The sequence below is a fragment of the Citromicrobium bathyomarinum genome, from assembly GCF_021021475.1.
GTDB classification, from domain to species: Bacteria; Pseudomonadota; Alphaproteobacteria; order Sphingomonadales; family Sphingomonadaceae; genus Alteriqipengyuania; species Alteriqipengyuania bathyomarina.
Genome location: NZ_JAINWL010000001.1, coordinates 1,341,183 through 1,395,578 on the forward strand (window position 1 = coordinate 1,341,183; position 54,396 = coordinate 1,395,578).

Consider the following 54,396-nt stretch of genomic DNA (forward strand, 5'->3'; position numbering starts at 1 on the left):
GCGACGGTGGCCGGAAAGACCAGCTCGACCGCCGATCCCTGACCGACGGTTTCGACCTCTATCTGGGACGCTTCGATTTGTTCGGCGCCAAGCAGGACAAGCCCTTCGGGAAGCTCGGCCTCCTCGCTCGTTTCCTCAATGTGCTGGTCGGCACTGCCACTTGGCCACAGCATAAACACTGCAGCGGCGATTGAAACGATCACGCCGATAAAAACGGCCAGACGTCTACGGTTCATTTGGAAATACCTCATTGTGCGCCGAGCCAGATCAGCGTCGCCGCCAGGCGGCCACGATCTTCCTGGGCTTGAATCAATGCTTCACGGATGGTGTCGCGCGCTTCGGCCGCAGCCAGAACTTCGATCAGCGGAAATCTGCCGTTGCGGTAGCCAATCCGAACGAGGCGCAAGGCTTCCTCGGCTTGGGGCAAGGAGGTCTCCGCGAGGGTCTCGACCCGCGCTTCGGCTGCCAGAAATTGTCCGCGAGCCTGCGTGACTTCGAGTTCGAAATCGGTGCGGGCAATCGCCTCCCGTGCCGTCGCGGCGCGAAGCCGCGCCTCGGCAGCAGCGATGTTTCCTTGGTTGCGATTACTGAACGGAAACGGGATCGAAACGCCTACGAGGAACGCCTGGTCTCTGCTTTCCTCGAACCGTCGGACACCGGCGGATATCGCCGGATCCGGAATGCCTAAAGAGCGTTCCCGGGCGATCGCGGCATCTGCAGCCTCGCGTTCGGCACGGGCGATCTGGAGACGTAAGGCCGAAGGCGAGGCGAGCAGCGTTGCCGGAGGTTCGATCTCGGGGAACACCGAAGGCACGTCCGCAGCAGGTGCTGCCTCGCCCCAAAGCGCGGCCAGCGCATTCCTCGCCGCACTGTCGGCAGCCAGGGCCGCTTCAAGCTCCGCGAGCGCCTCCGCAAGTGCCGCTTCGGCACGAAGCGAACGCAAGGGAGGCTCCCGCCCGACATCGACCAGTACCCCTGCGATCCTGGCAAGCTCGCGGTTGCGCTCGACTATGTCCCGCGCGAGTTCCAATCGGGCTGCCGCAGCGACGGCTTCCACATAGCGCTCGCGCACCGATCGCCCGAGCTGAGCAACCGAGAGCGCTCCTGAAAGGGTCGCGACGCGCGCCTCCGCCTGGGCGGCGCGGACGCGCGCTCCTCGTTTGCCGCCCAATTCGAGCCGCTGGCTCAGGGACAAAGTGTACTCGGTGGCCTGCAATCCCGAAAATGCGCCGCTTCCGGCAATGTTTTCGGCTTCGAAAGCAATTTCGGGGTTGGGCCGCAGCCGCGCCTGGTCGACCAGGGCCCGCGCCGCGTCGGCTTCGGCCCGCGGTCCGATCAGGCGCGGATTTTCTGGGGGCTCATCTGCGCTGTCGACGATGCCCGCACGAGCGAGCGCAGCTTCGAGCGTCAGAAGCTCACGCTCCTGCGCCGCCACGGTCGTGGCTTGAGCGGCGAGGAACAGCCCTCCAAGGAGGACCCCTCGCCAATGAATGGCTGACATTTTTCGAAAATTCCTCTGCTGACGATCCGAACTGCGCTGCGGCATGCAGCGCGGTGACGGTCGTCAGGCGCGAGGGGGGCGCTTCAGTCGGTCGGCAATTTCGGAAGCGAGCGCTTCGGCGGGAGGCGCATCGGGAACCACGACCAAGTGAGGGACCGAATTCTTCTGCACGGTGCCGGCAAAGCTCGCCCCGTGATGGCAATGGCCGTGTCCACACACGCCGTGTTGCTCGGCCGGCGCATCCGGATCGCCCGGCACTTCATCGGCGGCTGCGGATGACGCAGACGCGCTATCGAGCGAAGCCAGAACGGGCGTGCTTCCGGGCGCCACTTCGGCACCGCAAGCAGCAGCATCCGCCGCCGTCACGAACACCATCGCGACCAGCATGAGCAGGACGACGAAAGGGTGCAGGACAAGGCGACGATAGCTTGTAGTCATGGATTCCAACGGCTCCTAGCAAACCGCATCAAGATTGCAAGTTCCGTAACACGATGAAGTATAAGTCTTTTGTTACAGTATAACAGTCCTCGAATACTGTTTCGGTCTTTTAGAACGGCGCGATCAGGCCGCGCGAAGCTCGGGATGCGGATGTTCGCAGCGATGAACTTCGATCGTGACGTGCACATATTCTGCATGCTCTGAAAGTCGGCTGGCATAATTGTCGGGCGCGAGCGGATCATCGGCGATGAGCGAGGCGATGACTGCATACTTGCCGGGACCGATCCGCCAGATGTGCAGATCGCCGATCGCGGCGTCCCGGTCCTCGAGCGCCTCGCGCACCTCTGTGTACCGTTCAGAGGCCGCTTCGGCGTCGACAAGCACGGCAGCGGTATCGCGCAGCAGTGACCATGACCAGCGCCCGATCACGAATGCACCCACCAGCCCCATTGCCGCGTCCATCCATGCCCAGCCGAGGTACATGCCGGCGAGAAGGGCCACGATAGCCAGGACGGAGGTCAGGGCATCGGCAAGCACGTGGAAATAGGCGGAGCGCAGATTGTTATCGGCATGCGCATGGTCGTGGTGATGATGATGGTCGTGATCATGCCCATGGTGATGATCGGCACCAAGCAGCCAGGCACTCGCGAGGTTCACCACGAGGCCGAGCACGGCGATCCAGATAGCCTCGGTATAGGCAATCGTGAGCGGACTGACGAACCTTTGAGCCGATTCAACCGCGATCCCGATTGCGAAGATGGCGAGGACAAGCGCGCTCGCGAAGCCGGCCAGGTCGCCTACCTTGCCGGTACCGAATGTGAAACGCGGGTTGTTCGCATGGCGCTTGGCAAACCAGTAGGCGAAGGCCGCGACGCCCAAGGCACCTGCATGGGTCGCCATGTGGATACCATCGGCGAGAAGCGCCATCGATCCGGTCCACAGGCCAGCGACGATTTCGACCACCATCATCGCGGCGGTCAAGGCAACGACATAACGCGTGCGCCGCTCATGGGCGTCGTGCGAGGCGCTCAGGAAGTTGTGATCATGGGCGAGCGGATTGGAGTCGGCGTGATGCATGCGAGGCTGATACCCCGAGATGCCCTTTCCAAGAAATCCCCTCTCCAACCGAAAAGGCAATCGACGACGATTGTCTGTGATGATCGCCGCAGCCAACCGATCATAGAAATGCTGCGGCGACCAACAGACTATTATCCCTTAATCTTGGATCGGAACGTGACGGTCCTGCGATCGACCACGGTGATCCGGCGCGTCTTGGCATCGATCACCAGCCGTTCGGTTACGCCATTGCCCGGAAAGGCGACGACGTAACGCGGATTGAGCGAGAGCATCTGCTCGTTGCGCTTGAACCCGGCGCGGGCACCGAGACGACGATCGAGCGAATAAGTCAGCTGCTGGACTTCGCGGCGCTCGGCCCAACTCGCTGCCAGACGATCGGCACCCTTGCCGTCGCCGCCATGGACCAGGAAGAGATCGGGAACCGCATCGCGAACCTTGTCCAGCGTCGCCCAGATGTTCTCGGCGTAGGCGCGCGCGTCCTCGGCGCTTTCAAAGCTCTGGCGACCACCCGCAAAGACGACTGGAGTTCCTTCAGGGATCAAGGCGTGACGACGGTTCTCAGCGCGTGCGCGTAGAAAATCGCGGGCATCGATCACGGCCGATGTGAAGTGGCGCGAATGGCTCGTGCGCGAGCCCGAAACGGGCTTCCAAGAGGAGCCGGTCTCGTCGCGGTAAAGTGCTGCCGCCGCCTCGCGCATCTGCTCAAAGGCAAACATGCTGGCTTCGGCGGCCTGCGCGCGCTCAACCTGCTCTTCAAGATTGCTCGAATGCACTTCGGAGCCATCGGCTGATGCGAGGAGGACCCGGATCTCGTCGCTGGCCCGATCAAGTTGAGCCGACTTGCGGCTGGCTGCGCGGTGGAACAGATTGACCATGCCCCAGGCAATATCCTCGGCATCGGCTTCCAGGGCTGTGTCGGAAAACATCGCGAAGAGGTCGGACCATACGGCGCCAAGCGTCTGCTCGATCGCGTCCTCGCAGGGAAAGTCGGTCTCGTTGAAGGGGGCCGGCCTGATGCTCAGGCCTGAGAGATCGAGGCCGCTCAACTGGTCGATGAAGCTGTCGTACATGGGGTGTCTCCTGATCGCGGGGACAAGGAGAGGAGGCACCATTGCCTCGGCCCTGTCCGCCGGAGCCCGATCAGGGCCGGGAAAAGGGGGCGTGACGCACCGCGCAGCGGGAAACCTGCGGCCCTAGGCTGGCGCGGGTAACACGGGCCGACGGGCCGCAGGTTGCGGCGCGCCCCGACCGGCCCAAGGGCCTCTCCCGGCGGAGAGGGATGAGGCAGGATCAGGACCCGGTGTCGCAGGTGGATCGGGAGCGCTCGAAGATCGCTTCGCCATTCGAGAACCGCCCGACCAGGCGCAACTCACCGAACAGGTCGATGAACCTTCCCGACACTTGGGCGAGCCAATGCCGTGCTCTCGCCGTTCGTGGGACGTAGAAGTCCGCCTCCCAGTAATGGGAATCATCGCGTACGGCGAGCCAGATCGCGGCGAGCCCACAATAGGTCGATATGCCGCAATCGGCGAAGGCGTTTCGCAGGAGGATACGGTCCTCGCGGCCGCGCCATCCATCGAAGCGCTTAAAGGAAGGAAAGGCCGCCTTCGCGGTATCGATGATCTCGTCGACTAGGCACTCATAGGCCCAGTCGACATCTTGGTCTTCGCCTTCATCAAGCAGGCGAAAGGCAACCACGGAGCCGGTCGGATAGCTGACGGAACGTCCCATCTCACCGCTCCTCAGGCTGCATCAGCGAGATCGACATCGGTCTCGCTTTCGCAGGATTGGTGACCCCCAAGGTCAAGCAACAGGCTGGCCGCTTCCTCGGCCTTGGCCGCGGCGGTGAGGATCGCGCGCTCGTCCGATTTGAGGATCTTGAGCCAGGACGCGATGTAGCTGGCGTGATGGTCGAGGTGGGTGACCGGAAGACCCAGTTCGGCCCCGAGGATGGCCGAGGACAGCTCGGCGATCAGTTCTTCGGCAGCATAGGCGTCGCTACCGAAGCGGTTCTTGAGATCGCGGTCGAGCCGCGATGAATGCCCCGTCCAGTGCGACAGCTCGTGTGCAAGCGTCGCGTAATAGTGGTCATAGGCTTCGAAGAGTTCGGCTGGCGGCATGGTGACCCGGTCGCGCAGCGGCTCGTAATAGGCCTGCGCGCCATGGTGGCGCAGGTCTGCGCCAATATGGGCAAAGAAGGCATCGAGCCGGTCTTCGCGTCCTTCGGGCTCAAGTGCGGCAACCAGCGGCTTGGGATGGTAAAATGCAGGGAGGCCATCGCACTGGTCAGCGTTGAACACGGCATAGGCCTTGAGCACGCGCCGGTTCTCGGTGTCGGCTTCGCCTTCGGCGGTCTCAATCTCCTTCGTGTAGCTCTGGTAGAAGATCGCGCTGGTCGATTTCTCGCCCTTGCGGACCTGTCCACCAAGCTTCTGGCACTGGCGGTAGGTCATCCAGTATGGCGAGGTGTAGCCACAGCCATCGGCCACCATCCACAGCCAGAAGGTATTCATTCCGCGATAGGGCGTTCCGCAAGAACGCAAAGGACGGGAGACTGGCACGCCGCGCCACGGCTTGACCCACGGCTTTGTGCCCTGTTCGAGCTTTTCGATGATGGCGGCGGTGATGCGCTGGGCAGGCGAAGTCGAAGCAGTGCGGCGGGACTTGGTCATGGGAGTTCTCCTGATCGCCGAGACGGACATGTCCCGGTTCAGGAAAAGCAAAAGCTCCCTCCCCTCTCGTCTAATGATGACGGCTTTGCGCCCCAATAGCGGCCATAAAGTCAGGCGAGGACAAGCCTGAAAGCTGCCGTTCCAAAGTTTCGTCTGATTGAGGAAAATAAGCCTTCAATCGCAATAGGTCGAAAAATTTTCTTCGCGATGCGTTTTGGTCGCTGAAGTGAGGCGCATCAAATCCTCATTAGTTTCGCCCTCGCCCTAACGTGACCGTGCACGAATTAAGTTGCTCCTTCATTATGACTTTCGGATGAGCACCACCCCAGCAATCACAAGCGCGCCGCCAGCCAGAAGCCAGGATTGATCGACAAGCAACGCGCTAGCTATGATCAATGCGGCAGCTAGAGGGCCTTTCAAGGACTGACGCTCATTGCGAAGTCCAGCGAGCTGCTCGATACTGAGCGGATCGAGCTGAACCGGCACATATCCTGACTTTGCGATCGAGTTCGCAGTGGCAAGTATGTCGGGCAAGGACGCCGACAACCCCAGCAGCTGACCGCGAAGTCTCTTCAAACCCGACCGAGCGCTGCCGAGCGAGAACCGCTCGGCGAGAAGCTCCGTCATGATCGGCCGGGTCTCTTCGGCGATGTTGTAGTCCGGTGCCAGCGATCGGACGAAGCCCTCTGCAGTCAACAAGGTACGCAGAAGAATGGCCAGATCAGGTGGCAGAACCAGTCGATAATCCCGCAACAGATCGAAAACGCGGGAAAAAATCTGCGAGAACTCGATGCCAGATAGCACGGTCCCCCTGAACTCTCCAATCAACTGATCCAGATCCACCGCGAGCGCATCGCGATCCACCTTCGGCTCCCCCGCCCATGCGAGCAGGACATCCGCGACATCGCTGGTTTCCTCACCAGCAATCGCAAGCACGAGGCGGACGATCTCGTCGCGCCTGGCCTTGGTGAGCGTCCCGACCGATCCGAAGTCGATGAAGCCGACATCCTGCTCGCCCATCAGGAAAACATTGCCGGGATGAGGGTCGCCGTGGAATTCGCCGTTCAGAATGATCATGCGCAGGACTGCGTTGGCATAGCACTTGGCGAACGCCGCCACCTCCGGATCGCCCGATGAGGCGCCCAGCGAAGACGCGGGCCTGCCGTACAGGCGTTCCTGAACGTTCACCCGCAGCCCGGTCAGTTCCCAATGGATGGCCGGGGTCCTGACGCCGATGGTTTCGAGATATGCGCCGATTCGCTCGCAGGCTCGGGATTCCGCAGCGAGGTCCATCTCCCAGGCAAGATTGCGGCCGAAGGTCCGCAGAAACTCGACTGGCCGGTAACGCGCGATGTCAGGCGAGCGTGCTTCCGCGATCTCGGCAAGACGCACAAGCAGGCGCACATCGGCTTCCATGCGCGCGGCGGTGCCCGGGCGGCGAACTTTCACGATGACCTCGCTACCGTCCCGTAGCTTGGCGGAATAGGTCTGTGCAATCGAGGCGGACGCCAGAGGCTGTTCGTCGAACTGCGCAAAGTCGTTCCGCCAGTCCTCACCCCAGCTTGAAGCAAGTACGGGCTCGATATCTGCGAAGCGCACCGGCGACACCTGATCGTGCAGGGTTGAGAATGCAGTGATCCAGTGTTCGGTAAACAGATCGCTTCGGGTGGCGAGGAGCTGCCCCAGCTTTATGCCGACTGGCCCGATGTCACGGAGGAACGCGACAACTGCGGCCGGACGAAATTCGCGAGGATCGATGACATTGCTCGAAGAGGGAATAAATCCGAGGGCTCCGGCGAGAGTCTTCGCACCGTGCCTCATTAAGATTCGGCCAATCTCCGCGGCGCGAGCGATGCTGCTGATAGGCTTTTCCGGGGGCGATGCCATGATATTACTCAGCCTCGGCCCGGAGTTGGTCCAAATTTTCCGATACCCTTGCAAGAATCTGCTGCAACGTTTGCTTCTCGTCGGCGGCAATGTCGCGCCAAAGCAGATCATGAAGCCTATCCGCGGAGCCTCTCAGTTCGGGCAGCATATCATCTAGCTGCTCCGTGAGGATGAGCTGCCACGCTCGCCGATCCGTCTCAGCTCGAAGCCTTTTCATCAGCCCGCGTGCGCAAAGACCTGCAACCGCCTGGCCGATGGTCGCCGATTCCAGTTCCAGTTTCTTGGCGATTTCAGCCTGCGTAAGGGCAGGATCGCGAAGAAGTTGTCCGATGATCCTCCACTGTGTCTGATTGAGACCGATCCTGGCGACCCTCGCATCGTACACTCTGCGCGCGCCGCGACTGATCTCGTCCATAAGATAGAGAATGCGGTCATCATCGCTGATGACCTTCTGCCGACGCTGAGACCGTGACATGGTATCTGGTTTTTCATCCATAGCGCTGTGTAGTCGGATAGCCTCGGATGCCCAAATGCAAACTGCTAAATGCCTTTACTATCTGACTCACGGCTCATAGGGCGCGAGACGCGTTCACCTTTTACTGAGGCTGCCGAAAGAGTCAGATGACCGATAACTCCAACCAACCGGAGCAGGAGGGCACAACCCCAACGAAACCGCAATCGCGGCGTGGCTTGCGCATCGTGCTAATCATCGTTGGTCTTGCCGTGCTGCTTGGCGGGATCTGGTGGTACTACCGGCACGTAACCTACGGACAGTACATGCAGACGACCGATAACGCCTATGTCGCTGCCGACAGCGTCGTTATCTCTTCCAAGGTAGCGGGATACGTCGAAGAGGTCTTCGTGGGGGAGAACGAGCAGGTTGCTCGCGGCGGAGCCCTCGTACAACTGGATCTGCGGGATTATCAGGCGCAAGCGCAACAGGCGCGCGCACAGATCGCTGCGACCCTGGCCGGTGCCGACACAATCCGTTCTCAGGTAGCCGAACAGGATGCAGCCATTCGCCGGGCGCGGGGCCAACTCGCCGCCGCGCGCGCAGCACTGGACCTCGCGAACGACCAGGTGGCGCGATATCGGCCCCTTGCCGCGACAGGAGCCGAACCGCGGGAAAAGCTCGACCAGTATGAGGCGCAGGCGCGGCAAGCGCGGGCCGAACTCGTCGCCGCGCAGGCGGCGGTGGCTGCCGCGACCGCGCGCCGAGGGACCCTGTTCGAGCAGATCAACCAGACCCAGGCGCAGGCGGACGCTGCTCGCGCTCAGCTGGAAACAGCCGACCTTACGGTTGAATCGACCTTGCTGCGCGCCAGCAAGGCCGGCCGCGTCGGCGATCTCTCGGTGAGGGTGGGCCAGTTCGTGCAACCGGGTCAACGTTTGATGACGGTGGTTCCGGTGAGGGCGATCTACGTGACGGCAAACTTCAAGGAAACGCAGGTCGGCCTGATCCGGGCCGGCCAAAGCGTCAGGCTCGAAGTTGACGCCCTACCCGACCTTGAGATCGCGGGACGAGTGGTCAGCATATCGCCGGGAACGGGCGCGGAATTTTCCATCCTCCCCCCCGAAAATGCCACCGGCAACTTTACCAAGATCGTTCAACGGATACCCGTCCGCATCGGTATCGATGCTCCCCCTGAAGTGCGGCGTCTGCTCGTTCCCGGCATGTCGGTAGTGGCTACGGTCGACACCCGGAATGCTGCCGGCGAATTGGAAGAGATCTCGAGTCGGACTCAATGACCGAGATACTGGCAGCGCAGGACACTTCGATCGGGCCGGCCGGGGGCCGAAAGAACGCAGACGTGACTGCCTGGGTCGCTGTGGCCGCGGGCGCGCTTGGCGCCATGCTCGCGACGCTGGACATATCAATCGTCAATTCCGCACTCCCCGTCATTCAGGGCGAGATCGGTGCCACAGGCGCCGAAGGCACCTGGATTGCTACGTCATTTCTCGTTGCTGAAATCGTCGTCATTCCGCTGAGCGCTTGGCTCGAACGGCTGTTCGGTCTGCGAACCCTCCTCATCATCGCGGTCAGCGCGTTCACCGCCTTTTCGGTGCTGTGCGGGATTGCAACCGACCTTACGACAATGATCATCGGCCGCACGGGTCAGGGCTTCACGGGCGGCGTGCTCATTCCGACGGCAATGACCATCGTGGCCAAAAGGCTGCCGCCACATCAGCAGCCCATCGGAATGGCCCTGTTCGGCATGACAGTGATCCTCGGCCCCGTGATGGGGCCTTTGATCGGGGGTTGGCTGACCGAGAATCTGAGCTGGCACTATGCCTTCTTTGTCAATGTGCCGGTCTGCGGCCTGCTGCTGCTCCTGCTGTTCGTTGGCTTGCCCCACGAAAAGCCAAAGTGGGATTATCTCACTGACGCGGATTGGGCGGGCATTGTCGGGCTCATCTTGGGGCTGGGCGGACTTACGGTCGTCCTTGAGGAGGGCCACCGCGAGGAATGGTTTGAATCCTCTCTCATTCGCTGGCTCACAATCATCACAGTCGTCGGATTTGCCTCGCTGATCTACGGACAGGTGAAGGCACGCAAGCCAGTCTTGAAGTTGCAGCTCTTGTTCAATCGACAGTTCGCCAGCGTCGCGATCATGGCGCTCGCCCTGGGTATGGTGATGTATGGTTCGACCTACGTCATCCCGCAGTTCCTCGCGATCATTTCTGATTATAACGCGCTTCAGACCGGGCTGGTGATCTTCTGGATGGGCGTCCCGGCCTTCCTGTTGATGCCTGTGCTTCCCTTGATGATCCGGAAGATCGACATTCGCATCGCCGTCGGCGCCGGCATGTTGCTGATGGCGGTCAGCTGCTTTGTCAGCACCAGCCTTACAGCAGAATCCGGTGGTGCCGTTTTTACCGAGAGCCAGCTCTTGCGCGGTGTCGGCATGATCTTGTCGATGATGTTCCTGAATCAGGCGACGGTGGCTTCGGTCGCCAAGGAGGATGCCGGCGACGCCTCGGGAATTTTCAACGCGGCGCGCAATCTCGGCGGCTCTTTCGCTCTTTCGGCTCTGGCATCGTTCCAAGACCAGCGGATCTGGCATCATAGCCGGCGGATGGAAGAGACCCTGAATGCGAACAGCGTTTCGCTACAGGACTATCTCGACGGGCTGGCGCGAAACTTCGGCGGCATGGAGGGGGCGATGGCCGTCCTGAGCCGCACCCTGCAACGCGAGGCGTTCATAATGACCTACAATGACGTGTTCCTGGTTATGGGGATTCTGACCCTCGCGACGGTTCCGCTGGTCCTCTTCCTGAGGCCGCTTCCAAAAAATGTCTCCCTTTCTATGCACTGAGCCCTATATGATGCGCCGTTCGATACCATCGCTTCTCCTCATCGCCTTGCTGGCTGGCTGTACGGCTGGGCCGGACTACGCAGGCCCTCCGGAAATATTGTCGGCGGATACGGGCCATCGGTTTGTCCGCGCTGGCGAGGATGTAGGCGTCATGGACCCGGCCCTTGCCGAATGGTGGGTGCTGCTCGACGATCCTGAACTGACCCGGCTGGTCGAAACTGCGTTGTCCGAAAATCCGTCGCTCCAGGCAGCGCAGGCGCGCATCGCGCAGGCCCGGGCATCGGTCAGGCAGGATCGGGCCGGCAGAATGCCGACACTCGGAACCCAGGCCACCACTATTCAGGGCCAGCTTCCCGGCCTTGAAATTCAGGAGGGGGCACCCCCGTCCTCACAGCAACCCGATCCGGAGGCGGGAAGCGACGATGCCCTCAGCTTTTACAATGTTGGTCTCAATGCCAACTGGGAGCTGGAGTTCGCGGGCGGCTCCCGGAGGCGTATCGAGGCCGGCAACGCGCAGGCTGCGGCAACGGTCGCCAATGCGGAGGACGCAAAGGTCCAGTTGACTGCCCAAGTGGCCAGCACCTACGTCAATTTGCGGGAGGCCCAATTCCGCGCAGAGCAATTTGAGGCGCAGATTTCGTTGCAGGAAGAGATCCTGGCGCTGACATACCAACGCTATCAGCGCGGTGCATTGCCGCTTTTCCCGGTAGGCACCGCGAATGCCGAACTGGAGATGCTCAAGTCACAACTTGCCGAAGCTGAAGCGGATATCGCAGTCCTGTCTGATGCACTCGCTATACTGACCGGACAGGTGCCGGGATCAGTTGATGCAGCGCTCACGACTGCGCATTCCATTCCCATGCCGCCAGAGCAGGTCGCGATCGGCGATCCGGCAAGCCTGGTGGCGCGTCGGCCTGACATAAGGGCGGCCGAACGGTCTCTTGCCGCGTCGACGGCGCGGATCGGGGTGGCCGAGGCGGCGCGGTTCCCGAAATTGTCCTTCACGGGGATCCTGGGCCTCGGCGGATCCTCGTTGGACGACGTTGTCGATGTCGGCGATTTCTCCGCACTCGCGATCCCGCGCCTCCAGTGGAATTTTCTGGATTTCGGCAGGGTAGACGCTGCGATCGACCAAGCCGGGGCGGCGCGCAACGAAGCAGTCGCCAATTACCAGCAGACGGTGCTTCTGGCACTGCAAGACGCCGAACGTGCCTTGGCTCGCTTCGGCCAGCAGCGTGTTGCGCTCGCTGCCAGTATGCAAATGAAGAAGCAGGCTGACGTCGCGGCGGACCTGAACCGCCAACGTTTTGCCGCAGGAGCGATCTCGAAGGCTGACCTCAACCGGGCCCTGCGAGAACAGCAGCAGGCCTCAGCAGACCTCGTCCGGGCAAAAGGCGCCCTTACGCTGGCGTGGATTGCGCTGCAGAAGTCGCTGGGCCTTGGGTGGCAAGAGCTTGTTCGAGATCAATAGTCCCGCCGCGCTGATCAATTGATCCGGTTGACGAGAAGTAGGCGCCCCTGCCGCTGGCGACCAACTTGCCGTCGGGCTCGAGAACCCGGGTTTCCGCCACCGAAATCTGTCGCCCGATCTTCACGATCTGTCCGTGAGCAGTGAGAGGTCCTGAGGTTGCAGGACGGTGGTAATCGACATGCAGATCGGCCGTCGCTCTCGCCGCGACGCCCCCCGCAAGCAGAGTATAAAGCCCGGTGAGGTCGACCAGTGAAGCCAGGATCCCTCCATGCGCCGACCCAATCATAGGGTTCGACACGATCTCTTCGCGCCATGGCATGGTGATCGCGATTCCCTGGTCGGAGCATGTTGCAATCTCCAGCCCAAGCCATCGATGAAACGGCGCGATATTCAGCATTTCCTGCAAGCGCTCTCGATCGATCATAGCTCCCTCGTCCCCTGTGGCTGAGCCGTATCGGATGAGTGATGGCGCCGTAGGAAATCGACGATAGCGGCGGAAAAGGCATCGTTCGCATCGCCCACGACCATGTGCGTGGCATCGGCAATATCGGTGTATTCTGCATGGGGGACGAGTTGTCGCAGATGCAAAACGGCCTCTTCGGAAACAAGATCGCTAGAGCCGCCTCGGATGAGGTGAAGCGGAAGCGTGAGATTCGCCGCAGCTTGGCTCAGCATTGCCGATTGACGTTCTTGGCTGTCTGGGCCGCCTTGTCTGGCTGACATTATATTACGGATAAACACAGGGTCCCAGTGCCAATAGAAGCGCCCATCCGGCTTCTGCCGCAGATAGCTTTTCAGACCATCGCTCGCGCCCCGCCTGGGACGATGCGGCATGTAGCGAGCGATCACGTCGGCCGCCTCCTCTGGTGAGGCGAAGCCGCTATCGACATGCTCTTCCATGAAACCAACCACGCGCATTACACCGCTGGGCTCCATACGCGGGGCAATGTCGACCAATGTGAGCGAAGCAAAGCTACATGGAGCAAGCTCCCCTTCGGCAATCAGTCCAGCGAGCCCGCCCAGTGAAGCGCCGACCAGCGCTGGCTTCTGGTCCAGGCGCGACGCTGCAGCGACCAGATCCGCCGCGAAGTCGCGCATTTCGTAAGCTCCGCATGGCGACCAATCGCTGTCTCCGTGACCGCGCATGTCGAAGGCGATTGCGCGAAAGCCGGCTTGAGCCAACTCGCTGACCACCCTTCTCCACGCGCGCCGTGTCTGCCCGCCGCCGTGCGCAAGAAGGACGGGTATGGCGTAGGCATCCCCCTCAGCCTCGGCTGTAAGAGAAATCGCGCCTGCGCCCTCAATCGTAAAGGTTTCTCTCGCCATCTCTGGATGGTAGGAAAGGCGCGCTAAATAGTAAACCGATTTAGTTTGTGGCTCTCGGCTCCGTGTTGGCTGTCCTGCAAGGGCGTTTTAACGACGGCAAAGGTCTATACCAAGAGGGGTTTCTCCAGATCATTGTCTAATGCACCGGCTTGCGATTCGGTCAGCAGTCGCTGTCCGCTTAATCCGCTCAAAGATATAAAAGCTGCCTTTCCGCTTCCGGCCCAAATTCTGACATGAAAAAGGCGGTCCGTCCCAATTGGGACGGACCGCCCACCGAGCGACCTCGACCTGTCAGGAGGGTCAGGCAGCCTGCTCGGCAATTTCGTCTGTCGCATCGTCGCTGACTGCCTCGTCGACTTCGACATCAATTGGCGCGACCTCCTGAGCAGCAGTGAACAGCATGATCGCAGGAACCCAGGCTTGCGCCCGCTCCTTGACCTCGGCCTCGCCGATGAAGTTGCCTGAGAAGATGCGCTCGGCTGCGCTCGCAAGCTCAGCCTTCTTCGAAGCAGCGTATCGGCTGACCAGCTCCGGACCACCCGCAGCATCGAGCGCTTCGAGCGTGCGAGCCTTGGCCACGCGGTCGAAATAGTTTGCCGCGGTGGGACGCCACCAATGCGCGGTTTCGATTTCCAGAAGTGCCCCGAGCGCTTCGTGCATGGGCACCGAACGATCGCCTTCGCAGGCTAGGCTGGCGACGAGCGTGCGCGAGACGACATGACCAAGCCAGGCCGAACGCGCCTCATCGGAAAGCGACCGGAACCTGGCAAACCGCTCGACGTCGGTCTCGCCCGAGCGCCAGCTTTCGTCGAGCGAACCAGCGAACTCGGCCAGAGCAGCACTCGCCGGTGCATCCTTGGCCTCAAACCCGGCAACCGGTCCAGACGCGATGGAGCCGACAAGCGTCGATGCCTTTCTGGCGCGCCAGTCGTGCCCATCGGCATCCGCGAGCGTGAAGACCATGAAGTCGAGCGCCAGTGCCGGATCGTTAGCGAGATGGATCGCCAGGATATCGCGGCGCTGCATTGCGAGTTCGTCGAGCAGGCGCTGCGAAAGCGAGCTGCCCGTGGGCTTTGTCCCTACGGTTTCCTCGACTGCCTCAATAGCGCCTTCACCGGTGATGACCTCGGTCTCCGTATAGTACTGCGGGACCAATGTCGGCTCGCCATTGCGCGAGAGGACAAGAAAGGCACCGGCCTCGGCCTTCAGATCGTCGGCGAGCACGGGCGGCCGGTCATTGAGCGCGCGCATGGCGCGATCGATCACCACAAGTTCCTGTTCGGCCTTCGCGACCTCGTCCTCGTCGCTGCCTTCGTCTTCGAGCACGGCGGCGACGCGGTCGTAGTCGGCTTCGAGTTCACCGAGTTCCTGCGCCTCCTGTTCGGTCATCGGGGCAGGCTCGCTGGGCAAGCGACCCAGACCTTCAACGAGGTCATGGCTGACATAATTGCCAAGCGTCGGTCGCACCCAGGCAAGGCCGCGTTCCTGGGCCGTCCTGGCGGCCGCTTCCTCCATGGCCTTGTGCGCGAGGTCCTCGAGCAGCGCGACGTCGATCCAGCTCTCGCTGGCGTCATCGTCGAAGAGTTCGCGTTCGATCCGGCCACCCGCACCGATGTACGCATCGCGTCCGACCAAAACAGCTCGCGGATCAGAACCGCGCACCGTGGCATCGAGCACCATGCGGCGGATTGTATCGGGCGTGATCTGGTACCAGGCATCCTGCAGCTCGGCATAGACATGCGCCTGGCGCTCGACGTCGGAAATCGCGCCATATGCCTTGGCCATGTCGAGCGTGATCGTGCCCTCGGCGAGTGCTTCGAATACGCAGGGTGCAAGACTTGCCAAACGCAGACGTCCTTCGACGAAACGGACGGTGAGGCCGAAGCGGCGCGCCACGTCTTCGGGGGTAGCCCCTGCCTCGATGATGGAAGCGAAGGCCTGCGCCTCGTCGGCGGGATTCATCGCGAGACGTTGGACGTTTTCGGCAAGGCTGGCTTCACGCACCTCGCTTTCCTCGCCTTCGATCACGAGGCAGGTGACCTCGTGGTTTTGGGACAAGGTGCCCTCTTCGGCCAGTGCCTGCAGCGCGGCGAGCCGACGACCGCCGGCCTCGACCTCGAACTTGCCGCGCTTTCCTTTGCGAACGACGAGGTTCTGCAGCAGACCGCGCGCAGCAATGTCTGCCCGCAGCTGGAGGTCGGCGAGCACGTCGCTCGACTTGCGAACGTTGCGGGGGCTCGGAACGAGCTTCTTCAAGGGGATCGACTGGATCATGGGTTTTCTCCTGATGGAATGAAGGCGCAGGTGAGGATCACGAGGCCCACAAGCCCAAAGGGCTCCCTCCACTCTCTCCAATGGCTGTGGCGAACATCTATACGACCGAGATGGGGCGATCAGGGATCGGCTAAGTTCCGATCATGAGGGCAGTTGTTCTCAATGCGCGAACCCATTCGCAGGCCCGTCATCAGCGGGCACAGGCAGATCAGTCGCCTGGACTTGAGGAAGGACGTGATCAGGCTCCGGCGTACGCGACACGGGAGCTTATCGGTTCATTCAGACACACGAAGGGGAGGAGAGAAGGGGAAACTTAAGCGCAATCGGAGGCAGCGCTCAGTTTCATTCGGACCCTGACCTGTTGAGCGGAGACTCTATCTATCCGCTGCCGAGCAAGCGCTCTTCGAGAAGCGTCCGAAAATCCCGACGCGCATCAGCAATTACGAACACAGTCACCTGACCGGGTGCTGGCTCGGGCTGATATCCGTAGATGATGCGGAAGGGAGAGTGCGACAATTGCCGGAATTCGGTGATCCCGAGAGCCTCAAGTTCCGGTGGAACCGGTCCTTTCTGAGGATTGTCGGAAAGGGACTCGATAGACGCGACGAGGTCATCCAGCAGTGCGTCCGCACCATCGTCGCCATCCGGCCCGCGCTGCGCCACGCGACGCTGCCAGATACCCGCAAGATCACGCTCCGCACCGGAGGTGATCTTGATCGCTAACGCGGCCGTCATCATTCAGTTTGACTTACCCCGTACGCGCTCCGCAAGGCCTGCCACCGGGCGGGTCCGACCAGCGGCAACATCGGCCTGTCCGAGCGCCAGAAGTTTTAGCAGAGCGAGCGTTTCCTGTGCGCGCTCGTAGCTGGCGACATCCTGCAGAACTGCCTTGGCTTCGCCATTCTGCGTGATGACCAGTGGCCCGCCGCCATCTCCAATCTCCCGGATAATTTCGGCGCTGTGGGCCTTCAGATAGCTGATCGGTTTGATGCGCTGGTCCAGCTTCATAGAACACCTTGGGACTGAATTTGGTCTTTATATAGTCCACGACTTGGCAATTGCAAAGCTCAATGCCCGATTGCGATGCCTGGGAGTATCTGGCCTGCCCTCGACACCGGGACGAACAGCCGCGTGCGGTAGCGGATGATCTCGGTGAAGCAGCCCTTGTTCTTGTACCAGTCGAGGCGATCGGGCGAGAACCCGGTCAGTTCAAGGCGCTGTTCGCCGCCTACCAGCGATCGCTTCACGGTGAGTGGATTGTGGCTTGCGAGGCCCAGCGGTTTGCCGCTGGCAAGGACAAGGTCGCCGATCTGCTCAGCCGATGGTCCGGCAACTCCGGAGAGGCCAAAGGTCTCGGCGATCGCAGCGAGATCGAGATCGAGCACTTCGCGGCCGATGATCGACTGGCCGTCTTCGGCAACGAGCCGGGTGACCCGAACATGATCGCCGGGGAGGCGCTTCCAGACCGGGAGCAGCAGTCCGGTGGCAAGATGGACGCGCTCGGTCACCGGTGACTTGGCCGCTTCCACTTCCTCGGCACGCCAGGCGCTCGTGAACGCAGTGACGCCAATTTCTTCCCATTGGCTCTCAGAGAGTGCCTGAAGTGTCCAGTTCGCGGACTTGAGCGGTCGCAAGAGTCGCCGACGTTCAATCACGGCCCCGTCGTCGGCGATGAGACGCCGGGCTGGAACCGACAGCGCAACCTTGCCCGACCGCGCATTGCGCATCGGGATCGCGTGCGGGCTACCGATCTCGTGCGTCCGCACCAGGCGTTGCAATCGCATAGGCCTAAGGTGCTTGGTCACTTCGAGCGAGACGAGACGGGTCTCGGCTCCGGTCACGGGGTCGGTGCGAAGAAGTTCATCTGTCAGGACCGTAAAGTGATCGACCCTGACGGTCTCCAGTCCCTGGTCGAGCGTTCCGGCTTCACGCGCAGCCTCGATCCGCGCTTCGACGAGGCCGAGATATTCATCGAAGATTGCGTTCTGGAGCGCGATCGGCAGCGCAAGAATGCGGTTGAGCCAGCGCTGGATCGTCGGGAGATTATCGGTCAGTCCACCATCGGGGTTTTCGAGCCGGAGGCCGGTGCGCTCGACGAAGTTGGCAAAGGTGGTGGCTTCGAGCTTGCCGTCATAGAGCAGCTGGAACCAGCGGCTGAGCGCGTCGCGCGCATAGTCGCTTTCAAGATTGTCTGCCGGGTCGAACAGGTTCTGTCCGCCCGTCTGGCGCTGGCCGCGCGTAAGCGCTCCCAAAGCATCGAGCCTTCGCGCAATAGTCGAGATGAATCGGCGCTCGCCCTTCACATCGGTGGTGACCGGGCGGAACAACGGGGCCGAGGCCTGATTGGTGCGGTTCGTGCGACCAAGACCCTGGATGGCGTTGTCGGCGCGCCATCCCGGTTCAAGCAGGAAGTGAACCCGGCGCTGCTGGTTCCTGGCGCCCAAGTCGGCATGATAGGAACGCCCCGTGCCGCCCGCATCCGAGAAGACCAGGATGCGCTTGGTCCCTTCCATGAAGCTTTGGGCTTCGGCGACATTGGCGCTGGGGCTACGCCGTTCGATGCGCTGCTCACCATCGCGGCCCAGGACAAGCCTGCGGGTCCGGCCCGTGACTTCGGCCACGGCGTCGGTTCCGAAATGCTCGATGATCGCACCGAGCGCAGTGGCGATGGGCGGCAGTGCGCAAAGCTGTTCGATCAGCGCATCGCGCGCGGCAATGGCGCGCGGGCAGAAGACGGGATTGCCGTCTCCGTCGCTCATCGCCTCGGAGCGAAGATTGCCGTCCTCGTCGGCGAAGACCTGCATCAAGCGCACCGGGAAGCTCTTGGACAGATAGTCGATGACGTACTCCCGCGGGGAGAGATCGATATCGAGCGCTTCACGTTCTTCGTCGGAGAGGTCGGCAAGACGCCGGTCGAGCATGGCCTCCGCAGTCGACACCAGCTGCACGACAACCGAATGGTCCTCGCCAAGAGCTGCTTCCATCGCGGGTATCAGGCTCGGCAGCTTCATCGAGAGCAGGAGCTGGGCAAAGAAGCGCTGCTTGGTGCCCTCGAAGATCGATAGCGCCGCAGCCTTGGCGTTGCGATTGAGCGTATCGCCGCTGTCCTCGTCGACCACTCGGGTTGCTTCGAGCGCGGCTTCGAGGTTGCGGTGAATGATCGCCCAGGCATCGGCATAGGCATCATAGATTCTTATCTGCGCGTCGGTCAGGCTGTGCTCGAGGATCTCGTACTCGACCCCGGCGAAGGACAGCGCACGGGCGAGATAGAGGCCCTGGGCCTTGAGGTCGCGGGCGACAAGCTCCATCGCCGCGACGCCGCCGGCGCGGATCTCGGTCGTGAACGCCTCGTGGGTCGGAAAGGCGGTCTCGGGTCCCCAGAGGCCAAGCCGTGAGGTGTAACCGAGGTTGGCGATATCCGAAGCTCCAGTGGCAGACGCGTAGATCACCCGGGCGCGCGGGAGATGGTTCTGCAGCCTGAGGCCCGCCATCCCTTGTTCGGAGCCCTTGACCTTGCCGCGGATTGAAGCGCTCCCGAGTGCATTGGCCATGGCGTGGGCTTCGTCGAAGGCGATCACGCCATCGTAGTCCTCACCCGCCCAGGCAAGGATCTGGTCGAGGCGCGTATCCTCGGCGCGCCCCGAGCGCAGCGTCGGGTAGGTGACGAAGAGGATGCCTTCGGACATCGTCACGGGATGGCCGAGTTTCCGGCGCGAGAGCGGCTGGAGATCGAGCGGTAGCCCGCCAAGCGCTTCCCAATCGCGGCGCGCATCTTCGAGCAGCGCCTCGTTCTTCGTGATCCAGATATGGCGACGCTCGCCGGCGAGCCAGCGATCCATGATGACCGCGGCGATCTGCCGTCCTTTGCCCGCTCCGGTTCCGTCGCCGAGGAAGAAGCCTTGGCGGTAGGAGTGTCCGTCTTCGGCCAGTTCCAGCGAGGTGCCTTCCTGGCTAACCTTGAACTGACCCGGAAGATCGCGCGCAAATGCCTGGGCAGCGTAGACCAGTGTCTCGCATTGCGCTTCGGACAGCAGGCCATCCGCCTGCCAACCTGCGGGAAGGCGCGGGCAAACATCGGGCTGCGGTGCCGCGACCGAACCCATGGCGACCGATTCCACGAGCGGGGTAGGATGAACTGGCGCATCTTCGACGGCGATGCGGCTAGGCCGGTAAGGCAGGTAAATGCCTGCCTGTTCAGGCACCGGTGAGGGTTCGGCGAGGACCGAATAGGTGAGGTCGATCGCAGTTGCTGTGGCTGCAGGAGTCGCCGCGAACGGCGCCACCGGCCGAACCGGCGCGCTTTGGGTCGAAGTCTTGCCAAGGAGGCGCACTGGCTTGCCGACTGGCAGGCGATGGAGGCTGGCGGAGGTCCGCGCTCGTCGCGGTAGCTCCGTGACAATTTCGTGGAGCTCAATTAGGTCGGCAGTATCTCCGATGATCGCTGACGAGGACACAATCGGCGTTTTGTCGAACACGACCAGTCGCACGGCGATCCCCGTCCCTGTCCGGCGAAAAGCCTGCTGCAGCCGGACATTGAGGAGCAGCGACGCTTCGTCCTGTGCCTCGGCGAAGGTGCAAGCATCGAAGCCATTGGGCAAGATGGCGACAATCCTCGCCCCAGCAGCAGCAGACCGGATTGCACTGCGAAGGTGGCGCTGCGCCGTCTCACCGTCCTTTCCGCGTTCCTGGCTGCGGGCGAATGGCGGGTTCATCAGCACGACCGACGGAGCAGCGCCGCGAAGCAGATCGGCGATCAGTTCCCCGTCGTGCGCAGTGATCGTGGCCGCGGGAAAGATGTGGACCAGGCTGTCTCGTCTTGCAGGATCGATCTCGTTGAGGATCAGCGAAGCGTTCTGAACGCTGCCCCACAGCGCAAGGGCGCCATTGCCGGCGGATGGCTCGAGCAGCGTGTCATGCGCAGAGACTGCTGCGGCCTTCGCCATCAGCCAGGCCAGCACCGGCGGGGTCGAGAACTGCTGGAGTTCGACCTGTGCTTCGCTGCGAACGTGCCGCGGCGGCAAGGCTGCTTCGAGCCAGTCGAAAGGCGCTTCTGCTGCGTGCGCGCTTGTCGCCAGATCGATGTGTGAGGACTCGCGAAGCCAGAGCAGTGCGCCGATCTCGACCGCGTTGTTGTAATCGTCGATCGTCCAGGCGCTTCCCCAATCTTGTGCACCGGTCTCTTCGGCAAACAGGCTGGAAATGTCGGTACGGGTGAGATGACGCCCCGACGCAAGAAGCGCGGCAATCCTGGCCCCAATGGCGTGGGCCAGGGGCACTGCCGGCATCTGCTCGCCGGCGGGAAACAGATCTGATTGAAACATGGCAATTCGTCCTCCTGATGAGGGCATCGGGACACGCCCTCTGCCGGATCAGGAATTCGAGAAGCCCACTCTCCTCTACCGCGCCGCCTTGCGGCGCAGCCATGCTGTCAGTTCATCGTTCCAGTCTGTGTCGCGTGACGACGGCTTGCGAACGTGGATCGTCCGCGCATCGCGGGCATAAGCGGCCAGGGCACGCGACGCAGCCAGCTCGCCGCCAGCATCGTGATCGACGAAAAGGTGAAGCTCGGTCACGCTCTCGGGTACGCTGACGAGGCCGAAGCGCTCATTGCCCAAGGTCGCCCAGACGGGAATGCCGGTGAGAGCATAGGCCGACATCGCGCTCTCGACCCCCTCGGCAAGGCCAAGCTTGCCGGAGGCCGGAGCGAAGAGGCGGACAGCTGCTTCGCCGAGCGCGCCGAGCGCGCGCTTCGGTTTGTCGAAATCGGCCTTGGCATTGCCCGAAAGGAACGTGCGATGGATGGCGATCGGCCCCACGTCGAGGCTGACCGCCGCAATCATGGCCGGCAAAAAACGGGTGCGTCCCTTCGGACCAAGAGGCGTTCGTGGATGGAAGCGGAGCGCCGGAGATGCTGCGAGGATGCCGCGGCTCTCGAGGTAGGACTTTGCTGGACTCGCGCGTAACGGCTGTGCGTCGCGCCAGATGCGCAAGGCAGCGGCCGAAGTCTTCGCTGCAGGACCAGTGTCCATCGTGGGCTCGATTGCACCTCCCGAGAACCAGGCTGACGCCGGTACACCTTCACTCACCAGAGCAGCCAGCACGCTCTGCTGATCACATCCCGCAAAACAATGGAAAAGGATCGCTTTTTGGCCGAGCGACACACCGAGTGACGGCGTACGGTCGTCATGCGCAGGGCAGCAGGCCATGCCTTTTGTGCCGGACCATTTGCCGCCCCGGTTTTCACAGATGCGGCGGGCGGCTTCTTCCAAAGAGCTTATCTTGGTGGAATATCGGTGGGACATGGCACATCGCGATCCTTTCGGCTCGCTCACAAAGGCCCTCCTCCCCTCCAGCCCTTCTGTGTTGTAAGAACAGGTCGGAGGGGATTCACGTCTGCACTGCGAGCCCGTCGATTTGAGCGTCACATCGACATCGCCGCTCACCCGCGAGGTCTACCGATTATTCGTAGTGACTTCTCACTAGCGCCATTGATCCTTATTGCTGCCCCACGACCTGGTCAGTTTAGATCATGCGACACGTTACCTAATCGAAAATTCCAGTCCGATCTTTCCTTTTGCAAATCGCGTCGTGCCTTCGAAAGGTAGTCCCGCCAAGTCCGTCGATGAGTGATATGGCTGATTTTGCCGGGCTTGCTCATTCCCGCCATCGCGGCAACCGCCATTCTGCTATGGCCGGGTTGATCATTTTCACGAGCGAATAATGTCTTCGCGCGTTCGATTTCCTCGTCTGAATAATGCATTCGATGCTCCATCGGGTTGGACCTGCGAGAGCGTTCGAACGAAATTCGGCGAACCCTCTGCAGGGTCCGCCGGTTAACCTCCAACTGGAGGACGGGACCTCGGAATTCTTCCGAAGCTGTCGGCTTGTGCCGACATGCGTGACGTTTGCGATATAGTCGCTGAGACAATTCGCGCAACTGCACAGCGACTTTTGAAGTACGATGGTCAAGCCGCGGCCTAGCGACCGCTCACCAGCGCCTCTCCACTCAGTCATGGTCATTGTAAGCCTCGTGCAGGAGGCGGTGAAGCATCTTCCTTCGGTAAATCTGCTTCAAGCGAAAGAGCACAAAAACATGACATATCATTTCTATTTGCGGAATTTCGCATGATATGTCATATATCGGACCATGCCCCGTTCGTCTCGAGCTGCTAGCGGACTACCGCCCCAGAGCCAACGTGCGATTACACGGCTAGGTAAGGATATCGCCCTTGCTCGCCGCCGGAGAAAACTTCCTCAGCGTTTAATGGCCGAGCGCATGATCGTCTCGGTTCAAACGCTGCAACGCCTCGAAGCGGGAGATCCTACCGTGGGCCTCGCGGTTCTGGCGAGCGCCCTGCATGTCCTGGGGATGACACAGCGCCTTGCCGAGCTGGTAACCCCAGACAGTGACCGGGCTGGCATCAGCGAGGATTTGTCCCGCCTGCCCAAGAAGACCCACGCTGTCAGCGACGATGATCTGGATTTCTAGCAAGCCGTGACGACCATCCGCACCTATGTCTTCGTGCATCTTGAGGAGGGGCCTGTTCCGGCAGGCCTTCTCACGATGACCGACGAACCGCGCAACCAGTTTGCTACCTTCGCTTACGGGCGGCGTTATCTGGAACGCCCTGACCGTATTGCGGTCGATCCTGTAGCTCTGCCGTTGCACGAAGCTGGAACTTCTCGAACATTCAGGACGGAAGAAGGCTTTGCCGTGTTCGGTGGCATTCGGGATGCTGCTCCTGACGGCTGGGGCCAATACCTAATGTACAAGGCGATGGGCGATCGCTTGCCGAGCGAAATCGATCTCATTCTGGCCTCGGGCGAACATCGCGTGGGTGCGCTCGCCTTTGGGCCGACGTCCGCCCAGCCTGAGAGAATTACACCATGGGGGGACGGCCCTGCTCCGGGCGAAGAGTTCACGCTCGCAGAGCTAGCAGAAGCCGCCGAACGAGCGCAGCATGTCGACGAACTCGACGAGAACTTGAGGGCGTTGCTAGCCGCCGGGTCATCTCTGGGCGGCGCCCGGCCGAAGGCTGCTACAAAAATCGGCGACAAACCCTGGATCGCGAAATTTCAGAAGCGGGGAGACAGCTTCCCCGAATGCCGGGTCGAACTGGCGACAATGCGGCTTGCCAGCGAATGTGGTCTCGATGTGCCGCCACTCGACTTCCGCTGTGTCCTTGATCGCGACATCTATCTGATCGAGCGGTTCGATCGGATTCCTCACGGCAACTGGCTGGAACGCAGGCCCTTTGCTTCGGGGCTCACAATGCTCGGGGCGCATGAGAGCGAGGTCAGCAGCTTCAGCTATGCCGATCTCGCAGGAGCGATCCGGCAATTCGGAACCAAAGTACTTCAGGATCTACACGAGCTATTTCGTCGTATGTTGCTCAATATCCTCGTCACCAATGATGATGATCACCTGCGTAATCATGGCTTCTTGTTCGATGGTGAGGGATGGCGGCTTTCGCCGCTTTACGATGTAGTGCCGAAGCCGCAGCTGGGACTGGAGCGCCGGCTCGTCCTCGGCGTCGGGCCGGAAGGCCGCGCTGCAACGATCGAGAATGCTCTCGCCGGTGCCGCGGTCTTCGACCTCAGCCATGATGACGCGAACGCAATCGCCGAAGACATGAGGAGAATCGTAGCGACACGGTGGGAACACCTATTCACAGAAGCAGGGATAAGCGCGGCTGATCGCAAGCGTTTCGCAACCTGCTTCCGATTGGCAGCACCCGCGTCATGATCGCAAACGCAGAAGTCCGTCCATGGGGGTGCGTGCTTATCAAATTTGGCATGGTGATTACCCGGTGATTGCTAGCCGAGAAAATGGGCATCAAAAAATGCTGATTAATGATTATATATCAGGGTCATACGATAGTATGACCACTAAGGTCTGGTACTTCCGCTTCCGGCGAGTTTAGGTGAATGACTTAGCTTAAAACGCTGCGTCAAAACCTCGAAAACGGGGAGGCCGAAGCTCTGCGGGAGCACCCGCCGACCATCAGCCGGCAGAAGGCATCATGAGATAGCCGAGCACTGCGCGCCGAGCCCGCTTCGCCAGCGCGTGCCGGTCGGTTTCCCCCCGTTCGCCGGCGGTGTCGACCATCCCCCGCAGGATCGCCGCCACATCGGCGGTGACGACGGTCAGATCCTCCTGGCGCGGCATATCCGCTCGGGCAAGGATGCCGCCAAGAATGGCGGCAAAACGTGCCCGGACGGCCTGGGTGTCGGCATCGAGCGGCAGGCGAGACTCCTCGAAGTCGAGCAGGCGCGCCAGACGTGGGCGCCGGACCTGATGGCCGACAGCGGCCCGGATCACGGCGTCCAGCGCTTGGCGTCCCGAAGGCGCCCTTGCCGCGCTTTCCACTTCCGCGAGCAACCGTGCGGTCTCGCGCCCGATCAGCGCGCCGAGCAGCGCGTCCTTGTCCGGAAAATACTGATAGAGCGTGCCGATGCTGACGCCGGCGCGCTCTGCCACGGCATTGGTGTTGAAGCCGCCATGGCCATGCTCCTCCAGAATGCGAGCCGCGGCCTCGACAATCGCGTCAACGGTGTGACGTGCGCGCGCCTGCGAGGGCTGTTTGCGAGGGCGGGCGCGCTGATCGGTGGCATGATTGGTCATGAGGTCCAATGCGAGTAGCGTAACTGAGCATCCGCTCGCATTTTAGTCGCGGCAATCAACGACACAAGGATGCTCCAATGAACACGCAACCCGCGCAGTTCGACGCTGCGCTCACCACCTTCTTCATGGTCAAGACCTCGCCCGAATGGCTGGGCTTCTCATTCGAGACGCGACTCTCGCACGCCCGCGAGACGTTCCAGCCCATTCTCGACGAGTTTCGGGGCCGGATCCGGCTGAACTGGTACGATGTCGAATTCTACACCGCGAAAATCAGCGATATCTGGATGATCGAAGCGGCCGACCACCACAGCTATCAATTGTTCTGCGAGAAGCTGCGCGAGACGCCATTCTGGGACCGGTTCTTCCTCGTGCATGACATCTTTCCCGGCGAGCTGAACGCCTGGGCGAAGAATTACGAGGTGGAAGCGCTGCGATCTTGAAGTCTGGTACGTCCGCTACCACTGCACATGACGCGAAAGGCCGCCCGGTTGCCCGGACGGCCTTTTCGTAACTGCTGAAATGGCGATGCGTCAGAAGCGCAGGCCGACACCCGCAACCACCTGATTGGTGGTGACATCGCCAACATCACCGCCGACATCGCCATAGCGCGAACGGCGATATTCCATCCGCGCCTCCAGCGGCCCGGGCAGATCCAGCTGCACGCCGCCGCCGAAGCGGAAGCCGGTGGCGTTTTCCTCGACATCGGCGAAGGAACCTGCGGTAGTGAACGAACGCGTGTCGAGCGCGGTATAGCCGACCTTGCCATAGGCGGAGATCGCCCCGGTGATCGGGACACCCGCGCGGGCACCGAGATAGTACTGCCCATCCGATTCCAGCCCGTCGCGCGCCCCGGCGAAGCTGTCCGGAAATTCGGTCGAGCTGCCGCTGGCCGAATATTCACCCTCGACCCCGACGAACACGCCGCCGAGCGAGAGATCGTAGCCGGCAGCAATACCATAGACGACCGAATCCGCGTCTGCGGTCACGGTATTGCCGCTCGATTCGACCTCGACGCCTTCATAACCGGCGATGGCCTGGACGTAGAGACCGCTAGGTGCAGCATTCCCGTCCTGCGCCAGCGCCGGTGTCGCAGCCAGCGCGGCGGCGATGCCGGCCATCGCTGTGCCAATCTTTGCAGTGGTGCTTTTCATCTGCGTCCCTTTCGCATGGAAGTATCGCTTGGCCGCACTTGTGAACGAAGATGGTTTCCAGGTGGTTAACCAGTGTCCGCCGCGCGCCGCGCCGATCCCGCCGTTTCGGAACAAGCCACCGGGTTCATGCGCTTTTCAGGTATACCCCCAAGGAGAGAGACACATGGCCCTCAACACCCTCAAAGACGTCTACATCGACCAGCTGCAGGATCTTTACAGCGCCAATCGCCAGTCGATCGAGGCGACCCGCAAGCTGGCCGACAAGGCAACCGACGCCGAGCTGAAATCCGCGCTGAAGGATGGCGTCGACGGCATCGAGCGCGGGATCGAGACCCTGAAGCCGATCATCGAAGGCCACGACGCCAAACCGACCGGTGAATTCTGCAAGGGCATGGAAGGCATCGTCAAGGAAGTCGATGCGCATGCCCTGAACACCGATTTCGGGGACGATGCAGTGCGCGATGCGATGATTATCAGCCAGTACCAGCGGATGACCCACTACGCGATCGCCGGCTACGGCTGTGTGCTCGCGTTCGCCAAGCGGCTCGAACTGGCCGGCGAAGTGACCAAGCTCGCCGAATGTCTCGATCAGACCTACGAAGGCGACCGGCGGATGACCGCCATCGCGGTCAACGACGTCAACAAGGTCGCCGCCTGATCGGGCCTGACCGACATTATCTCGCGGGCGTCCGGCAATCCGGGCGCCCGCTTTGCATCCAGCAACCGAAAGGATCGGCATGAGCGACACCAGGAAAATTCTTATCATCGGCGCATCGCGCGGCATCGGGCTGGGCCTGACCCGCGAATTCGCGAGCCGCGGCTGGCATGTCGTGGCGAGCGAACGCACGCCCAGCGATGGCCTGCGCGATGCGGCGCAGAGCCATGAAAACGCCGTCGAAATCGTCACCGTCGATGTGACCAAGCCCGACACCTACCAGGGGCTGGCGAGCAAGCTGGGCGAAGGATCGCTCGATGCGATCATCGTCAATGCCGGGATCACCGGCGCAAAGCACCAGTCCGCCGAACAGGCGACCGACGAAGAGATCGCCCATGTGATGCAGACCAATGCCTATGCCCCTGCAAGGGTCGGCAAGGCGCTGCTCCCGCTGCTCAAGGACGGCGGCACGCTGGCCTTCATGTCCTCGCTGATGGGATCGATCGCAGACAGCTCGGGCGGGTACGAGTTCTACCGCGTGAGCAAGGTGTCGCTCAACATGCTCGCCAAGGGCATTTCGGAGCAGCAGGCTAAGGAGCGCAACATCGAAGTCCTCTCGCTCCATCCCGGCTGGGTGCAGACCGATATGGGCGGGCCCAATGCGTCGATCACGGTTGCGGAAAGCTGCACCGGCCTTGCCGACGTGGTCGAGAAGGCGGGTGGGGGCGGCTACCACTTCGTCGACTACACCGGCGAAGCGATAGCCTTCTAGGCCGCTATTCCACGATCCCCGCCGCCGCCAGCACTGCCAGCGTCAGCACGTCGGGCACGTTGGCGGTGACTGGGACGATCTGGACCGGCTTTTCCATGCCCACCAGGATCGGGCCCACCGTCGCATCGCCACCGAGTTCGCGCAGCAGCTTGGCCGAAAGGTTGGCCGATTGCAGGCCGGGCATGATCAGCACGTTGGCCGGGCCCGACAGGCGGCTGAAGGGATAGAGCTTCATCACCTTCTCGTTCAGCGCGGCGTCGGGGGCCATTTCGCCTTCGTATTCGAAGCCGGGCTGCATCTCGTCGAGGATGTGTACCGCGTTGCGAATGTTCTCCAGCCACTTGCCCGACGGATTGCCGAAGGTGGAGTAGGAGAGGAAGGCGACGCGCGGTTCATGCCCCATGCGCCGGGCAACCGCCGCGGTCTCGCACGCAATGTGCGCAAGGTCTTCCGAACTGGGCCGCTCGTTGATCGTGGTATCGGCGAGGAAGGTGGTGTGGTTCTTCCCGATCATCATGTGGATGCCGAAGGAAATCCCGCCCGGCTTGGGGTCGAGCACCCGGCCGATCTCGCGCGCGGTCTGTGCATAGGTGCGCGTCAGGCCCGAGATCAGCGCATCGCCGTGGCCCAGCGCGACCAGCAGCGAGGCGAAGACGTTGCGGTCCTGGTTGACCATGCGGCGCACATCACGCTCGGTATAGCCGCGCCGCTGGAGGCGCTTGTACAGGAACTCGACCATTTCGGGCACATGCTCGCTGTCGGCCGAGTTCTGGATCTCGAAACTGCCGGGGTCGGAGACGCCGAGCATGTGCATCTTGTCCGCGACCGCCTTGGTCCGCCCGACCAGCACCGGGGTGCCGTAGCCGAAATCGCGGAACTGAATCGCGGCGCGCAGCGCGACGTCCTCTTCCGCCTCGGCGAAGACAACCCGCTTGGGATTGGCCTTCGCCTCCTCGTACACCTGTGTCAGCACCGAAGTCGTGGGGTTGAGGCGCGACTTGAGCGCGAGGCGGTACGCCTCCAGATCCTCGATATGGGCCTGCGCCACGCCCGACTTCATCGCCGCTTCGGCCACTGCGGACGACACCACTTCCATCAGACGCGGGTCGAACGGGGCGGGGATGATGTAGTCGGTGCCGAACTTGTGGCTCTTGCCATAGGCCGCCGCGACTTCCTCCGGCACGCGTTCGCGCGCCAGCGCGGCGATCGCTTCGGCGGCGGCGATCTTCATCTCTTCATTGATAGCGGTCGCTCGCACGTCGAGCGCGCCGCGGAAGATGAACGGGAAGCCGAGCACGTTGTTGACCTGGTTGGGATAGTCCGACCGGCCCGTGGCGATGATCGCATCGGGGCGCACGGCCTTGGCGTCTTCGGGCATGATCTCGGGCACCGGGTTGGCCATCGCGAAGATGATCGGCTGGTCGGCCATCTTCTTGACCCACTCCGGCTTCAGCGCCCCGGCTGCGGACAGGCCGAGGAAGATGTCCGCCCCCTCCAGCGCCTCTTCCAGGCTGCGCGCATCGGTTTCCACCGCGTGGGCGCTTTTCCACTGATCCAGATCGTCGCGTCCCTTGTGGATCGGGCCGGAGCGGTCGCACACGATCACCTGGTCGCTGGGAATGCCGATCGCCTTGATCAGCGCGGTACAGGCGAGCGCGGAGGCACCCGCGCCGTTGACCACCATCCGGCAGTCCTTGAACTTGCGCCCGGTCAGGTGGCAGGCATTGATCAGCCCCGCCGCCGCGATGATCGCGGTGCCGTGCTGGTCGTCATGCATGATCGGGATGTTCATCCGCTCTCGCAGAGCCTGCTCGATGATGAAGCATTCGGGCGCGGCGATGTCTTCCAGATTGATCCCACCGAAGGTCGGCTCCATCAGCGCGACCGCCTCGATGAACTTGTCCGGGTCTTCGGTGTCGAGCTCCAGGTCGATCGAATCGACGTCGGCGAAGCGCTTGAACAGCACCGACTTGCCTTCCATCACCGGCTTGGCCGCGAGCGCGCCGAGATTGCCCATGCCCAGGATCGCGGTGCCGTTGGTAATCACCGCGACGAGGTTGGAGCGCGCGGTATATTTCGCGGCATTGGCCGGATCATCGGCGATCGCCTGCACGGGCACGGCGACGCCGGGCGAATAGGCGAGGCTCAGGTCGCGCTGAGTCGCCATCGGCTTGGACGCGATGATCTCGATCTTACCGGGCCGCCCGCTCTCGTGATAGAGCAGCGCCTCCCGCGTTTCGAAATCGGCGTTGGGCCCGGCGGCGGGCGCAGCGCCGGGTTCGGTGTTGGGTGCCCCGTTGTCGCCGGTGCTCTTTTCGTCAGCCATATCCGCCCTCGTGCAATGCGTGTTCGGCCCCGCCCTAACCTCGCAAGCCGTAAAGGCATAGGGCCAAAGCCGGCGTTTGCGTTCCAATTGCGCCCGATCGGACGAACGAAACGCGCCAGCCCGATTTTTCCCCAAGCCCAAGCATCGGGGCGATGACCGCGCGGCGCGGACACGGTAGGCCACCATCCGATGGCGGCCAGCAAACCCACTCCGATGATGGAACAGTACCACGCGCTCAAGCGCGAGGCGGGCGAGTGCCTGCTGTTCTACCGCATGGGTGACTTTTTCGAGCTGTTCTTCGACGATGCCAAGATCGCCGCCGGCGTGCTCGACATCGCGCTGACCAGCCGGGGCGAAAGCGGCGGGGAGGCGGTGCCGATGTGCGGTGTGCCGGTGCATTCCGCCGACGGCTATCTCGCCCGCCTGATCCGCGCCGGGCACCGGGTCGCGATTGCCGAGCAGGTGGAGACGCCCGACGAAGCCCGCGCACGCGCCAAGGCCGAGGGCAAGCCTTCGTCCAAGGTGCTGGTCGCGAGGCAGATCATCCGTTTCGTCACGGCAGGCACGCTGACCGAGGATACGCTGCTCGAACCGCGCCGCGCCAATCGGCTGGCGGCATTGTGCGAGCTGCGCGGGCGCGTGGGAATCGCGGCGTGCGACATCTCGACCGGGCGGATGGAGCTGGAGGAGTGCGAGGCCGACGGGGTGGCCGCCGCGCTCTCCCGCCTCGGCGCGCGCGAGATCGTTGCGCCGGAGGACTGGCCCGATGCGCCTTACGAGGCCATCGCGCGCCCGCCCGGCGACTTTGCGAGCGAGCGCGGGCGCAAGCGGCTGGAAGAGCTGCACGGGGTCGCCACGCTCGACGCGTTCGGCACGTTCTCGCGCGCGATGCTCGCCGCGGCGGGCGGCCTGCTCGCCTATCTCGACCATGCCGGGCGCGGGTCCATGCCCTTCCTGCTGCCGCCGACGGTCAACGAGACCGGCACGGTGATGGCGATCGACGAAGCGAGCCGCACGAGTCTGGAGATCACCGCGACCCAGAATGGCGAGCGTGCGGGCAGCCTGCTGAGCACGGTGGACCGCTGCGTGACCAGCGCGGGTGCGCGCCTGCTGGCCGAAGACCTCTCCGCCCCGCTCGCCCGCCGGGCCGCGATCGAGGCGCGGCTCGCGCTCGTGCGCCTGTTCCACGAGGACCCGATCCTGCGCGGCGACACGCGCGAGGCGCTGCGCGCGATCCCCGACATCGCCCGCGCGCTGGCGCGGCTGGTCGCCGACCGGGGCAGCCCGCGCGATCTGGGGCAGGTGCGTGACGGGCTGGCGCAGGCGCGCAGGCTCAACGATGCGCTGACCCGGCTGCGCGATCGCCCGCCGCTGCTCGACGATCTGCTCCCGCAGCTGACCGGCCACGGCGCGCTGGTGGACGAGCTGTCGCGCGCGCTGGTCCCCTCCCCACCGACCGAGCGCGGCAATGGCGGATATATCGCCGCCGGATACGACGCCGCGCTCGACGCGCTGCGCGAGACGAGCGGCAATGCGCGTCGCGCGATCGCAGCAATGGAGGCGCGCTATCGCAGCGAGACGGGGATCTCCGCGCTCAAGATCAAGCATAATGGCGTGCTGGGCTATTTCATCGAGGTGCCCGCGCGCCATGGCGACGCGCTGATGGGACCGGACAGCGGCTTCACCCACCGCCAGACGATGGCCAACGCGGTCCGCTTCAACTCGGTCCACCTGCACGAGGAGGCGAGCCGAATCGCCGAGGCGGGCGGGCATGCGCTGGCTGCCGAGGAGGCCCATTTCGAGGCGCTGGTCGAAACCGTGGTCGCCGCGCGCGAGCGGATCGCGCGAACCGCCGATGCACTGGCGCGGATCGATGTCGCCGCAGGCCTGGCCGAACGCGCGGCCGAGGGCGACTGGTGCGCGCCGCAGATCGACGATGCGCCCTGCCTCGAAATCGTCGCCGGGCGGCATCCGGTGGTCGAGGCGGCGCTGGCCAGGGCGGGCGAGCGCTTTGTGCCCAATGATTGCGGGCTCGCAGAAACGGACCGCTTATGGCTGATCGGCGGGCCGAACATGGGCGGTAAATCGACCTTCCTGCGCGCCAATGCGCTGATCGTGCTGCTGGCGCAGGCGGGCAGCTACGTACCCGCAACATCCGCGCGCATCGGGCTGGTCGACCGCCTGTTCAGCCGCGTCGGCGCGAGCGACAATCTCGCCCGCGGACGCTCCACCTTCATGGTCGAGATGGTCGAAACCGCCGCGATCCTTGCCCGCGCGACCGAGCGCAGCTTCGTGATCCTCGACGAGATCGGGCGCGGCACCTCGACCTATGACGGGTTGGCGCTCGCGTGGGCGGTGGCCGAGGCGATCCACGAGAACAACCGCTGCCGCTGCCTGTTCGCGACCCATTACCACGAGCTGGCGCGGCTGGCGGAAAGCTGCGACGCGCTCTCGCTCCACCACGTGCGCGCGCGCGAATGGCAGGGCGATCTGGTGCTGCTGCACGAGGTGGCCGAAGGGCCTGCCGACCGCAGCTACGGCCTCGCCGTGGCCAAGCTGGCCGGCGTGCCGCCAGAGGTGGTCCGGCGCGCGAGCGCGGTGCTCGCCAAGCTGGAGAAGGGGCGCGAGGAAACCGGCGGCCTCGCCGCCGGGCTGGGCGATCTGCCGCTGTTCTCCGCGGCGATTCAAGCCGAACAGGAAGAGTGCGACAGCCTGCGCGACACGCTTGCCGCGCTCGATGTCGATGCGCTGTCCCCGCGCGAGGCGCTCGACATGCTCTACCAGTTGAAGCGCGAGGCGGGCGAAAGCTGATCTTGCACAGATTTGCCATCGCGCGCGGGGCCGCTAGGTTCTGAACGCATGGCGCAGGACGACCCTCCCGACGATCCGGACAAGAGCACCCAGTGGGCGGAATTCCGCACGGATCTGGCTGAGGACCGCAACATCATGGCGATGGAGCGGACTTTCGCGGGCTGGATGCGCACCGCCTTCGCTGCGATCGGCATCGGGCTCGGGTTTCGCGCGCTGTTCGGCAGCTGGGACCCGTCATGGATGCCCAAGGGTATCGCCAGCCTCTTCATCCTCGGCGGCGGATGGCTCGCGATCACCGCGCAGCAGCGCGCATGCAAGACGCTAGACCGGCTCAGCACGCACGAATTCGCGCCGATCCCGACACCCAATTTCCGTGTGATGGCCTATGGGGTCGCGATCGGCGCGGTGGTGGTAACGATCGGTCTGTGGGTGCTGGTGGAAAGCTGATTAAGCCTTCCGGATGCGCTCAGGTGCCGTCGCCGCGCAACCCGTCGAGCTTCGCGGGCTTGCCGTACTTGTCGACATTGTCGTCGTGGTTGGGTTCGCCGCGATAGGCCGACATGTCGACCGTGTTGCCGCGCTCCATCTGGTTCATGTGGTCGACCACATCCTGCGCATCCGGCGCGGTCAGCCCGCTCTGGACATGCTCGCTGTCGGAATTGAGGATCGAGGTCGAAACGCCCTGCGCCTGATCGGCGACGGTCTGCGCCTGATCATAGGCACCGACCTGCTCCGAATTCTCGTTCTCGGGCGCGAGATCGTCGGTCTGGCGACGCTCGCCGTCGAAGTCGGAAGGCAGGGTTTTCTTGTTCTTGTCGGCCATGAGGAATCTCCTTTCCTCATGAACGGGCGGAGGGTTTGAGCGGTTCCTTGCGGATTCATTGTCGCGGTACCAGCCCGCACCCCCACCCGGCCAACCCATCGATGGCATCCTGTGGGTTGGCCGGGCGGGGGTGAGGGCTGGTACCGTAAAAATCAGCGCGTCGGCACGGGCGCATCGCCCGTATAGTCGTAGAAGCCACGGCCCGTCTTGCGACCCAGCCAGCCGGCTTCGACATATTTCACCAGCAGCGGTGCCGGGCGATACTTGGTGTCGCCGGTCGTGTCGTGCAGCACGCGGATGATGTCGAGGCAGGTGTCGAGCCCCACGAAGTCCGCCAGCTGCAGCGGGCCCATCGGGTGATTGAGGCCTAGGCGGCACCCCAGATCGATATCCTCGATGCTGGCGGTCGACTGGCCGAGCACGAAGATCGCCTCGTTGATCATCGGCAGCAGGATGCGGTTGACGACGAAGCCCGGCTCGTCCTGGCTCAGCACCACTTCCTTGCCCAGCAGGTGGGCGAATTCGATCGTCCGGTCGGTCACGTCCTTGTTGGTCGCGAGGCCGGGGATCACTTCGATCAGGCCCATCACGGGCACCGGATTGAAGAAGTGCAGGCCGATGAAGCGGCCCGGATCGGGCGACCAGTTGGCCATCCGCGTGATCGGGATCGAGCTGGTGTTGCTGGCGAGTATCGCGCCCTCGCCCAGCACCTTGCCCGCGTTCTCGAAAATGCCCTGCTTGATCGCTTCCTTCTCGGTCGCGGCTTCGATGATCAGGTCGGCCTCGGCCATCGGCGCAAGTTCGCCGGTGGGGGTGATGCGGGCGAGCGTGGCTTCGGCCTCGGCCACTTCCATCTTGCCCTTGCCGACCAGCTTGCCGAGCGCGCGGTCGATGCCCTTGTGCGATTCTTCCGCGATGGCGAGATCGCGGTCGCTGAGGAATACTTTGAGCCCGTGCTGGGCGATGGTCTGCGCGATGCCCGAGCCCATTTGGCCCGCACCGATGACACCGATGGTCTGCATGAGATTGTCCGTCCTTCGCAACAGCAGCAATGGCGGCTGGCTAGCGATCAAGCCGCCCGCTGGCTAGCTGTCAGTTTTAGCGATTGGCTCCGGGCGTCCAGGTGATGTCCGCCTTGCCCCCGTCATTGGCCGCACGGGCAAGCACGAACAGCAGGTCCGACAGGCGGTTGATATAGTGCAGCGCGGCGTGGTTGACCGGCTCCAGCTCCGCCAGCGCGGTCATCGCGCGTTCTGCCTTGCGCACGCTGGCGCGCGCGACATGCAGCCGCGCCGCCGCCTCGCTGCCGCCGGGAAGGATGAAGCTGGTCAGCGGTTCGAGGTTTTCGTTGGCCGTATCGATCGCGCGCTCGATCCAGTCGACCTGGCCGTCCACGATCCGCAGGACCATTTCGCCCGGTTCGAATCCTTCGCCATCGAGCGCGCCCTTGGGCGTGGCGAGGTCCGCGCCCAGATCGAACAGGTCGTTCTGCACCCGGCGAAGAGCCGCGACCCCATCATGCCCGGCGTCCAGCGCGCAGATTGCGAGGCCGAGCGCGCTGTTTGCCTCATCAACCGCGCCGATCGCTTCTATACGGGCGGCGTGCTTGGGGCTGCGCGAGCCATCGACGAGGCCCGTCGTGCCGTCGTCGCCGGTGCGGGTGTAGATCTTGTTGAGCTTGACCATGCGGGCCGAATGGCCGCGTTACTGCGACACTGCAAGCAGGATGGCGACCACCAGAATCGCCAGGCCCTGATACTTGATTCGGTCGAACATGGCCTTGTTCTGCATCAGCTGCATCTCGCTCACCGTTTCGCTGGTGTTGTTTTCCAGATCGACCTTGGTGGTCTTCAGGAATGCGACAATCCCGCGGATCAGCGACACGACGACCATGATCGCGAGGAAGATGATGGCAATGATGAGGAGTGTTTGCATGGGTTAGATATGGAGCTTTCCCAGCAAAATGCCAATCGGCCATTCCCCGCGCCTCAGCCGTGCCGCCCATGCCCGCCCGTCTTCGCCCGCTTCGCGATGGTCCGCGAGGGCGGGCGAACCGCGGCGCTTGGCGAGTTTTCGCCCCTCATGGTCGAGCAGCAAAGGGTGATGATGCCAGCGCGGCACCGGCAGGCCGAGCAGCGCCTGCAGCACGCGGTGGACCGGAGTCGCGTGGAACAGGTCGAGCCCGCGGGTGACCAGCGTGACGCCATCCGCCGCGTCGTCCACCGTCACCGCGAGGTGGTAGCTTGCAGGCAGATCCTTGCGCCGCAGCACCGGATCGCCCAGCCCGGCCGGATCGACCGCCTGCTCGCCCGCGATCTCGTCATGCCAAGAGAGCAGGCCGGTGATCGCCAGCGCCTTGCTCAGGTCCATGCGCAGCGCGGCGGGCGCATCGGGCCGCACCTCGCGGTGCCTGCAAGTGCCGGGATAGATCGGCCCCTCCGGCCCCGTCTCGCTCGCCGCAGCCGCGATTTCGGCGCGGGTGCAGGTGCACGGATAGAGCACGCCGAGCGCATTCAGCTTGTCCAGCGCCTCCTCGTACCGCGCCAGCCGCGTGCCCTGTGCGGGCACTTCGTCCCACTCCAGCCCCAGCCAGGCGAGATCCTTGCGGAACTCCTCTGCCAGTTCGGGGCGGCTGCGCGGTCCGTCGATATCCTCGATCCTCAGCAGGAAGCGTCCGCCCTCCGCGCGCGCCAGATCGTGCGCGACGATGGCCGAATAGGCATGGCCCCAGTGCAGGGGGCCGTTGGGGCTGGGGGCGAAGCGGGTCACGGTCATGGCTTGACGTCTCTAGCGCGCATCACGGCCAAGTCGTCAAAAAGGACTGTGGAAACCATCTTTGTAACAGGCTTGACGCTTTTGCGAGCAAATGGTCCTTTCATCGCATCAGGGAGGACACAAGCAAGTGTTCAAGGCCGATCTGATCGACCGCGCGGCCACGTTCCGCAGCGTAGATGAAGACCCGACGAGGAATTTGTCGGCGTGCCCGACTCTTGTTCTCAACGCGGACTACACCCCGCTGTCCTATTACCCGCTGTCGATCTGGCCGTGGCAGACCGCGATCAAGGCGATCTTCCTTGAGCGGGTCGATGTGGTCGCCAGCTATGACCGGCAGGTCCATTCGCCCTCGCTCGATATGAAGCTGCCCAGCGTCATCGCGCTCAGACAATATGTGAAGCCGAGCGCGTTTCCCGCCTTCACCCGCTTCAACCTGTTCCTGCGCGACCGCTTCATCTGCCAGTATTGCGGCAGCCCCAGCCACCTGACCTTCGACCACGTCGTCCCGCGCCGCCTCGGCGGGAAGACCACGTGGGAGAACATCTCCACCGCCTGCGCGCCGTGCAACATGAAGAAGGGCGGGCGCACGCCGAGGCAAGCGGGCATGAAGCTGATGGTCGAGCCCATCAGGCCTACCAACTGGCAGCTGCAGCAACACGGCAAGAGCTTCCCGCCCAACTACCTCCACGAAACCTGGCGCGACTGGCTGTATTGGGACATCGAGCTGGAGGAGTGAGAGGGCCGCTGGGTCCGCTTCCAATCCGCCGATTCTTGCGGGTGGCAACCGATCCCATTACCCTTCCTCCCAACAGGAGGTAATCGTGACACAGCACCCCATCCTTGTTGCTACCGATTTCAAACCCCGTTCGGACCGCGCCGTGGATCGCGCCGTCCAGCTTGCCCGGGAAACCGGACGCGAACTGGTGGTCGTCCACGCGGTCGAAGACCCGGACGTCATCCGGGTCGGGCCTTCGCTCGAGGAACGGGTGGCCTCGGTCATGCCGGAGAATGTGGGCGATTATCGCTGCCTGTTTCCCGAGGGATCGGCGCCCGCCGCCATCGCGCAGGCGGTGGAGGACGAGGATCCCTTCTGCCTGGTCATCGGCGTCGCGCGCTACAATTCGGTGGGCGACTTCTTGCTCGGCACAGCGGTCGACATGCTGCTGCGCCGCTCGCCCTATCCGGTGCTGGTCGCCAAGGAACGGCCGCGCGCAGCTTACGAGCATATCGTCATCGGGACCGACCTGTCCGACGCCTCGAAACGCGGCGTGGAGGCGGTCGTCCGCATGTTCCCGCAGGCGCAGCTGCACCTCGTCCACGCATTCCACGTCCCCTATGAGGCGTGGCAGAACGCCGAATATGTGCGCAATGAACTGGCCGCCGCGGCGCAGGAACAGTGCGACGGCTTCACCGAGCAGCTGGATATTTCGCAGGCATGCCGTGAGCAAATGACCATGGAGCAGGTCGAAGGATTGCCGCTCACCGCCATCAACAGGACGATTCGCAAATACGACGCGCATTTGTGCGCGCTGACCTCGCATGGATATGGCGGTTTGCGTCAGGCGCTGATCGGTAGCACGGTCAGCGATCTGCTGAAGACCCTCACCGTCGATACGCTGGTCATCCATCCGGAGCATGAGAGCGCGGCCTGACGGAAATCTGCCCCGCCCGGCTGGTGCCGCCGGGCGGGGATAGAGTGGCCTCGCCCTACAAGCGCACCATCCGCATCCCGCGTTCGCCGTAGCGATCGCCCTGAGCAGCGCCGGGAGGGACCGCTGCCGACAGTTCCGCCAGGTCGGCGTCCGACAGTTCGAGATCGGCGGCGGCCACCGAGTCGCTCATCGTTGCGATGCGCTTCACGCCGGGAATCGGCACGATGTGGTCGCCCTGCGCGATCAGCCAGGCGAGCGCGACCTGAGCCACGCTGGCCCCGTTGCGATCGGCGATGGTGCGGATCGTATCGACGATCGCGAGATTGGCGTCGAAGTTCTCCTCCGACCAGCGCGGGTCCTGCCGCCGCCAGTCGTTCTCGCCCAGATCGTCGCGGCTGCGGAAATTGCCGGTCAGGAACCCGCGGCCGAGCGGGCTGTAGGGCACGAAGCCGATGCCCAGTTCCTCGCAGGCGGGCAGGATGCCGTCCTCGACGCCGCGCTCCCACAGCGAGTATTCGCTCTGCAGCGCGGTGATCGGATGGGTCGCGTGCGCGCGGCGCAGCGTTTGCTCGCCCGCCTCGGACAGGGCGAGGTGGCGGATTTTCCCCTCCGCCTTCAGGTCCGCCATCGTGCCGACGACATCCTCGATCGGCACGCTCGGGTCGACGCGGTGCTGGTAGAACAGGTCGATCGTGTCGATCCCCAGCCGCTTGAGCGATGCCTCGCAGGCGCGGCGCATATTGGCCGGGCTGCTGTCCGCACCGGTGATCTGGTCGCCTTCGAAGCGAAAGCCGAACTTGGTCGCGATGACGAGGTTGTCGCGCTTGCCGCGAATCGCGCGGCCGACCAGTTCCTCGTTCTGGAACGGCCCGTAGATTTCGGCGGTGTCGAAGAAGGTGACGCCGAGGTCGATCGCGCGGTGGATCGTCTCGATCGCGTCGTCGGCATTGGCCTCGCCGTAAACGATGTTGCCGCCCGCAACCATCGGCATGCAACCGATCCCGATGGCGGATACTTCGAGGCCCTGGCCCAGCGTGCGGTACTTCATCGGTGTTCTCCTCAGGTGACGGCGGCTCTGGTCGAATATTCGTCGCGTTCCCATTCGCCGGTCTCCAGCACCTCCGCGAGATGGCGTGCTGCCTCGGCAATGTCCGCAAACCGAAGATAGGCCGGCGCGAAGCCGAGGCGCAGGATATCGGGATCGCGAAAATCGCCGATCACGCCGCGCGCGATCAGCGCCTGCGACAGCGCGTAGGCGTTTTCGTGGCGGAAGCTCAGCTGGCTGCCGCGCTGCGCGGGCTCGCGCGGGCTGACGAGGTCGAGGTCGAGGCCGGCCACGCACTCGCGGAAGAACTCGCTCAGCGCGCGCGATTTGGCGACCAGCGCCTCCATTCCGATCTCGGCGATCAGCTCGACGCCCGACTCCAGCGCGGCCATCGCCAGCACCGGCGGGGTGCCCGCGAGCAGGCGTTTGACGCCCTCGGCCGGCTCGTACTCGTCGGAGAAGGCGAAGGGCTGCGCATGGCCGAACCAGCCGGTCAGCGGCTGCGAGAAATCGCCATGGTGCCGCTCGGCAACGAAGGCGTAGGCGGGCGCGCCAGGGCCACCGTTGAGATATTTGTAGCCGCAGCCCACCGCGAGGTCGGCGTTCGCACCGTTCAGGTCCACCGGCACCGCGCCGCCCGAGTGCGACAGGTCCCACAGCACGATCGCGCCGACATCGTGCGCGGCCTTGGTCAGCCGCTCCATGTCGAACATTTCGCCGGTCTTGTAGTGGACGTGCGTCAGCAGCAGCAGCGCGACGCTTTCATCCAGCGCCTCGATCATCTCATCGCGGCCCGCCAGCCGCTGTTCGACCTGAGGCTGGCCCTGGATCATGTAGAGGTCGGTCGGGAAATTGCCCGGCTCGCTCAGCACCACATTGCGGCCTGGGTTCAGCGAGAGCGCCGCGCCGATCAGCTTGGCGAGGTTTACCGAGACCGAATCGCACGCGATCACTTCGTGCGCCTGCGCGCCCACCAATGGCGCGATCCTGGCGCCGACGCGCTGGGGCATCGCGATCCAGTCGCCTCCGCCGCCGGGCAGCTCGTTCCACGAGCGGATCAGGCCTTCGCCCCACTCGGCATCGATCACCCGGTGCAAGCGTTCGCGACTCGCCTTGGGCAGAGGTCCGAGCGAGTTGCCATCGAGGTAGATCACCCCTTCGGGCAGGTCGAAACGGTCGCGGAAATGCGCGATGGCGTCGGCTGCGTCGAGGTCGCGTGCACGTTGCATCATGTCACTCATCGGGCAGCTCCCGCAAAATCGCGCGGCACAGGCCCGCATCGCCGCCGCCGACCTTCAGCGGCAGAGCGATCAGTTCGTACAGGCCAGCAGGCACGTCATCGAGCACCAGCCCTTCGAGGATGCGCATGTCGTGTTTCAGAACCGCGAGATGCGCGTCCATCGTCTTGCTCTCCTGCGGGTCGACCGATGGCGCGTCGGTCCCAATCAGGACCACGCCCTGCGCCGCGAGCCATTCGATCGCCTCGGCCCCGATCGGCAGCCAGTCGCTGCGCCATCGCCCATGCGGAAAAGCGTCCCAGGTGCGGAACAGCACGCGGTTGGTATATTCGAGATCGGGCAGGTCGCCGATGTCGATCTCCCCTTCGACACCGCGCGCATCGACCACGATGCAGGTGCCAAGATAAGGATCGAGGCTCATGCTCGCGGCGTCCGCGCCATCCGCCGCATAGTGCAGCGGCGCATCGGCGTGCGTGCCCGAATGCGTGCTCATGGTCATCCGGCCGACATTGACCGGCGAGCCTTCGTCCATCCGCCACGTCCGCTCGAACGCGAACTCGGTATCGCCGGGCCAAACGGGCAGGCCGGGCTGGAGCGTCTGGCTAATGTCCCAGATCTTCACAGAACTGTCCTCACGGACAGCAGCTCGGGGAAGAACACTTCCTTCAGCACGCCTTCGAGATAGCCGACGCCCGAGGTGCCGCCGGTGCCTTTCTTGAACCCGATGATCCGCTCGACCGTCTTGAGGTGCCCGAAGCGCCAGCGCTGGAAGTGGTATTCCAGATCGACCAGCTTCTCGGCCAGTTCGTACAGGTCCCAGTGATCGTGCGGGTTCTGGTAGATCGTCACCCACGCAGCCTCGACCGCATCGGACTTCTCCCACCGCTCTTCGCGGTCGCGATTGAGCACATCTGCGGGAATGTCGAAGCCGCGCTTGGCCAGCAGCCGCACGGTCTCTTCATAGAGGCTAGGCTTGGCCAGCTCCGCGCGCAGCTTCGCAGCCACTTCGGGCACCGCCTCGTGCATCGTCACCATGTTCGGTTTTCGCCCGCCGAGGATGAATTCCATCAGGCGGTATTGCGCGGACTGGAAGCCGCTGGAGGTGCCCAGATGCGGGCGCACCAGCGAATAGTCGTGCGGGGTCATCGTGCTCAGCACGTTCCAGCTCTGGATCAGCTGCTCCTGCGCGCGCGCCACGCGGGCGAGCATCTTGAACGCGGGGCGCAAGCGGTCCTCCCGAATCGCCTCGCGCGCGGCCTCCAGCTCGTGCAGGCACAGCTTGAGCCACAGCTCGCTCGCCTGATGGACGATGATGAACAGGAGCTCGTCCTGCGCATCGGAGCGCGGATGCTGCGCGGCGAGAATGCGGTCGAGATCGAGATAGGAGGCGTAGGTTACGCCGTCATTGTCGGTGGTGTCTGGCGTCGTGTCTGGCATGGCCCCGCCCTAGCGGCTTGCACGCGCGGCGCAAAACCCGCTCAACGATCGACCACCGTTACGTGCGGGTGATGCTTGGACAGGTAGTTCTTCACGATCTTGAGATTGCGCGAGTTGGAACGGAAGGCGAAGTCGGCCACGTCGCCCACCAGCGGGACGAAGCCGATCACCCCGTCGACCGCGACGTTCCCGATCATCCGCGACATGTGCCACTTGGACATGCCGAGATTGCGGGCCTCCCACACGATGTAGGCGCCCATGGCGACACCGAAAATGTCGCCCACCACCGGGATCAGGCCGACGATCGCGTCCATCCCGACATCGTAGTTGATCCCCGGGATGGTCATGCTGCGTTCGGTCAGCTGTTCCATCATCTGGATCCGCCGATAGACCGATGCAGGGTCTTTTCCGGCAGGCATCTCGATGCCCATCAGGTTGATCGTCTGCGTCTCACCCATTGGAAATGTCCCCGTTCTACCAGGCCTCTACCCCTGCCAACGCATAAATGGGGTGTCTGGACCACGAGTTCTCGGAAAAACCTTCCAGCCCGCTGCGGACCAGCGACCAGCGGACCGGCGCGCCCAGCGGAATATATACCTCGCGCGCGATCAGCGCACCCTCGGCCTCGGCCAGCAGCGTCGCGGAGCCCTCGCCCGGCTCGGGGCGCAGCGACTGCGTGACCAGCTCATCCGCTTCGGGCGAGCAGGGGCCGCGCAGCAGCTCGCAATTGAACTGGTTGAGGAACCAGCGTGCGCTGGGATAGCGCGCCACCCGGTCGATCATCACCAGATCCGCCCCTTGCGGAAACTGGACCCGGCGAAGCTCCACCCCGATCGTCGCCAGGTCGAGCGAGAGCGCGCGTACCAGCACGTCGCTGCCCGGCCCCTCGGGCACCCACAGGCGGACGCGCGGTGCCTGCCCGGTGCGGCGCTGCCAGTCGACCACCTGCTGGCGCGCGCGATCGCGCCGCTGATCGATCGACAGCGATGCCCAGCGTTCTCCGGGCGAAACAGGATTGCCCGGCAGGCCGACGGGGACGATCCGGGTCGAGGGCTGCCATCCACCCAGACTGAACCCCTCGGCCAGTGCCGCGCGGTCGATCGCCATGGACAGCGCCTCGCGATTCTCGACCTCGGCGAAGAAGCCCTGTTCGTTGCTCACCAGCATCCCGAACAGGCCCAGCGCGGGGTCCAGCCGGATGGTCCCGCGCGACAGCGGGCCGGTATCGGCCAGCGGGAGGGTGAAGACCGTCCCGTCGAGCAGCGCCGCCGCCTTGCCCTGACTGAATGCCTCGTTTGCCTGCACGCCGGGCAGCGCCCGCAGGCGGACGGTCTTGCCCAGCTCGTCAGGCTCGCGCTCGGGCAGGCCGATCGATTCGGGCGGGGTCGGACGCAGGATCGCGAGGTCGTCTTCACGCTCCAGCCGCATCGGCGCGATCGATTCGTCGTCATGCATGATCGCCAGTTCGGGCTGGGCGAGCAGTTGCAGGAATTCGGGCATCGGCCCGGTCAGGCGGATTTCGATCACCCGCGCGGTCATCGCGCGCACATCGTCGATCTTTCGCAGGTCGAGGCCGAGCGAAGTGCCGCGCAGCTGGCGGATCGTCGCCAGCAGGCTGGCGCGAGCGTCCTCTGCGGTCAGTGGCTCGCCATCGGACCAGGTCAGCTGGCGCAGCCGGAAGATGTAGCTGCGCCCATCCTCGGTCACGATCCAGCTTTCGCCCAGCGCGGGCACGACCTCGCCCTCCGCATTGAGCGCGACGATGCCCGAGGCAGTCGCATCGCGGACCAGCTGCGCCCCGGGCGAGAGGCGCAGACCGTCTTCGAAAATCGAATCGGGGGCACCGATGACCACCACCGGCAGGCCGTCTTCTTCCCCCGTATCGCCGCATGATCCCAGCGCGACCGCCATCAGCGCGGCGGCAAGCCACCGCAAGGCAGGTCGGGGACGCCCGGCGGGGGCGAAACGATTGGGGATGAACTGGCTCGGCACGGCAATCGGCCCTTAGCAGGCCGGCGCGCCGGGGTCAGCGCGGTTTCGTGCTAGATCTTGCGGATCGAACGCGGCGAGACCTGTTGGGCCGACGGCGGCGCGATCGAGGAAGGCCGGGTATAGCGCGGCGTGCTGTCGCCCGCGGGTGCCGGAGCCTCGCGAACCTTCTTCGAATCGATTTCGTTGTCGAACACGATGCCGAAGCGGTTGTCCTGCGTCCACGCGACCGAGCCGGTGACGCGGCCCACATTGCGCAGGTCCACGGCCAGACGCATGCCCCGTTCGACGTACAGATCGGCCTCTGCCATCATTCCGCCGTCGGAAAGGTTGCGCACCTTCACGCGAGTCGACTGGCCTCCGTCGGCCAGGGTCAGTTCCGCCGTCAGGAACAGGCTGTCGCGCTTCACAGATCTGGTATCGATGGCGTTCATTCGGTCGTCTCGGTCTGTCCGGGTCGCAGTTAGGGGCCTGTGACGGCCCTTTGCTGCATCTAGCGCGAGACAGGCTAAGAAAGTTTAAACACCGCTTTACCGCAATTCCCCCCGCCTTTGGGCGAGTTCAGTCGTTGCGGGAGATTTTCTCGCGCCGCTCGTGCGCTTCCTGCGCCTCGACCGTCATGGTCGCGACCGGGCGCGCGATCAGGCGCTGCAGGCCGATCGGATCGCCGGTGACTTCGCAATAGCCGTATTCACCCGCGTCGATCCGGCGTAGCGCGGCGTCGATCTTGGCGATCAACTTGCGCTGGCGGTCGCGGGTACGCAGCTCGATTCCCCAATCGGTCTCACTCGACGCGCGATCAGTCAGGTCGGGTTCGCGCAGCGGCGCATCGGCAAGGTTCTGCAAGGTGCCGCCCGCTTCGGTGCGCAGCGAATGCTTCCATTCGATCAGCAGCTTGCGAAAGAACTGCTGCTGCCGCTCGTTCATGTATTCTTCGTCGTCGGAGGGCGTATAGTCGTCCGGCAAGGCCTTGTTCGCCTTGGCCAGAATTTCGCTTTCGCTGAGCGCTTCTGCGGCCATCACGTCCTCTATCTCTTCCGGTCCCACCCGTGACCGGCTCCTCTCACTGCCGTCAAGGCAAGCAGCGGAGCCTATGGCGGCGGCTCTTAGCAGGCATGCGATGCCGAACAAGCGCTTATCCCCGAAAGTGAAACTAAGTGTCGCTCCGCGAACGAATGCACGCCGAACCGAACCTGCGCATCCGTCGCGGCTGTACCTTGCGCAACCGGCAGAAAGAGGCGCGGCCATTAACGGCCTGTTTACCATGACCAGCAAGAAGTGAACGGGCGGGCTGCAACCCGTCTAGAAGGGGATAATGAGGACAGGGGAATTACCATGCGACTGACCAGTGTAGAAATCGAGACGGCCACACCGGCCACCGACCAGATTGCCGACCTGACGATCGCGCGGCTGATCGCGGCTGCCGCCGATGGCGATGGGCAGGCGTGCTACGAACTGGGCGTCATCTGGTCGACCGGGGGCCACGGGCTCGACTGCGACCTGATCGAAGCGCACCAGTGGTTCAACCTCGCCGCCGCAAGGGGCCATCAGGAAGCGGCCTGGTGCCGGGCCGATATTTCCGACGAGATGACCGCCCGCGAAATCGCCGAAGCACAGCGCCGCGCGCGCCAGTGGATGATCGAACATCGCAAGAGCGCCTGACGACTAGCCTTTCCTGAAGGGCGTTCGCTCTTCGAGGAAGTTCTGTTCCGCCGCGATGCCCTGCCGCTCGCGCTCGAGGAACTCAGCCACCGCGGCGCGCAGGCCCGGATCGGCTATATAATGCGCCGAGCGCGTCTGCACCGGAGCATATCCGCGCGCGAGCTTGTGCCCGCCCTGCGCCCCTGCCTCCACACGCGACAGCCCGCGCGCGATCGCCGTGTCTATCGCCTGATAATAGCACAGCTCGAAATGCAGGAAGGGGATGTCGACCAGGCACCCCCAGTAGCGCCCGAACAGCGTGGTCCCGCCGATCACGTTCATCGCGCCCGCAACCGGCTGTCCGTTCAGATACGCGAAGATCAGCAGGATCTGCTCACCCATCCGCTCGCCCAACAGGGTAAAGGCCTCGCGCGTCAGATAGGGCGTGCCCCATTTGCGCATTCCGGTATCCTGATAGAATTCCCAGAACGCGTCCCACACATCCTCGGTCAGGTCGGCGCCGGTGAGGTGGCGAATCTCGACCTGCTCCTGTGCCTTCGCGCGCTCCTTGCGCAGGTTCTTGCGCTTGCGACTCGCAAGCGTGTCCAGAAACGCGTCGAAATCCTTGAATCCGTCGTTTTCCCAGTGGAACTGCAGATCGCTGCGAATCAGCCACCCGGCACGCTCGAAAAGCGGGACCTGATCGGGCGCAATGAAAGTCGCGTGCGCGCCCGACAGGGCATGTTCGTGGCACACCTGCTCGGCCGCGTTCAGCAGCGGCGCGGCGAAGGCCTCGTCCTCGAACAGCAGGCGCGGGCCCGTCGCCGGGGTGAAGGGCGCGGCGATCTGAAGCTTGGGATAATAGCGCCCGCCCGCCCTCTCGTAAGCGTCGGCCCAGCCCTGGTCGAACACGTATTCGCCGCGGCTGTGCGACTTGAGGTAGGCCGGCAGAGCCGCGTGGATCGTGCCGCCGTCGTCCGCAATCGTGATCGGTGCAGCCTGCCAGCCGGTGCCCGGCCCGACGCTGCCCGAATCCTCCATCGCGGAGAGGAACGCGTGGCCGACGAAGGGATTGTCCTCGCCCGCAACCCGATCCCACGCCGCCGCGTCAATACCGGCGACCCCGCCGTGGATGCGTGCCGTGAGCTCTCTATCCGCCATTATCGCCGATATGGGAACGCATGGGGCGCTTCGCGAGCCGCTAGTGCTGCGGGCGCAGCGCGATGATCGCGTCGACCTCGACCGCCGCGCCCAGCGGCAGGACCGGCACGCCGACCGCTGCGCGGGCATGGCGGCCCGCTTCTCCGAACACGTCGAACATCAGTTCGGACGCGCCATTGGCGACCTTCGCCTGATCGGTGAAATCGGCGGTAGAATTGACGAACGCGCCGAGCCTGACGACGCGCTCCACCCGGTCGAGCGAGATGCGCGCGCCTTCCAGCTGTGCAAGAATCATCAGCCCGCATGCCCGCGCGGCGGCGACGCCGTCTTCAAGGCTCACGTCATCGCCCAGCCGCCCGGTGACCAGTTCGCCGTCGATGAAAGGCAGTTGCCCGGAAAGATACGCAAGGCCGCCATGCACCGCGACCGGTACGTAGCTGGCAACGGGAGCCGCGGCCTTGGGCAGGGTGATCCCCAGTTCGTCGAGGCGGGCTTGAATGGTCATGCGGGTTTCTCCAGTCGGTCCAGTATCCATGGCAGCGCTTCGTGCCACGTATCGATTCGGGCGTGCGCATCGCCCGCCTTGGCTCCGCATGCAATATGCGGGGCGAGGCCGGGCTCGCCGCACAAGTGCAGTCGGGCAATATCGGGCGCATGCTCGCGCGCCGAGCTGTGGTGCTGTGAAAGATCGTCGATGAACACCGCGCGGCTGGGGGAGTACTCGTCCAGAATCCGCGCGATCGCCCCGCCCTTCGGGCCCTGGTTGGTGTAGACCTTCACGTCGATACCGTGGCGAGCGAGCTGGCGCGCGCGATCCTCTTGCCGGTGGTCCAGCAGATTGGTCAGCACCACCACATCGGCCTGCTCGGCCAGCGTGCCATAGGCCTCCACCGCGCCCGCGATCGGCTCCTGCCGTTCCATCTCGGTATCGAAGAAACCGTTGAGCAGCCGCCAGATCTCCTTCTGCTCGACCGTCTCGCCGCTCTCGCGGCGGGTCAGCGCAGTGGTGAAATCGGGCGCGTCGAAGGCGAAGTCGATGCCATGCGCCTCGCCCAGCCAGTCGCGGAAAGGCGCGACCATGTGCAGCAGCACTTCGTCGCAATCGGTGATGACAAGCGGGCGCGCGCTCATGCAGACAGCTCCCGGTGCGCGGCGATGATCACCGCCGGATCGACATTGAGCGCATCGGCGGCGAGGACCAGATCGGGCTCGTGCGCGGCGAGGAATTCGAGCACCGCAGCCTGCACACTGCGGTCCTCGATCCCGTGGCGCAACCGTTCGGGAGTCAGTCCGGTCAGCGAGAGCAGGCGGTCGGCCCGCCGCTCGTCGGTCAGGATCCAGCCCAGCGCGCCCAGTGCCAGCGCTTCGGCATCACTGTGACAGCCGTGGGAAGGGTCCGGTGTCGTGGGCGTTGTCATAGGGGGGGCTGGTGGCCTATCCGATAGCGGGGGAAATCAGGAGTTGGGCGAGACGTGGCAAAACGCATCCTTGTTGTCGAGGACAACGATCTCAACCGCAAATTGTTCTGCGATGTGCTGCGCGCCAAGGGCTACGAGGTGCTGGGCTGTGCGGATGGCAATTCGGTGATCGCCTCGGCGCACCAGTTCCGCCCCGATCTGGCGATCATGGACATCCAGCTGCCGCATGTCTCCGGCCTCGACCTGATCGCGCAGATGAAGGCCGATCCCAAGCTCGCGGGCGTGCCCGTGCTCGCGGTGACCGCCTATGCGGGCAAGGGCGACGAAGACCGGATCCGCGCCGCAGGCGCAGAGGATTACCTTGCCAAACCGGTCTCCATCGGGCCCTTCTCGGCCAAGGTTCTCGCGCTGATCGGCGAGTAGCGCCGCCTCGCGAAAGCTTGACAAATCCGGGCCGAAAGCGCTTTGGCGGCCCCTTCCCCAATTCTTCTTAGAGGATGCCCGCGATGGACCGTGCCGAGATCGACCGGCGAATCCGCGACCTGATCGAACCGTTCAACAAGAACGGGGTCACGATTACCGATGCGACCACCTTTCAGGGCGACCTCGAATTCGACAGCCTGACCGTGATGGACTTCGTCGCCGCGATCGAGGACGAGTTCGACATCATCATCTCGATGAACCAGCAGGCCGAGATCGAGACCTATGGCCAGCTGGTCGATGCCGTGAAGAAACTGGTCGACGCAGGGTGATCGCACGATGAGTGAAGGCATCAGCCAGCCGGACGCGCCCGTAGTGCGTGAAGGCCGCGCCAAGGGCGATCTTTTCGCCAAGTTCGACGATCTGATCGCGATGCGCGAAGGCCTGCTCGCCAGCGGGGTGGAAGATCCCTTCAACCTGGTGATGGAAAAGGTCCTCTCGCCCACCCGCGCGATCTGCAACGGGCGCGAGACGATCCTGCTCGGCACCTACAACTACATGGGTATGACCTTCGATCCGGACGTGATCGAGGCGGGCAAGCAGGCGCTGGAGGAATTCGGTAGCGGGACCACCGGCAGCCGCGTGCTCAATGGCACGTATCAGGGCCACAAGGAGTGCGAGGACGCGCTCAAGGAATTTTACGGAATGGACCATGCGATGGTCTTTTCCACCGGCTACCAGGCCAACCTCGGGATCATCTCCACCATCGCCGGCAAGGGCGATTACGTGGTGCTGGATATCGACAGCCATGCCTCGATCTACGATGGCTGCGCAATGGGCCGGGCCGAGATCGTCCCCTTCCGCCACAACGACATCGAGGCGCTCGAAAAGCGGCTGAAGCGCATTCCCGCCGATGCGGGCAAGCTGGTCGTGCTCGAAGGCGTCTATTCGATGCTGGGCGACGTCGCTCCGCTCAAGGAGATGATCCGCGTCTCCAAGGAAGCGGGCGCGATGGTGCTGGTGGACGAAGCGCACTCGATGGGCTTCATCGGCGAGCATGGCCGCGGCGTTGCCGAAGCGCAGGGCGTTCTCGACGATGTCGACTTCGTGATCGGCACCTTCTCGAAGAGCGTGGGCACGGTGGGCGGCTTCTGCGTCTCCAACCACCCCGATTTCGAGATCATGCGGCTGGTGTGCCGCCCCTACGTGTTCACCGCCAGCCTTCCGCCGAGCGTGGTCGCCACCGCCGCGACCAGCATCCGCAAGCTGATGCACGGCGGCAACAAGCGCGCGCACCTGTGGGAGAATTCCCGCACGCTGCACAAGGGACTGAAAGACCTCGGCTTCCAGCTCGGCACCGACGAGCCGCAGAGCGCGATCATCGCCGTCATCATGCCCGACCTGACCAGGGGCGCGCAGATGTGGGAGGCGCTGCTGAAGGAAGGGCTCTACGTCAATCTCGCCCGCCCGCCCGCAACGCCCGCCAACATGACGCTGCTGCGCTGCTCGCTGTGCGCCGAACATAGCGAGGAAGAGGTCGCCACCATCCTCGGCATGTTCGAGCGCGCGGGCAAGGCGACCGGGATTATCTGATCAGCCGGCATCCAGCGCATGGCGCACCGGCTTGATCGGAATGCGCAGATAGGAAACGCCGTTGTCGGTCGCTTCGGGGAAGCGGCCGGCGCGGATATTGACCTGGACCGAGGGTAGCAGCAGCCGCGGCACGGCAAGGTCGCTGTCGCGCGCCTCGCGCATGGCGACGAACTCGTCCTCGCTCACGCCGTCGTGGACGTGCACGCTGCTACGCTTCTGCTCGCCCACGGTGGTCTCCCACGCGTAATCGTCGCGCCCCGGGGCCTTGTAGTCGTGGCACATGAACAGCCGGGTGTCCTCGGGCAGCGCCAGCAGGCGGCGGATCGAGTGGTAGAGCTGGTGCGCATCGCCGCCGGGGAAGTCCGCCCGCGCGGTGCCGAAATCGGGCATGAACAGCGTGTCGCCCACGAACACCGCATCGCCGATCTTGTAGGCGATGTCGGCGGGCGTGTGGCCGGGCACGTGCAGCACCTCGACGGTGAGCGAGCCGATCGCGAAGGTCTCTCCATCGGCGAACAGGTCGTCGAAATCCGATCCGTCGGTCTTGAGGTCGTCCATCCCGAAGACCGGGCGGAAGATCTTCTGCACATCGCGAATATGCGCGCCGATCCCGATTCGCGCGCCGGTCTTGCCCTTGATGAAGGGTGCCGCGCTCAGATGGTCGGCATGGGCGTGGGTTTCGAGCACGCGCTCGATCGTCACGCCTTCCTCTTCGGCGGCGGCAAGGATCGCTTCGGCAGAGCGCACGTCCGCCTCGCCCGAGGCGAGATCGAAGTCGAGCACAGGGTCGATGACTGCGCCCTTCGCCGTGTCCGGATCCCAGACCAGATAGCTGACCGTGTTGGTCGGTTCGTCGAAGAAGGCGCGAATGCGGGGGTTCGTCATGATCAGTCTCCATCGGGCTTGCTGTTGACGCTTGACATATATTAGCGATTGCTTATTTAGCAAGTGCTAATGGAAAACGACACACTTCTCGCCCCCGCAGACCTCGCCACGTTCGAGGCCAATGCATCTTCCGTCGCCGAGCTGCTCAAGGCGCTCGGCAACACCCGTCGCCTGATGGTGATGTGCAAGCTGGCCGAACATGGCGAGATGCGGGTGAACGCGCTGGCCGAGGAGGTCGGCCTGTCCCAGTCCGCGCTCTCGCAGCACCTTGCGAAGATGCGGGCCGAGGGTCTGGTCGACTCCCGGCGCGAGGCGCAGACCGCCTGGTACCGCATCGCCGACCCGCGCTGCCGCACCCTGCTGGCGACCCTTCACGATCTCTATTGTCAGGAGTGACCCCCCATGACTGCTACACCTACGACTTCTACCGCCAACACCCCCAAAACCGTCTCCCCCACCGAGGCACGGCGCATGATGGCCGAAGGCGCAAAACTGGTGGATATTCGCGGGACCGACGAGTTCGCCCGCGCCCGCGCACAGGGTGCCGAGAATCGCCCGCTCGACCAGATCGAGCGGATCGATTGCGACGGCCCGATCGTGTTCATGTGCCGCTCCGGCATGCGGACCGGCAGCAATGCACAGCGGCTCGCCGCGTGCCATGATGGCGAGGCCTTCCTGCTCGAAGGCGGGCTGGAAGGCTGGCGCAAGGCCGACCTGCCGGTGGAGGAAGACCGCAGCCAGCCGATCGAGATCATGCGGCAGGTTCAGATCGCCGCCGGATCGCTGGTGCTGCTGGGCGTGATCCTGGGCCTCACGGTGGCGCCGGGATGGTTCGCGCTGTCGGGCTTTGTGGGCGCAGGGCTGGTCTTCGCTGGCACCACCGGCTGGTGCGGGATGGCGTACCTGCTCGCGATCATGCCGTGGAACCGGCGGGCCGCAGCGGCCTGACGCGATCGATGGACGCGGCCCATATCCTCATCACGCTGCTTTCGGGCGGAGTGATCGGCTTCGTGCTGGGGCTGGTCGGCGGCGGGGGCTCGATCCTCGCCGTCCCGCTGCTGGTCTATGCGGTGGGGATGAAATCGCCGCACATGGCGATCGGCACCGCCGCGGTGGCGGTCGCGCTCAACGCGCTGGTCGGGCTGATCGGCCACGCGCGTGCGGGCAATGTCCGCTGGCAATGCGCGCTCAGCTTCGCGCTCGCCGGGTCGGCGGGTGCGGCGCTGGGCGCGGAGGCGGGCAAGGCCGTCGACGGGGAGAGCCTGCTCGGCCTGTTCGGCGGGCTGATGGTGGTGGTCGCGCTGCTGATGCTGCGCGGTCGCAAGGCGGCGGAGAACCCGCTGGTGCGGATGACGCGCGAGAATGCGAAATCCATGCTCTCGCGCATCCTCCCGATCGGGTTTGGCACCGGGCTGCTCGCCGGTTTCTTCGGGATCGGCGGTGGCTTCCTGATCGTGCCGGGGCTGGTCTTCGCGACCGCGATGCCGCTGTCGCTGGCGATCGGCAGCTCGCTGGTCGCGGTCAGCGCCTTCGGGATCACCACCGCCGGGTCTTACGCGCTTTCGGGCATGGTCGACTGGACGATCGTCGCCTGGCTGGTCGCCGGAGGCATCGGCGGCAGCGTGCTGGGTCGCGGCGCCGGCGCGAAGCTCGCCACGCACAAGCGAGCGCTGGAGATCGGATTTGCGGTGCTGGTCGCGGCCGTCGGCGTGTGGGTGATCGTCAAGTCGCTGGGCTGAGATAGCGCGGAACCGCTGGCCACGCCTTTCGTCTCACAGGGCAGAAGGAGATTCTCTAATGGCGAATATCAGCACTGGCAGCGCAAAGTACGAAGGCTTCGGCAAGGACGGCAAGGGCCACGTCTCGACCGGCTCGGGCGCGCTCAAGGACCAGCCCTACGGCTTCAAGACCCGGTTCGAGGATGAGCCGGGCACCAACCCCGAAGAACTGATCGCAGCCGCGCATGCCAGCTGCTTCACCATGGCGCTGTCGTTCCAGCTGGCGGGCAAGGGCCACTCGGACGGCACGATTGAGACGACCTGCAAGGTCACGCTCGAAAAGGATGGCGAGGGCTTCAAGGTCAGCAAGTCCGCCCTCTCCGTCACCGGCGGCGGCGACGGGCTCGACAAGGCGACGTTCGAGGAATGCGCCAAGACCGCCAAGGAAAACTGCCCGCTGTCCAAGCTGCTCGATACCGAGATCACGCTGGAAACGACGTTCAACGGCTAACCGGCTTCCCCCGTGGGCGGATCGGCGCTGAGCCATCCGCCCACACCCACCGCCAGCATCATTCCCACCAGCTGCGCGGCGATGAAGCCGGGCACGTCGACCGGGGCGATCCCGGCGAAGGTGTCACTGAGCGAGCGGACCACGGTGATCGCGGGATTGGCGAAGCTGGTCGAGCTGGTGAACCAGTAGGCGGCGGTGATGTAGAGCGCGACGCTGGCCGGAACCGACCCGGGCAAGCGCTTCAATGTGACGAGGATGGTGAGCACGAGGCCGAAAGTCGCGATCGCCTCGCCCGCCCATTGGCCAACGCCCGTGCGCGCCTTGGTCGAGAGCTGCAGGATCGGCAGGTCGAACATCAGGTGGACCGCCAGCGCGCCCAGCGCACCCGCCAGCAGCTGGACGAGGATATAGAGCAGCGCAATGCGCACCCGCGTCTCCCCGCGCAGCGCGAAGGCGATGCTGACCGCGGGGTTGAAATGCGCGCCCGAGATCGGCCCCAGCATCGCAATCAGCACGTAGAGGATTGCCCCGGTGGCGATCGTGTTGGCGAGCAGGGCGACCGCAACGTTTCCGTCCATCAGATTTTCCGCCATCACCCCCGAGCCAAGCACGCCGGCGAAGAGGAAGAAGCTGCCGATCGCCTCCGCGGCGAGGCGGCGTGACAGGGCGTGCTCTGCGGGCGGCGCCGCCTCGGCGAGGAGGCTCACAGATCCTCGATGCTGTGGACCGCAGCGCACGGATCGTTTGCGTCGGTTTCGTCACCATGGCCGACCTGGGTCAGCACCAG

The 54,396-nt window shown here is 64.0% G+C and carries 60 protein-coding genes (2 of these 60 running past the window's edge); 20 read left to right on the plus strand and 40 right to left on the minus strand.

Annotation, left to right across the window (positions count from 1 at the left end; all coding sequences use genetic code 11):
• From K7H93_RS06695 to K7H93_RS06735, 9 genes are all read right to left on the minus strand, one after another.
• On the minus strand, nt 1-236 hold the beginning of the coding sequence (locus K7H93_RS06695; RefSeq protein WP_230782972.1) for an efflux RND transporter periplasmic adaptor subunit. 913 nt of this gene lie to the left of the window's left edge; the window shows 236 of its 1,149 coding nt (coding positions 1-236); the start codon lies at nt 234-236; its stop codon lies beyond the left edge, outside the window.
• A gap of 11 nt (nt 237-247) precedes the next feature.
• A complete protein-coding gene (locus K7H93_RS06700) occupies nt 248-1,501 on the minus strand; it encodes a TolC family protein (RefSeq protein WP_119595029.1) in 1,254 nt (417 codons plus the stop codon).
• A 63-nt stretch (nt 1,502-1,564) separates the two neighbouring features.
• Nucleotides 1,565-1,939: a hypothetical protein gene (locus K7H93_RS06705; RefSeq protein WP_123880465.1), complete on the minus strand. Its 375-nt coding sequence runs from the start codon at nt 1,937-1,939 to the stop codon at nt 1,565-1,567.
• A 123-nt stretch (nt 1,940-2,062) separates the two neighbouring features.
• Nucleotides 2,063-3,016: a CDF family Co(II)/Ni(II) efflux transporter DmeF gene (gene dmeF, locus K7H93_RS06710; RefSeq protein ID WP_221597120.1), complete on the minus strand. Its 954-nt coding sequence runs from the start codon at nt 3,014-3,016 to the stop codon at nt 2,063-2,065.
• 131 nt (nt 3,017-3,147) lie between these two features.
• Nucleotides 3,148-4,086 (minus strand): DUF2493 domain-containing protein, encoded by a 939-nt coding sequence (locus K7H93_RS06715; protein ID WP_230782973.1) that lies wholly within the window; start codon nt 4,084-4,086, stop codon nt 3,148-3,150.
• Between the two features lie 220 nt (nt 4,087-4,306).
• Entirely contained in the window at nt 4,307-4,747 is a 441-nt protein-coding gene (locus K7H93_RS06720) for a hypothetical protein (RefSeq protein ID WP_230782974.1), read from the minus strand.
• An 11-nt stretch (nt 4,748-4,758) separates the two neighbouring features.
• Nucleotides 4,759-5,688 (minus strand): ArdC family protein, encoded by a 930-nt coding sequence (locus K7H93_RS06725; RefSeq protein ID WP_230782975.1) that lies wholly within the window; start codon nt 5,686-5,688, stop codon nt 4,759-4,761.
• A 300-nt stretch (nt 5,689-5,988) separates the two neighbouring features.
• Entirely contained in the window at nt 5,989-7,575 is a 1,587-nt protein-coding gene (locus K7H93_RS06730; RefSeq protein WP_230782976.1) for an ABC1 kinase family protein, read from the minus strand.
• A gap of 4 nt (nt 7,576-7,579) precedes the next feature.
• Nucleotides 7,580-8,071, minus strand: coding sequence for a MarR family winged helix-turn-helix transcriptional regulator (locus K7H93_RS06735; protein WP_230782977.1), 492 nt, complete (start codon nt 8,069-8,071; stop codon nt 7,580-7,582).
• A 125-nt stretch (nt 8,072-8,196) separates the two neighbouring features.
• On the opposite strand from K7H93_RS06735, the gene K7H93_RS06740 reads away from it, so the two are divergent.
• Genes K7H93_RS06740 through K7H93_RS06750 form a run of 3 tightly spaced genes read left to right on the plus strand, consistent with a single transcriptional unit; the run spans nt 8,197 to nt 12,363 of the window.
• On the plus strand, nt 8,197-9,324 hold the full coding sequence (locus K7H93_RS06740; RefSeq protein ID WP_230782978.1) for an HlyD family secretion protein: 1,128 nt from the start codon (nt 8,197-8,199) through the stop codon (nt 9,322-9,324).
• Complete coding sequence (locus K7H93_RS06745) at nt 9,321-10,892, plus strand: MDR family MFS transporter (RefSeq protein ID WP_160662069.1); 1,572 nt, start codon at nt 9,321-9,323, stop codon at nt 10,890-10,892. Before K7H93_RS06740 ends, K7H93_RS06745 begins: the two co-directional genes overlap by 4 nt.
• A 10-nt stretch (nt 10,893-10,902) precedes the next feature.
• Complete coding sequence (locus K7H93_RS06750) at nt 10,903-12,363, plus strand: efflux transporter outer membrane subunit (protein ID WP_230783167.1); 1,461 nt, start codon at nt 10,903-10,905, stop codon at nt 12,361-12,363.
• Here the strand turns inward: K7H93_RS06750 and K7H93_RS06755 are convergent.
• The 8 genes from K7H93_RS06755 to K7H93_RS06790 form a co-directional block, all read right to left on the minus strand.
• Entirely contained in the window at nt 12,293-12,787 is a 495-nt protein-coding gene (locus tag K7H93_RS06755) for a hotdog fold thioesterase (RefSeq protein ID WP_230782979.1), read from the minus strand. The genes K7H93_RS06750 and K7H93_RS06755 overlap by 71 nt on opposite strands.
• Entirely contained in the window at nt 12,784-13,689 is a 906-nt protein-coding gene (locus K7H93_RS06760) for an alpha/beta fold hydrolase (protein ID WP_230782980.1), read from the minus strand. The genes K7H93_RS06755 and K7H93_RS06760 overlap by 4 nt, the downstream gene beginning before the upstream one ends.
• Nucleotides 13,690-13,989: 300 nt before the next feature.
• A complete protein-coding gene (locus K7H93_RS06765; RefSeq protein ID WP_230782981.1) occupies nt 13,990-15,963 on the minus strand; it encodes a ParB/RepB/Spo0J family partition protein in 1,974 nt (657 codons plus the stop codon).
• Between the two features lie 378 nt (nt 15,964-16,341).
• Entirely contained in the window at nt 16,342-16,701 is a 360-nt protein-coding gene (locus tag K7H93_RS06770; RefSeq protein WP_230279373.1) for a type II toxin-antitoxin system RelE/ParE family toxin, read from the minus strand.
• Entirely contained in the window at nt 16,702-16,971 is a 270-nt protein-coding gene (locus K7H93_RS06775; RefSeq protein WP_047822024.1) for a type II toxin-antitoxin system Phd/YefM family antitoxin, read from the minus strand.
• A gap of 59 nt (nt 16,972-17,030) precedes the next feature.
• Entirely contained in the window at nt 17,031-21,284 is a 4,254-nt protein-coding gene (locus tag K7H93_RS06780; RefSeq protein WP_230783168.1) for a strawberry notch family protein, read from the minus strand.
• A 75-nt stretch (nt 21,285-21,359) separates the two neighbouring features.
• Nucleotides 21,360-22,265 carry a DUF7146 domain-containing protein gene (locus K7H93_RS06785; RefSeq protein WP_230782982.1) on the minus strand — a complete coding sequence of 302 codons (906 nt, stop codon included), beginning with the start codon at nt 22,263-22,265 and terminating at the stop codon, nt 21,360-21,362.
• 215 nt (nt 22,266-22,480) lie between these two features.
• Nucleotides 22,481-22,723 (minus strand): hypothetical protein, encoded by a 243-nt coding sequence (locus K7H93_RS06790; RefSeq protein ID WP_160661446.1) that lies wholly within the window; start codon nt 22,721-22,723, stop codon nt 22,481-22,483.
• A 504-nt stretch (nt 22,724-23,227) separates the two neighbouring features.
• Here K7H93_RS06790 and K7H93_RS06795 point away from each other — a divergent pair.
• Nucleotides 23,228-23,452: an XRE family transcriptional regulator gene (locus K7H93_RS06795; protein WP_230782983.1), complete on the plus strand. Its 225-nt coding sequence runs from the start codon at nt 23,228-23,230 to the stop codon at nt 23,450-23,452.
• Nucleotides 23,453-23,458: 6 nt separating this feature from the next.
• Nucleotides 23,459-24,709 (plus strand): HipA domain-containing protein, encoded by a 1,251-nt coding sequence (locus K7H93_RS06800; protein WP_160661447.1) that lies wholly within the window; start codon nt 23,459-23,461, stop codon nt 24,707-24,709.
• A 258-nt stretch (nt 24,710-24,967) separates the two neighbouring features.
• Here the strand turns inward: K7H93_RS06800 and K7H93_RS06805 are convergent, their stop codons facing one another.
• Nucleotides 24,968-25,588, minus strand: a complete 621-nt coding sequence (locus K7H93_RS06805) for a TetR/AcrR family transcriptional regulator (protein ID WP_230783169.1) — start codon at nt 25,586-25,588, stop codon at nt 24,968-24,970.
• Between the two features lie 77 nt (nt 25,589-25,665).
• Between K7H93_RS06805 and K7H93_RS06810 the strand changes: the two genes are divergently transcribed.
• Entirely contained in the window at nt 25,666-26,028 is a 363-nt protein-coding gene (locus tag K7H93_RS06810) for a darcynin family protein (protein WP_230782984.1), read from the plus strand.
• A gap of 90 nt (nt 26,029-26,118) precedes the next feature.
• Here the strand turns inward: K7H93_RS06810 and K7H93_RS06815 are convergent, their stop codons facing one another.
• Complete coding sequence (locus K7H93_RS06815) at nt 26,119-26,706, minus strand: outer membrane protein (protein WP_230782985.1); 588 nt, start codon at nt 26,704-26,706, stop codon at nt 26,119-26,121.
• Nucleotides 26,707-26,902: 196 nt separating this feature from the next.
• On the opposite strand from K7H93_RS06815, the gene K7H93_RS06820 reads away from it, so the two are divergent.
• Both K7H93_RS06820 and K7H93_RS06825 read left to right on the plus strand, forming a co-directional pair.
• Nucleotides 26,903-27,397 carry a ferritin-like domain-containing protein gene (locus K7H93_RS06820; RefSeq protein WP_230782986.1) on the plus strand — a complete coding sequence of 165 codons (495 nt, stop codon included), beginning with the start codon at nt 26,903-26,905 and terminating at the stop codon, nt 27,395-27,397.
• Between the two features lie 79 nt (nt 27,398-27,476).
• A complete protein-coding gene (locus tag K7H93_RS06825) occupies nt 27,477-28,166 on the plus strand; it encodes an SDR family NAD(P)-dependent oxidoreductase (protein ID WP_230782987.1) in 690 nt (229 codons plus the stop codon).
• A 4-nt stretch (nt 28,167-28,170) separates the two neighbouring features.
• Here K7H93_RS06825 and K7H93_RS06830 read toward each other — a convergent pair whose 3' ends face one another.
• On the minus strand, nt 28,171-30,492 hold the full coding sequence (locus K7H93_RS06830; protein ID WP_230782988.1) for an NADP-dependent malic enzyme: 2,322 nt from the start codon (nt 30,490-30,492) through the stop codon (nt 28,171-28,173).
• Between the two features lie 213 nt (nt 30,493-30,705).
• Between K7H93_RS06830 and mutS the strand changes: the two genes are divergently transcribed.
• Entirely contained in the window at nt 30,706-33,303 is a 2,598-nt protein-coding gene (gene mutS / locus K7H93_RS06835; RefSeq protein WP_230783170.1) for a DNA mismatch repair protein MutS, read from the plus strand.
• A 48-nt stretch (nt 33,304-33,351) separates the two neighbouring features.
• Nucleotides 33,352-33,750, plus strand: coding sequence for a YidH family protein (locus K7H93_RS06840; RefSeq protein WP_230782989.1), 399 nt, complete (start codon nt 33,352-33,354; stop codon nt 33,748-33,750).
• A 19-nt stretch (nt 33,751-33,769) separates the two neighbouring features.
• Here the strand turns inward: K7H93_RS06840 and K7H93_RS06845 are convergent, their stop codons facing one another.
• The 5 genes from K7H93_RS06845 to gluQRS form a co-directional block, all read right to left on the minus strand.
• Nucleotides 33,770-34,126 carry a hypothetical protein gene (locus K7H93_RS06845; protein ID WP_230782990.1) on the minus strand — a complete coding sequence of 119 codons (357 nt, stop codon included), beginning with the start codon at nt 34,124-34,126 and terminating at the stop codon, nt 33,770-33,772.
• 152 nt (nt 34,127-34,278) lie between these two features.
• On the minus strand, nt 34,279-35,148 hold the full coding sequence (locus K7H93_RS06850) for a 3-hydroxyacyl-CoA dehydrogenase family protein (protein WP_230782991.1): 870 nt from the start codon (nt 35,146-35,148) through the stop codon (nt 34,279-34,281).
• Between the two features lie 76 nt (nt 35,149-35,224).
• Nucleotides 35,225-35,812: a cob(I)yrinic acid a,c-diamide adenosyltransferase gene (locus K7H93_RS06855; protein WP_230782992.1), complete on the minus strand. Its 588-nt coding sequence runs from the start codon at nt 35,810-35,812 to the stop codon at nt 35,225-35,227.
• 18 nt (nt 35,813-35,830) lie between these two features.
• Nucleotides 35,831-36,061: a hypothetical protein gene (locus tag K7H93_RS06860; RefSeq protein ID WP_230782993.1), complete on the minus strand. Its 231-nt coding sequence runs from the start codon at nt 36,059-36,061 to the stop codon at nt 35,831-35,833.
• 3 nt (nt 36,062-36,064) lie between these two features.
• On the minus strand, nt 36,065-36,901 hold the full coding sequence (gluQRS, locus tag K7H93_RS06865) for a tRNA glutamyl-Q(34) synthetase GluQRS (protein ID WP_230782994.1): 837 nt from the start codon (nt 36,899-36,901) through the stop codon (nt 36,065-36,067).
• Between the two features lie 127 nt (nt 36,902-37,028).
• Between gluQRS and K7H93_RS06870 the strand changes: the two genes are divergently transcribed.
• Both K7H93_RS06870 and K7H93_RS16070 read left to right on the plus strand, forming a co-directional pair.
• Nucleotides 37,029-37,637, plus strand: coding sequence for an HNH endonuclease (locus tag K7H93_RS06870; RefSeq protein ID WP_230782995.1), 609 nt, complete (start codon nt 37,029-37,031; stop codon nt 37,635-37,637).
• 85 nt (nt 37,638-37,722) lie between these two features.
• A complete protein-coding gene (locus K7H93_RS16070) occupies nt 37,723-38,553 on the plus strand; it encodes a universal stress protein (protein ID WP_230782996.1) in 831 nt (276 codons plus the stop codon).
• A 55-nt stretch (nt 38,554-38,608) separates the two neighbouring features.
• On the opposite strand, the gene K7H93_RS06880 is transcribed toward K7H93_RS16070, so the two are convergent.
• The 8 genes from K7H93_RS06880 to dksA form a co-directional block, all read right to left on the minus strand.
• Nucleotides 38,609-39,601 carry an aldo/keto reductase gene (locus K7H93_RS06880; protein WP_230782997.1) on the minus strand — a complete coding sequence of 331 codons (993 nt, stop codon included), beginning with the start codon at nt 39,599-39,601 and terminating at the stop codon, nt 38,609-38,611.
• 11 nt (nt 39,602-39,612) lie between these two features.
• Nucleotides 39,613-40,830, minus strand: a complete 1,218-nt coding sequence (gene kynU, locus K7H93_RS06885) for a kynureninase (protein ID WP_230783171.1) — start codon at nt 40,828-40,830, stop codon at nt 39,613-39,615.
• Nucleotide 40,831: 1 nt separating this feature from the next.
• Nucleotides 40,832-41,458, minus strand: a complete 627-nt coding sequence (gene kynB, locus K7H93_RS06890) for an arylformamidase (protein ID WP_230782998.1) — start codon at nt 41,456-41,458, stop codon at nt 40,832-40,834.
• The gene (locus K7H93_RS06895; RefSeq protein ID WP_230782999.1) at nt 41,455-42,273 is read right to left on the minus strand and encodes a tryptophan 2,3-dioxygenase; all 819 of its coding nucleotides are present in this window, start codon (nt 42,271-42,273) and stop codon (nt 41,455-41,457) included. The genes kynB and K7H93_RS06895 overlap by 4 nt, the downstream gene beginning before the upstream one ends.
• Nucleotides 42,274-42,314: 41 nt before the next feature.
• Nucleotides 42,315-42,731, minus strand: coding sequence for a DUF4112 domain-containing protein (locus K7H93_RS06900; protein WP_010239831.1), 417 nt, complete (start codon nt 42,729-42,731; stop codon nt 42,315-42,317).
• A gap of 16 nt (nt 42,732-42,747) precedes the next feature.
• Entirely contained in the window at nt 42,748-44,265 is a 1,518-nt protein-coding gene (locus K7H93_RS06905) for an ABC transporter substrate-binding protein (RefSeq protein WP_230783000.1), read from the minus strand.
• A gap of 50 nt (nt 44,266-44,315) precedes the next feature.
• Nucleotides 44,316-44,696: a PilZ domain-containing protein gene (locus K7H93_RS06910; protein ID WP_230783001.1), complete on the minus strand. Its 381-nt coding sequence runs from the start codon at nt 44,694-44,696 to the stop codon at nt 44,316-44,318.
• Nucleotides 44,697-44,823: 127 nt separating this feature from the next.
• Nucleotides 44,824-45,282 (minus strand): RNA polymerase-binding protein DksA, encoded by a 459-nt coding sequence (dksA, locus tag K7H93_RS06915; protein ID WP_010239828.1) that lies wholly within the window; start codon nt 45,280-45,282, stop codon nt 44,824-44,826.
• A gap of 315 nt (nt 45,283-45,597) precedes the next feature.
• Between dksA and K7H93_RS06920 the strand changes: the two genes are divergently transcribed.
• A complete protein-coding gene (locus K7H93_RS06920) occupies nt 45,598-45,924 on the plus strand; it encodes an SEL1-like repeat protein (protein WP_010239826.1) in 327 nt (108 codons plus the stop codon).
• Between the two features lie 3 nt (nt 45,925-45,927).
• On the opposite strand, the gene K7H93_RS06925 is transcribed toward K7H93_RS06920, so the two are convergent.
• The 4 genes from K7H93_RS06925 to K7H93_RS06940 are packed head-to-tail and all read right to left on the minus strand — an operon-like array spanning nt 45,928 to nt 48,482.
• Nucleotides 45,928-47,064, minus strand: a complete 1,137-nt coding sequence (locus K7H93_RS06925) for a GNAT family N-acetyltransferase (RefSeq protein WP_230783002.1) — start codon at nt 47,062-47,064, stop codon at nt 45,928-45,930.
• Between the two features lie 40 nt (nt 47,065-47,104).
• Complete coding sequence (locus tag K7H93_RS06930) at nt 47,105-47,569, minus strand: RidA family protein (RefSeq protein ID WP_197634868.1); 465 nt, start codon at nt 47,567-47,569, stop codon at nt 47,105-47,107.
• Entirely contained in the window at nt 47,566-48,195 is a 630-nt protein-coding gene (locus K7H93_RS06935; protein ID WP_230783003.1) for an HAD family hydrolase, read from the minus strand. Before K7H93_RS06935 ends, K7H93_RS06930 begins: the two co-directional genes overlap by 4 nt.
• Complete coding sequence (locus K7H93_RS06940; RefSeq protein ID WP_230783004.1) at nt 48,192-48,482, minus strand: DUF3572 domain-containing protein; 291 nt, start codon at nt 48,480-48,482, stop codon at nt 48,192-48,194. The genes K7H93_RS06935 and K7H93_RS06940 overlap by 4 nt, the downstream gene beginning before the upstream one ends.
• 54 nt (nt 48,483-48,536) lie before the next feature.
• On the opposite strand from K7H93_RS06940, the gene K7H93_RS06945 reads away from it, so the two are divergent.
• From K7H93_RS06945 to spt, 3 genes are all read left to right on the plus strand, one after another.
• Nucleotides 48,537-48,905, plus strand: coding sequence for a response regulator (locus K7H93_RS06945; protein WP_010239815.1), 369 nt, complete (start codon nt 48,537-48,539; stop codon nt 48,903-48,905).
• Between the two features lie 83 nt (nt 48,906-48,988).
• Entirely contained in the window at nt 48,989-49,234 is a 246-nt protein-coding gene (locus K7H93_RS06950) for an acyl carrier protein (RefSeq protein WP_029140632.1), read from the plus strand.
• Nucleotides 49,235-49,241: 7 nt separating this feature from the next.
• On the plus strand, nt 49,242-50,495 hold the full coding sequence (gene spt, locus K7H93_RS06955) for a serine palmitoyltransferase (RefSeq protein WP_226664407.1): 1,254 nt from the start codon (nt 49,242-49,244) through the stop codon (nt 50,493-50,495).
• Here spt and K7H93_RS06960 read toward each other — a convergent pair whose 3' ends face one another.
• Nucleotides 50,496-51,380 carry an MBL fold metallo-hydrolase gene (locus K7H93_RS06960; protein WP_230783005.1) on the minus strand — a complete coding sequence of 295 codons (885 nt, stop codon included), beginning with the start codon at nt 51,378-51,380 and terminating at the stop codon, nt 50,496-50,498.
• A gap of 69 nt (nt 51,381-51,449) precedes the next feature.
• Between K7H93_RS06960 and K7H93_RS06965 the strand changes: the two genes are divergently transcribed.
• Genes K7H93_RS06965 through K7H93_RS06980 form a run of 4 tightly spaced genes read left to right on the plus strand, consistent with a single transcriptional unit; the run spans nt 51,450 to nt 53,609 of the window.
• Nucleotides 51,450-51,776 carry an ArsR/SmtB family transcription factor gene (locus K7H93_RS06965; protein ID WP_010239803.1) on the plus strand — a complete coding sequence of 109 codons (327 nt, stop codon included), beginning with the start codon at nt 51,450-51,452 and terminating at the stop codon, nt 51,774-51,776.
• A 6-nt stretch (nt 51,777-51,782) separates the two neighbouring features.
• Nucleotides 51,783-52,328 carry a rhodanese family protein gene (locus K7H93_RS06970; RefSeq protein WP_230783006.1) on the plus strand — a complete coding sequence of 182 codons (546 nt, stop codon included), beginning with the start codon at nt 51,783-51,785 and terminating at the stop codon, nt 52,326-52,328.
• Between the two features lie 8 nt (nt 52,329-52,336).
• Entirely contained in the window at nt 52,337-53,119 is a 783-nt protein-coding gene (locus tag K7H93_RS06975; RefSeq protein WP_230783172.1) for a sulfite exporter TauE/SafE family protein, read from the plus strand.
• Nucleotides 53,120-53,177: 58 nt separating this feature from the next.
• Complete coding sequence (locus K7H93_RS06980) at nt 53,178-53,609, plus strand: OsmC family protein (RefSeq protein ID WP_230783007.1); 432 nt, start codon at nt 53,178-53,180, stop codon at nt 53,607-53,609.
• Here K7H93_RS06980 and K7H93_RS06985 read toward each other — a convergent pair.
• Both K7H93_RS06985 and K7H93_RS06990 read right to left on the minus strand, forming a co-directional pair.
• On the minus strand, nt 53,606-54,316 hold the full coding sequence (locus tag K7H93_RS06985) for an aquaporin (RefSeq protein ID WP_420840375.1): 711 nt from the start codon (nt 54,314-54,316) through the stop codon (nt 53,606-53,608). The genes K7H93_RS06980 and K7H93_RS06985 overlap by 4 nt on opposite strands.
• On the minus strand, nt 54,313-54,396 hold the end of the coding sequence (locus K7H93_RS06990) for a YqaA family protein (RefSeq protein WP_029140627.1). Its footprint extends 558 nt past the window's final position; 84 of the gene's 642 nt are visible here — the last part of the coding sequence; the start codon falls outside the window, past its right edge; the stop codon is at nt 54,313-54,315. Before K7H93_RS06990 ends, K7H93_RS06985 begins: the two co-directional genes overlap by 4 nt.

Excerpts from the sequence above, each read along its gene's own strand:
- K7H93_RS06700 (WP_119595029.1), bottom strand. The coding sequence starts at position 1,501 with ATGTCAGCCATTCATTGGCGAGGGGTCCTCCTTGGAGGGCTGTTCCTC.
- K7H93_RS06705 (WP_123880465.1), bottom strand. The coding sequence starts at position 1,939 with ATGACTACAAGCTATCGTCGCCTTGTCCTGCACCCTTTCGTCGTCCTG.
- dmeF (WP_221597120.1), bottom strand. The coding sequence starts at position 3,016 with ATGCATCACGCCGACTCCAATCCGCTCGCCCATGATCACAACTTCCTG.
- K7H93_RS06715 (WP_230782973.1), bottom strand. The coding sequence starts at position 4,086 with ATGTACGACAGCTTCATCGACCAGTTGAGCGGCCTCGATCTCTCAGGC.
- K7H93_RS06720 (WP_230782974.1), bottom strand. The coding sequence starts at position 4,747 with ATGGGACGTTCCGTCAGCTATCCGACCGGCTCCGTGGTTGCCTTTCGC.
- K7H93_RS06725 (WP_230782975.1), bottom strand. The coding sequence starts at position 5,688 with ATGACCAAGTCCCGCCGCACTGCTTCGACTTCGCCTGCCCAGCGCATC.
- K7H93_RS06730 (WP_230782976.1), bottom strand. The coding sequence starts at position 7,575 with ATGGCATCGCCCCCGGAAAAGCCTATCAGCAGCATCGCTCGCGCCGCG.
- K7H93_RS06735 (WP_230782977.1), bottom strand. The coding sequence starts at position 8,071 with ATGGATGAAAAACCAGATACCATGTCACGGTCTCAGCGTCGGCAGAAG.
- K7H93_RS06740 (WP_230782978.1), top strand. The coding sequence starts at position 8,197 with ATGACCGATAACTCCAACCAACCGGAGCAGGAGGGCACAACCCCAACG.
- K7H93_RS06745 (WP_160662069.1), top strand. The coding sequence starts at position 9,321 with ATGACCGAGATACTGGCAGCGCAGGACACTTCGATCGGGCCGGCCGGG.
- K7H93_RS06750 (WP_230783167.1), top strand. The coding sequence starts at position 10,903 with ATGCGCCGTTCGATACCATCGCTTCTCCTCATCGCCTTGCTGGCTGGC.
- K7H93_RS06755 (WP_230782979.1), bottom strand. The coding sequence starts at position 12,787 with ATGATCGATCGAGAGCGCTTGCAGGAAATGCTGAATATCGCGCCGTTT.
- K7H93_RS06760 (WP_230782980.1), bottom strand. The coding sequence starts at position 13,689 with ATGGCGAGAGAAACCTTTACGATTGAGGGCGCAGGCGCGATTTCTCTT.
- K7H93_RS06765 (WP_230782981.1), bottom strand. The coding sequence starts at position 15,963 with ATGATCCAGTCGATCCCCTTGAAGAAGCTCGTTCCGAGCCCCCGCAAC.
- K7H93_RS06770 (WP_230279373.1), bottom strand. The coding sequence starts at position 16,701 with ATGATGACGGCCGCGTTAGCGATCAAGATCACCTCCGGTGCGGAGCGT.
- K7H93_RS06775 (WP_047822024.1), bottom strand. The coding sequence starts at position 16,971 with ATGAAGCTGGACCAGCGCATCAAACCGATCAGCTATCTGAAGGCCCAC.
- K7H93_RS06780 (WP_230783168.1), bottom strand. The coding sequence starts at position 21,284 with ATGTTTCAATCAGATCTGTTTCCCGCCGGCGAGCAGATGCCGGCAGTG.
- K7H93_RS06785 (WP_230782982.1), bottom strand. The coding sequence starts at position 22,265 with ATGTCCCACCGATATTCCACCAAGATAAGCTCTTTGGAAGAAGCCGCC.
- K7H93_RS06790 (WP_160661446.1), bottom strand. The coding sequence starts at position 22,723 with ATGCATTATTCAGACGAGGAAATCGAACGCGCGAAGACATTATTCGCT.
- K7H93_RS06795 (WP_230782983.1), top strand. The coding sequence starts at position 23,228 with ATGGCCGAGCGCATGATCGTCTCGGTTCAAACGCTGCAACGCCTCGAA.
- K7H93_RS06805 (WP_230783169.1), bottom strand. The coding sequence starts at position 25,588 with ATGACCAATCATGCCACCGATCAGCGCGCCCGCCCTCGCAAACAGCCC.
- K7H93_RS06810 (WP_230782984.1), top strand. The coding sequence starts at position 25,666 with ATGAACACGCAACCCGCGCAGTTCGACGCTGCGCTCACCACCTTCTTC.
- K7H93_RS06815 (WP_230782985.1), bottom strand. The coding sequence starts at position 26,706 with ATGGCCGGCATCGCCGCCGCGCTGGCTGCGACACCGGCGCTGGCGCAG.
- K7H93_RS06820 (WP_230782986.1), top strand. The coding sequence starts at position 26,903 with ATGGCCCTCAACACCCTCAAAGACGTCTACATCGACCAGCTGCAGGAT.
- K7H93_RS06825 (WP_230782987.1), top strand. The coding sequence starts at position 27,477 with ATGAGCGACACCAGGAAAATTCTTATCATCGGCGCATCGCGCGGCATC.
- K7H93_RS06830 (WP_230782988.1), bottom strand. The coding sequence starts at position 30,492 with ATGGCTGACGAAAAGAGCACCGGCGACAACGGGGCACCCAACACCGAA.
- mutS (WP_230783170.1), top strand. The coding sequence starts at position 30,706 with ATGATGGAACAGTACCACGCGCTCAAGCGCGAGGCGGGCGAGTGCCTG.
- K7H93_RS06840 (WP_230782989.1), top strand. The coding sequence starts at position 33,352 with ATGGCGCAGGACGACCCTCCCGACGATCCGGACAAGAGCACCCAGTGG.
- K7H93_RS06845 (WP_230782990.1), bottom strand. The coding sequence starts at position 34,126 with ATGGCCGACAAGAACAAGAAAACCCTGCCTTCCGACTTCGACGGCGAG.
- K7H93_RS06850 (WP_230782991.1), bottom strand. The coding sequence starts at position 35,148 with ATGCAGACCATCGGTGTCATCGGTGCGGGCCAAATGGGCTCGGGCATC.
- K7H93_RS06855 (WP_230782992.1), bottom strand. The coding sequence starts at position 35,812 with ATGGTCAAGCTCAACAAGATCTACACCCGCACCGGCGACGACGGCACG.
- K7H93_RS06860 (WP_230782993.1), bottom strand. The coding sequence starts at position 36,061 with ATGCAAACACTCCTCATCATTGCCATCATCTTCCTCGCGATCATGGTC.
- gluQRS (WP_230782994.1), bottom strand. The coding sequence starts at position 36,901 with ATGACCGTGACCCGCTTCGCCCCCAGCCCCAACGGCCCCCTGCACTGG.
- K7H93_RS06880 (WP_230782997.1), bottom strand. The coding sequence starts at position 39,601 with ATGAAGTACCGCACGCTGGGCCAGGGCCTCGAAGTATCCGCCATCGGG.
- kynU (WP_230783171.1), bottom strand. The coding sequence starts at position 40,830 with ATGATGCAACGTGCACGCGACCTCGACGCAGCCGACGCCATCGCGCAT.
- K7H93_RS06895 (WP_230782999.1), bottom strand. The coding sequence starts at position 42,273 with ATGCCAGACACGACGCCAGACACCACCGACAATGACGGCGTAACCTAC.
- K7H93_RS06900 (WP_010239831.1), bottom strand. The coding sequence starts at position 42,731 with ATGGGTGAGACGCAGACGATCAACCTGATGGGCATCGAGATGCCTGCC.
- K7H93_RS06910 (WP_230783001.1), bottom strand. The coding sequence starts at position 44,696 with ATGAACGCCATCGATACCAGATCTGTGAAGCGCGACAGCCTGTTCCTG.
- dksA (WP_010239828.1), bottom strand. The coding sequence starts at position 45,282 with ATGGCCGCAGAAGCGCTCAGCGAAAGCGAAATTCTGGCCAAGGCGAAC.
- K7H93_RS06920 (WP_010239826.1), top strand. The coding sequence starts at position 45,598 with ATGCGACTGACCAGTGTAGAAATCGAGACGGCCACACCGGCCACCGAC.
- K7H93_RS06925 (WP_230783002.1), bottom strand. The coding sequence starts at position 47,064 with ATGGCGGATAGAGAGCTCACGGCACGCATCCACGGCGGGGTCGCCGGT.
- K7H93_RS06930 (WP_197634868.1), bottom strand. The coding sequence starts at position 47,569 with ATGACCATTCAAGCCCGCCTCGACGAACTGGGGATCACCCTGCCCAAG.
- K7H93_RS06935 (WP_230783003.1), bottom strand. The coding sequence starts at position 48,195 with ATGAGCGCGCGCCCGCTTGTCATCACCGATTGCGACGAAGTGCTGCTG.
- K7H93_RS06940 (WP_230783004.1), bottom strand. The coding sequence starts at position 48,482 with ATGACAACGCCCACGACACCGGACCCTTCCCACGGCTGTCACAGTGAT.
- K7H93_RS06950 (WP_029140632.1), top strand. The coding sequence starts at position 48,989 with ATGGACCGTGCCGAGATCGACCGGCGAATCCGCGACCTGATCGAACCG.
- spt (WP_226664407.1), top strand. The coding sequence starts at position 49,242 with ATGAGTGAAGGCATCAGCCAGCCGGACGCGCCCGTAGTGCGTGAAGGC.
- K7H93_RS06960 (WP_230783005.1), bottom strand. The coding sequence starts at position 51,380 with ATGACGAACCCCCGCATTCGCGCCTTCTTCGACGAACCGACCAACACG.
- K7H93_RS06965 (WP_010239803.1), top strand. The coding sequence starts at position 51,450 with ATGGAAAACGACACACTTCTCGCCCCCGCAGACCTCGCCACGTTCGAG.
- K7H93_RS06970 (WP_230783006.1), top strand. The coding sequence starts at position 51,783 with ATGACTGCTACACCTACGACTTCTACCGCCAACACCCCCAAAACCGTC.
- K7H93_RS06975 (WP_230783172.1), top strand. The coding sequence starts at position 52,337 with ATGGACGCGGCCCATATCCTCATCACGCTGCTTTCGGGCGGAGTGATC.
- K7H93_RS06980 (WP_230783007.1), top strand. The coding sequence starts at position 53,178 with ATGGCGAATATCAGCACTGGCAGCGCAAAGTACGAAGGCTTCGGCAAG.